The organism is Rhizobium sp. AAP116, assembly GCF_001295785.1.
Lineage (GTDB): Bacteria > Pseudomonadota > Alphaproteobacteria > Rhizobiales > Rhizobiaceae > Allorhizobium.
The window spans coordinates 1-57,169 of record NZ_LJIB01000027.1 but is presented as its reverse complement, the minus strand read 5'-3'; the positions used below and the strand labels follow the sequence as shown (position 1 = coordinate 57,169).

Here is a 57,169-nt window from a genome sequence, read left to right as displayed (position 1 = left end):
GCCCGACGATGATCCTCAATGTTCATCGTGTGGGAATGTCGGAACGTCAAATTCTGGAAGCAACATGATCAGAGCCATTTCCGCCCGGGGCGCCACGCGCGTCTCCCTTCGCCATCGCATCAGCATTCTTCTGGGCTGCACGGCATTCGTAGCCTTGATGCCGGTATTCGCCGTCGCTCAGGACGCCGATACCGACGGCGACACGACCGTTCTGCAGACGATCACCGTCGAAGGGGCCGGCAAGGCTGACGCGGATTCCAAGTCGATCGTCGCGACCCAATCGAGCGCTGTCGGCAAGATGCCCGGCGAGATCCTGACAACGCCTGCGACCGTTTCCGTCGTCACATCCAGGGAAATCGAGCAGCGCGGTGCCGACAGCATCGAGAAGGTCGTGCAGTACACGGCCGGCGTGACCACCGATTTCTACGGATCGGACGACCGTTTCGACTACGTCACCATTCGTGGCTTTTCGCCCTACACCTATCGCGACGGTCTCGCCATCGGCCGCACCTGGCTGGGCGTGAAGGAGGAACCCTATGCCTTCGAGAGGCTTGAGATCCTGAAGGGCGCCAATTCGACCGGCTTCGGCGTTTCCGATCCGGGTGGTGCCATCAATTATGTGACGAAGACGCCGCGCAGCGAGCGGTTCGGCGAGGTCTATGGCACGGTCGGATCCTTCGCCCACAAGGAGACGGGCTTCGACTTCGGCGACAATCTGACGGAAGACGACACCCTGTCCTATCGCCTGATCGGCAAGTTCCAGCGCGCCGATGGCGAGTATGATTTCTCGGAGAACGACGAGAACTTCATCATGGGCGGTTTGACCTGGCGTCCCACCGACATGACCAATCTGACATTCGTCTTCGATCACCTCGACCGGAATGTGACCCCGAGCGGTGGTGGCCATCCGCTCCACACGGATTTCGATCGGGACCGGTTCTTCGGGGAGCCCGATTTCAACTACGATTCGACGAACCGCAATACCTATACGATGCTGTTCGACCACGATTTCGGCAATGGCCTGAGTTTCAATTCCAGTGCGCGCTACAGCAATTCCAACCGCGACACCGGCTTTGCTTATATCTATGATTCCAGCGGTGCTGCCGACCTGTCGGACACCAGGGCAAACCGAATCTACTCTCTCGGCTCCGGATTAAGCGAGCAGTTCATAGTCGATGCCCATCTGCTGTACGAGACAAGCTTCGATCAGCTGGAGAGCCGCACCCTCGCGGGTGTCGATTACAACAGCATCGAATCCACCAACGAGTCCGGCTATCTCTGGGGCGCAGGTACGCCTTCGATCGATTGGCAAAATCCCGTCTACGCAGGTCTGCCGTCGGCGATCCCGCTCTCGACCCGCAAGAGCAACGACCGAAGCACGCGGGCCATCTATCTGCAGCAGGATCTGATCTTCTCGGACCGCGTCACGGCCAGTGTCGGCCTGCGCAACGACTGGCTCGATCTCGAAGAGACCGATCTGGGGACCCGGGTGTCCAAGTCGCGCGACTACAGTGAGTTCAGCAAGCGCGTCGGTTTGAGCTACAAGGTCACCGAGGAACTGGCGGCCTATGTCAGCTATGCCGAGTCTGTCGCCCCGCCAAGCACGGGCAACGAGCCTCTCTATGGCTCGCAGTACGAGGTCGGTGTCAAATATCGTCCCGACGCCTTCCCCGGTCTGGTCACCGCCTCGATCTACGACCTGACGCTCGAAAACATCACCACATCCGAGGGGCCGTTCTACCTTGCGACCACGGTCGAAAAAGTGCGCCATCGCGGTCTGGATCTCGAAGCAAAGCTGGAGGTCACGTCGAACTTCGGGCTGATCGCCGGATACAGCTACATTGACTCGAAGATCGAGGATACGAGTACCGCTTCGAGCTCGGTGAACGGCAAGCGCATGTCTCAGGTTCCCGAGCACATGGCCTCGCTCTGGGGTACCTACACGCTCCCAGGCAACGGTGATCGCGGCGACATGACGTTCGGGGCAGGGGCGCGCTTCATCGGCTCCTACTATTTCGACAACGCCAACACCCGCAAATCCGATGGCGCGGTGGTCTTCGATGCCTCCTTCACCTATGCGATCAAGGAAAACACGAGCTTCCAGCTGAACGTCAGCAACCTGTTCGACGAAAAGCACATCGCCAACAACGATGGCGGTGCCCTCTACTACAATCCCGGACGCGCCATCTACGCGACCCTTCGCCAGACCTGGTGAAAAACAGCGAGGGCTCGCCGCGCAGAGTGCGACGAGCCCTCGGCCATCTAGATCGAATGCTGTTGTTTGCGTCGCCAGACGGCCGGGGTCTCCCCGGTGATGCTGCGGAACACCTTGGTCAGATGCGCCTGGTCGGAAAAGCCGAGCTGCGCACTGATGCCAGCGATGCTCATCTCCGTTTCCGAAAGCATCTGCCGCGCCATGTCGATCCGGCGTGACAATTGCCATTGGAGCGGCGTCATTTCGGTGGTCTGACGGAACACCGTGGCGAACCAGCTCTCCGACAGGCCAACGACATCGGCCATCTCTCGCACGCTCAAACGGCGTCCGCCGCAATTGGCGAAATAGCCGGAAAGCCGGTTCAGTTGCGCTTTGGTGAGATGCCCGGCATGCGCAGCAGTTCGCCCTTCGCTCACCCGCAGGTCGAGAAGTCCGGTGATGATGCTGCCTACCAGGTTCTCTGCAAAGGCTGGATGCCTGCCATCCGTCGACAGCTCGTCGACCACAAGCGTCGCAAGGCTGGCCAGGGGACCGGGATCCTGCAGTTCAACCGGCTGCCTGATGATGGCCCGCGCCGCCGATGAGCCGACAGCCGGCGTGAAATACCGCATCAGCCGTTCCTGGTGCAGATGCAGGTCGAGGTGGGAAAAGCGATGGCGGCTGCTGAACTTCGTCCACATCGGCATGCCGGCCGGCACATAGATGGCGCGTGCCATGCCCCGCTCGCCCCGGTCCAGTTCTTCCGCCCGGTCCGCCACCCGGATCTGGCTGCTGACATCGTTGAAGAAGAAGACGATCCGTGGATCCGGCGAGAGATAATAGCCGTTTGCCCCTGCATGGCCTTCCGCTTCCCAGTGGACACCGACGACGCCGTCGAGGGAACGCCATCTGGGCGGCATGAGGGCGCGAATGCCCTCGATTTCGGACTGCATCGAATGGAGATATGTCAAACCACTGGCCTCTCACCCGGTTTCGGTGACCTGCACATGCGTCATGGCGCGGCGCACTATTGGCCGGATGCAGGCGCTGGGTCAATAAAGATGACTTAATAAATCATATTTTTGAACTGTGCCTGTGGGCGTAGCTGTTCTGCGCCAGGGCTCAGATCGTGACGAAGGAGCGCAGGTCCGCCTTCGACGCGGAGCCGTAGTGTTGTTCGGCAGGCATCAGTCAGTGCCAGCCGGATTGAACGCATCTGGAGTAACGATGGCAGACTTCGACTTCCCGCTGACCCACAGCGACGCCCTTCAACGCCTGGACGATTTTCTGCCGCATGCGGGTGCTGCCTATGCACGCTTGCGCAACAAGGAACAGGGGCAGGGAGAGCATGTGCATGTATCGCGATTGTCTGCCGCGCTGCGCAGACGGCTGATCTCCGAGCAGGAGGTTGTCGACGCGGTCCTGGCACGGCACGGACTGGCGGTGGCCGAAAAATTCGTCAGTGAAGTGTTCTGGCGCACCTACTGGAAGGGCTGGCTCGAGCAGCGTCCAACCGTTTGGGAGGATTATGGCGCAGCCGTCGAACGAGCGCTGGAGCAGCTGGATGCAGTCTCGGGACTGCGCAAACGCCATGCCTCGGCGATCGATGGATCGACCGGCATCGACTGTTTCGACGCCTGGACCAAGGAACTGAATGAGACGGGCTATCTGCACAACTGGGCGCGCATGCAGTTTGCCTCGATCTGGATCTTCACGCTCGGGCTGCCCTGGGAACTCGGCGCCGCCTCGATGTTTGACCGTCTGATCGACGCCGATCCGGCATCGAACACCCTGTCCTGGCGTTGGGTGGCGGGTCTGCACACGGCCGGCAAGGCCTATCTCGCCGATGCCGAGCGCATCCGCTCGATGACCGATGGCCGCTTTTCGCCTGCTGGCCTGGCACGCACGGCCCTCATTCCCGCAGACAGTGTACGGACCCCTTCACCTTCACCCATTCGGCTGGCCTCTTCGCCGGATCCATCCGCAGCCACTCTGTTGCTGCTGACCACAGAGGATCTGTCGGTCGAGCAGGTTGGCGCGATGCGCGCGCTACCGGTCAAGTCCATCGTTTATCTTAAAGGTCGCAGCTCGTGGGACGAGACTGCTCTCGCCGATGCTCTTGCACGTACCGCACAGGTGTGGCCGGATGCGGAAGTCTGCGGGGCTCTCGCCCCTGGTGAGCTTCCTTCCGCAGCAAAATCGTCAGGCTGCACACAGGTCGCAACCGCTTTCCTGCCCGTTGGCCCCGTCGCGTCTTCCATTGCCCCTGTGCGAGGCGAGTTCGACAGGCTCGGCATCGCCTTCACGGAATATCTCCGCGAGTGGGATCGGATGGCCTGGCCACATTCCCGGAAGGGCTTCTTCGGGCTGAAGGAGAAGATTCCAGCCCTTCTGCAGGCGGGGCACCGCTGACATGCGCTCCAATGCTCGGAAGGATAGTCATGAGTGATCGTGATCGATACAGGCCCGTCCCTCAGGGGCGTCTCAGCCGGCTCGCAGCACTTGGCCAGATTGCCGGTGGCGTCGCCTCGGGCATGGTCGCCGAGGGCTTGAGCCGCCTGGCGAAAGGTGAGCGTCCGCATCTGAGAGACCTGCTGCTGACGCCGTCGAACGCACTGAAGGCGGCGGAGCAGCTGTCGCGCATGCGCGGCGCGGCCATGAAGCTCGGCCAGATGATCTCGTTGGAACCGGGCGAATTCCTGCCGCCCGAACTCCAGTCGATCTTTGCGCAGCTCCGGTCCTCAGCGCATTTCATGCCGCCGAACCAGCTTGCAGCCTCATTGTCCAGCGCCTGGGGTCCGGACTGGCGACGCCATTTCATCCAGTTCGAGACGACACCGATCGCGGCCGCATCGATTGGACAGGTGCATCGGGGCGTTCTGTCATCAGGCCGTCCGGTTGCCGTCAAGGTTCAATATCCCGGTGTGCTCCAGAGCATCGATTCCGACATCGACAATGTCGCGACCTTCTTGCGGCTGTCGGGCCTTCTTCCCGCAGGCCTCGACATTGCGCCACATCTGGCCGAAGCCAAGCGGCAGTTGCGGGAAGAGGCCGACTATCTGCGCGAGGCGGAGGAAATGCGTCGCTTCGGCCGCCTGCTCGCCGATGACGACCGCTTCGTGGTGCCGGCCCCCGTGGAGGAACTCCTGCGGCCGACGGTCCTGCCGATGGATTTCATCGAGGGGGCTCCGCTCGAAACCCTCGCCCATGCACCCCAGACGCAAAGGGATGCGGCCATGCAGGCGATCTCCGAGCTCGCACTGCGCGAGCTTTTCGTCTTCGGTCACATGCAGACGGATCCGAACTTCGCCAACTATCTCTGGAGGCCTAAGGACGGACGGGTGGCCCTGCTCGATTTCGGCGCGGTACGACCGGTCTCCCCGCAAAGCGCCAGAGACTACCATCTCCTCCTGCAGGCGACCCTCGGTGATAGCGTGACGGCGGTGCGCCATGCGCTGATGGAGATGCGCTACCTGTCCCGCGCACAGATGGACCGCTACGGGCCGACACTGGACCAGATGATCATGATCGTTCTGGATCATGTCCTGAAGGCGCCGGAGGGGCTGGTTGATTTCAGCGACCGTGGCCCGCTCGTGGAAATTCGTGAGCGCGCGGTACCGATCTTTGCCGATCGCGCGCTATGGGCGCTGCCGGCTCCGGACAAAATGTTCCTGCAACGCAAGATCACTGGGCTTGCGCTTCTCAGCATGAAGCTGCGCGTCCGGATGCCGCTCTCGTCCATGCTCCGGGATTATGCCTGACGCGTATTGCACAGAGGCGTGCCGTCGCGCACCTGTCTGGGAACTAGGCCCCGTCGACGCAGATCAGTCTGCCTGCTTCGCGGTTGCCACAGGGGTCGTGACCAGCTTGAACTCCGCCATCTCCTCCGGCGTTAGGTAGTAGAGCCGGTCCGGAGGCGTTTCGAGCGCGTTGATCCAGAGCCCGTTGCCGATGCCCATTTCCTCAAGGTGCCGGGCAATGCGCGCCGTGGTGCTCTGTGCACCGGACATCGCCTGCTCGGGCGAGGGGCGGTCTTGCCCGGCATTGAAGACCTGGTGGACGCCGAGAATGGCATCCTCTTCTGCCTCGCGCGCCACGCCGCCGGCAAAGACCAGAGGACAGGAAGAGGCGCAGAGCGCCTTGCTCGCCACCTTGGTGTTGATGCCTTTCTCCCGGATCAGCTTCGACATGGCCAGGGCATCATTGACGGAGCCTCCCGGCGAATTCAGGGATACTGCCTGAACATATTCGCCGCGAGCAGCGATTTCCTCGGCAAATCGCTCCGCAGCACCAAGATCGATCGAACCTTCCGCTGTGAGCAAGCCACCGGTCAGCAGTTCGAACCGCATCGGTTGGCGCAGGGTTTCCGGAGAACTGCCGGGCTCCACCGGGGGCAACTGGGGAGTACCGTCCGTCAGCGCCGGCGGAAGCACGGGGGCATCCGTGGTCATCGGATCATGGCCGGGAAGCGTAGCATGCGCGAGGCTCATCTCCCTGAGGTCCGTGAACAGGAAGGCGCCTGCAGCCGCCAGCAGCCCGAAGAAGGCGCTGCGCATCAGCAAACCGTCATCGGCATGTACAATGGCTGTTTTCAGGCGCAGGGCGAGCGAAGCTGGTTTCACGCGGGTGGTCCCTTGCGTGGCGCCTTGGCGGACATGTCGAGGCTGGTGATGTTGGAATCGATCCGCCCACGCTCGTCCTCCTCCTCGGCGGACTGGAGCGCCTGCTCGACATCGATCCCCTGTCGATTGAGCGCGCGTTGTACCTCAAGCGCCTCCAGCAATTCGGCTGCGGTAATGCGCTGTGCGAAGGGCATACGCTCCTCCTGTCGCCGGATCGCTCCGTGCACCACGGTCAGGATGAAGACCAGGACGGCGGGAAGAAGATCGATCGAAATCGCCCCCGCCCAGGCCGGAATAAAATCTGCGGCGTAACGCAGAACGGCCTCTGCCGAGGACAGTGGTACGAAGCGCCGCTCCGCGACCGGCTCGCGCGCGAGAATTTCGTCGGCAGCCTCAGACAGCACTTGAGACTGGGCGGACACCGAGGTCCGGATCGTCTGCATGACCTGATCCTGACGCTCCGCGAGATCGGCTGCCCGGCCATCGGCAACAGGCGCGATGAAGCCGAGTGAAAGGTCATCGGCGGCCCGCTTGACGGAGGGGGCAATTGAGGTCTGTTCGAGCGACGTGATGACGCCGGAGAGCGCCACAACTTCGGCTGAGAACTCGTCGCTGCGGGGTGCAATTGCGCCGGGCGCCGAAACCAGCGTTCGCATGGTCGCCAGATGAGCGCGTCCCTGGTCAAACAGCGTCGTGACCCGCTCGCGCGATGCGACAATGCCGGCCTCGAGTTCGCTCAGCTGCGAAGACATCTGCGTCAGAAGCTGAACGACGCTGCCCGCACCAGTGGTGCCGGTGAGCGCGCCATTCTGCCGTTCATCTTCGGCGAGCCGCGAAAAGCGCTCCGATGTCCGCTGGATGTCTGGCAACAGGCTTTGGGCGGCGAGCGCATTCTGATGCGCCTGATCGAGATCCGCCGTGTAGTCCTGCACCGTCTCTGCGAGATGCTGTTCGAGCGCCGCAGAGCCTGCAAGCGCCGCCGCATTCAGCCAGCTCGACATGGCAATGATCATCGCGCAGCCGAGTGCCATCACGCCGATCATGGCGCCGCGCGCCGCAGCGCCGGTTACATGGGGGTAGAAGCGCGCCATGTAGGACCAGAAGGCATAAATCGCGACCGAGACCGAGGCCGAATAGATGATGGCGGCAAAGAAGACCGCGGTCGGTGAGCCATCGAGAAGGCTGCGAACCCCCAGATAGGTGTAGACACCGGACGCAAGGGCCAGAACGGCGAGCGCAAAGCGGGTCATGGTTTCGACGGCAAGGACGCCATCCTGCAAACGATGCGATGCGCCAAGCGCCATGGAGACCTCCGACAGGAATGAATTCTTACCAAGTTCTTAAGAAGCGGGCGAAATGAAGGCTGAGGCTCAGCTGTCCGTTCTTCAGAATTTGGCCTCGTCTAGTATGTCGAAAACCCCTAATCGGTACGAATTGCAACCAATTTCGGCCCGGTGCCTCAACCGTCTGCTTCACCCTTCTCACGAATTTGTGTCACACTAGACGCGTAATGCGCCCTCTGTCCCGTTCTGTCAGGCCCGCAACCGGGCTTTTCGAATCGAGCCCCTAACTCTCTATTGGTTTTGCTGCATGCGTAAGAATGGCTCGCCGCTTTTTGTCAGCGCCAGAATGGTTGCCGAGCGCGCCGGCGTGTCCCGTTCGGCCGTGTCGCGTACCTTTACCGATGGCGCGAGCGTGTCTGAGGAAACGCGTCGAAAGGTCGTCGAAGCGGCCGAGGCGCTCGGCTATCACGTCAACCATCTGGCCCGCCAACTGCGCGAGCGCAGCAACATCGTCTGTCTGATCGTCTCTGATCTGACCACGCCCGTCAGGGCGGCGATGGTCGACCGCTTGACCCGCAAGCTTCAGGCAGCCGGCAAGATCACCGTGGTTCTCAATACCGAGAGTGACGAGGCAAGCGTCAATCACGCCTTGAAGCTCACCTTGCACTACCGCGCTGATGCGACGGTGGTCCTGTCGGGAACGCCATCGACGGGACTGGTGAAAACGGCGCTTGCCAACGGCCAACAGGTTATCCTGATCAACCGCGACGACGGTCTGGAAGGCTGCGATAATGTCGGGCTGGACAATGCGACGGCCGCAAGAGAGGCGCTTTTCCTCCTGAAACGGGCCGGGTGCCAACGCCTCGGGATCTTAACCTCGGCTGCTCGAACCCCGAGCCTGGTGGAGAGAGAAGCGCGCTTCCTAGAGGCGGCAGCCGCTGAAGCGATCAGGGTGACCGTCTTCGAGGCGGACGCTACCAGCTATCGCGCCGGTTTCGAGGCCGCCAAACGCGTCTATGCCCGGTCGGAACCTCCGGACGGCGTGTTCTCGGTCACCGATCTGCTGGCGATCGGCTTCATGGATGGGGCACGCCTCGAATTCGGCCTGAGGATCCCGGAAGATCTCTGCGTCATCGGCTTCGACAATATCGAACAGGCTTCTTGGGAAGCCTATCGCCTGACAACCTTCGAGCAGCCACTCGATCGGATAGCGGCGCATGTCGTTAGTCTCCTGACGGAAGTGCAAGACCTGACAGGGGCTCCGCAGGGGGACGGAGCGGTCTTCGAGCCGGTTGCCGTCTGGCGCCGCTCCGTTCGTCCCCAACCCGGGACGACCTAATGCACGCGTGTGCATTGCGCTGGTGTCATCAAACCTTCGTCTAATCCCTGTAGGACGGAAATGCACGTTCAAGCGCGTTGCACGCATGTGCAAGCGCATGGTGCAGACCTGCAGAGGGGCCGAGGCGGTGGTCCCTCTGCAGGCGTGCCCGGGCGAAGCATTTCGAGAGATGCAGGCTGCAGGCCCGTCTGGGTCAATGTCGCGGTGTCTCGGGGTTTGATTGTAAGCCGACGCCGAGTGGCGCGGCAGCCAAGGGAGAAGACGATGAAGCGTCGCGCATTCCTGATTTCCACGGCCGGCACCGTTGCCGGAATGATGATCCTGCCGAAGCTGTCTTTTGCAGCCGAAGGCCAGATCGACTGGTATACCGGCTCGGATGCCAATGTGCTCGATTTCTGGACCAACACGGTCAAGCCGGCTTTCGAAGCGGCGCATGAGGGCGTGAAGCTCAATCTCGTCGATGCCGGTGACAATGCAGGCATCCAGTCGATCGCCGAGCGCGCCATCGCGGCAATGCAGACGAATACCGACCCGCAGGCCGATTACTTCGAGCATACCGATCCGCGTCTGCCAAAGGGCGCCATCGAAGCGGGCCTCTACGTCAACATGAAGGAAGCTGGCCTGTCGAACTATGCGAAGGTCAACCCGCTCGCGATCGACAGCGACTTCTCGCTGCCCTATCGCGGCAGCCAGGTGCTTCTCGCCTATGACACCACCAAGCTGTCGGCTGCCGATGCGCCGAAGACCTGGGATGCGCTTGTCGCCTGGATCAAGGCAAACCCCGGCCAGTTCGTCTACAACCGCCCTGACAAGGGTGGTTCGGGCGGAAACTTCGTCCGTCGTGCCATCCATCAGGCAAACGGCCTCGACCCCAAGGCATTCACGGTCGACAACTACACCGAAGCCTTCGGCAATGAGGCCCTCGGCAAGGCTTGGGAACTGCTCAAGGACATCGCCCCGTCGCTCTACGACAACGGCGCTTACTCCTCCGGCAACACCCAGTCGATCCAGTTGCTCGCCCAGGGCGTTGTGACCATGACCCCGGTCTGGTCCGACCAGGTTCTCCAGGCGATCGCCCAGGGCGTCCTGCCGGAAACCACTGCCATCGTGCAGCTCCAGGATCTGGCTCTTTGCGGCAACTTCTCGCGCGCCGTGGTGCTGAGCAATGGCAAGAACCGCGACGCAGCCCTGAAGCTGGCCGACTTCGTCCTGACCGAAGAGATCCAGGGTGCCATCCTCTCCGAGCTCGGCGGTTTCCCCGGCGTCAGCTGGGAACATGTCTCCGCCGATCTGCGCGAACAGTTTGCCGCTATCATCCCGAACAGCATTCCGACCTTCCCGTCGGGCGCCTGGGAAGTCGCCGTCAATGACGGCTGGTACCGCAATGTGGCACCGACCATCGACCGGAAGTCGTGAGTTCAGGCGTGAGTGCGTCTGCCGTATCCAGAACCATGTCGGGCAGGGGGCTTATTGGCCTCCTGCTCGTCGCCTTGCCGGTTTCGCTCGTCGGATGGCTGGTCATCTGGCCAATCATCAGTGCCGTCCTGCGCACCGTGTGGCGGACGTCGCCCGATGGTGAGGCAGATTTCGACCTGTCGAGCTACATCTTCTTCTTTTCCGACGCCTACAGTCTCAACAATCTCAGCCTGACGCTCTGGACCACAGCGGTCTGTGCCCTGCTGCTCCTGGTCGTGTCGCTTCCGATCGCGCTTTACCTGCGCTTTGCCAAGGGCGGTATCGCCTCCTATGTGCAGGCGCTTGCCATCCTGCCGATGTTCGTTCCATCGATCATTCTCGCCTATGCTCTCATCCGCGTGCTCGGGCCGAATGGCATGGTCGACCTGCTCTTGAACTTCGCCGGCCTGCCGAAATTGAGAACGCCCTATCTCACGCCCTGGGGGCCTGTGATCGGACTGGTGTGGGACAATATTCCGCTGACGGTGCTGATCCTGCTCTCGGGTCTCGGCTCGGTGAGCAACATGGCGATCGAGGCGGCGCGGGATGTCGGTGCAAGCCGGCTTCGGGTTCTCCGGCACATCATTCTGCCGCAGATCACCAACTCCATCCTGGTGGCACTCTCCTTCGCCGTACTCGGCATCTTCTCCGCCTTTACGCTGCCCTATCTACTTGGCCCCGCGTCGCCCGAGATGATGGGTCCCTTCATGCAGCGCACGTTCCGGGACCTGAACGATCCTGTCGGAGCGATTACCCAGGCTGTCATCACCTTCGGCTTCTGCATTGTCTTTGGCCTGTTCTATGTGCGCTCCGTCGCCCGCAACCAGGGGAGATGAGGCAAATGACTGAATCCATAACCCCGCCGCGCCGGATCGATGGCACCGGCATGCTGCTCGCACTCGTGCTTTCGATCGTCGTCGTCGTGCCTCTGCTCGTCGTCGGCATCTGGGCCTTCACCGAGGTCTGGCGCTATCCCAACGTCCTGCCACAGCAGTTCGGTCTGCGGTTCTGGGAGCAGACGCTCAACCGTTCGGATGTGTGGAGCGCGCTATGGCTCAGCCTGACGCTCTCGGCCGTGGTGACGCTTGCCTCCGCAATCATCTGCCTGCCGGCAGCTTATGCCTTTGCGCGGATGCGGTTTCCAGGCCGTGACCTGTTGTTCTTCTCGTTTCTTGCAGGCCATGCCTTCCCGAAGTTCGGTCTCCTCGTCGCCATCGCCGCGATCTTTCTGCAGCTAGACCTGATCGGCACCTTCTGGGGTGTGGCGCTTATCCAGCTCGTCAACACGCTGATGTTCATGATCTGGATCCCGGTTGCCGCATTCCAGGCCGTCGATCGCCGCATGGAAGAGGCTGCCCGCGACGTGGGTGCAGGCCCGTTCCGTGTCTTCTGGTCGATTACCTTGCCCCAGGCCGCGCCCACCATCGCGGCGGCCCTTCTCCTGACATTCGTCGGCACCTTTTATGAGACGGAAGGCGCCTGGCTGATCGGCGCGCCGGGCATCCGCACCATGCCCGTGCTGATGATCAGCTTCATCAACAACCAGATGGTCATCCAGTTCGGCGCGGTCCTGTCCGTCATGCTCTGGGTCCCCTCCTTCATCGCCCTGATGTTCGCCCGCCGGGTGATCGGTGGCAACGCCTTTGCCAAGGGCTTTGGGGGATGAACAACAGCCTTACAGGAATGCCAAGATGTCCAAACTGAGCATACGCGCGGTCTCCAAGATCTTTGGGGCAGGAACCACCGCCGTCGACAGCGTCTCGCTCGATGTCGCGGATGGCGAGCTGGTCTGCCTGCTCGGGCCTTCCGGCTCCGGCAAGTCGACCTTGCTGCGCATGGTGGGTGGTTTCGAACAGCCGTCAGCGGGTACCATCGCGATCGACGATCAGGACGTGACGCGTCTGCCGCCGGAGCAACGTCCGACGGGCATGGTCTTTCAGAGCCATGCGCTCTGGTCGCACATGAATGTCTTCAACAACCTCGCCTTCGGGCTGAAGCTGCGCAAGCGGCCCGCTGCCGAAATCCGTGACAGGGTCGAGGGCGTGCTCGAGCTGGTCGGCCTGAAGGGCTACGACCGACGCATGACCAACGAGCTCTCGGGAGGCCAGCAGCAGCGCGTCGCACTCGCACGCTCTCTTATCCTCGAGCCGAAGATCCTGCTTCTGGACGAGCCCTTCGCAAGCCTCGACCAGCATCTTCGGGAGCGCTTGCGCGAGGAGGTGCGCGACATCCAGCTTCGCCTGAAGATCACGACGCTCTTCGTCACCCACGGGCAGGACGAGGCCCTCTCGATGGCGGACCGCATCGTGGTCATGCAAAATGGCAGGACCGAGCAGGCCGATCGGCCTGAGATCATCTACCGCGATCCGCAAACGCCCTTTGTCGCTGGCTTCATCGGCACGATGAACTTCGTCGAAGGCAAGGTCGAGAACGGCCGTTTCGTGCATCCCGACCTGTCTGTGGACATGCCCGTCTCGGATGGCCCGGTCACACTGGCCGTCAGGCCTGAAGCGCTCGATCTGGTCAGCACGGAAGATGGCGCGGCAGTTGTCCACCGCGTGACCGATTTCGGAACCCATGGTCTGGTCGATCTCCATCTCTCCGATGGTACGCGGCTCAAATCCATGGTGCGCAGCCCCGAACCCTTCAGTTCCGGCCACGCCGTGGATCTGCGTCCCCGCGCCTTTGCCGCCTTCCGCGACAACGTCAAACTCTACCGGTCCTCTGATGCAGCCTGACCCCATATCCCTCGACCACCAGGGTCACCGGACCCTCATCAAGTGGCACCGGGCGCGGAGAAAAGCCTCTGACGCCGAATTCACGCCGACCCGCATTCTCGACGCCATGCGTCTCGGCGCGAGTGTCGAGGTGGATCTCGTGGTGCATGCCGACAAGGGTTTTGCGATCCTGCACGATCTCGAACTCGATCACGGCACCACCGGATCCGGCCTGGTCTGCGAGACATCAGCCGAAACGCTGCGCCGGCTTTTCCTGCGCGGAAACGACGGGGAGCCGATCGCTGACCGGGTCATGTTGCTCGAGGATCTCTGTGACCTATTGGCTGCAAATCCTGCCCATCGCGATGCCCTTCTGCAGCTCGACTACAAGGAAGACCTGTCGCGCCTGTCGCCGGCCGTCATTGCCAGTTTTGCGGCGGCCGTTTCCAAGGTGGCGCATGCGATGATCCTTTCGGGTGGCGATAGCACTGCCGTCGCGTCTCTGGCTGCCGCCACGCCTGGGCTCAGAACCGGATACGACCCGACCTATGTCGGCGTACTCGATGACTTGCAATCCCGGGAGGACTTCTCGCGCTTTATTGCGGCTGCACTGAAGACGGCACCGGAAGCGGCGATGATCTATCTCGACTACGAGCTCATTCTGGCGGCCGATGCAGCCGGCGCCGATCTCATCGGCGCCGTGCACGACGACAACCGGCGTGTCGATGCCTGGACGATCCGGTCAATCAATTCGGCCACGCTTGCAAAGATCCGCCGTCTCCTCGACCTGCGGGTCGACCAGATCACCACGGATGACCCCGAGGGTCTCCTGTTTGCATTGGCCGAAGGAGCCGCTTGATGTCCATCGATCCCACAATCGTCCTGACCGACATGGTCGAGGCCGCGCGGCGCGCCGGCGCGCTGACGCTTGAGCATTTTCATCGCAGGGAGACACTCGAAATCGGCGTGAAGGGACCGGGCGATTTCGTCAGTATTGCCGACGAGCAGTCCGAAACCCTCATCCGCGATCACCTGCTGACGCGCTATCCCGACTGGAGCCTCAGCGGAGAAGAGTTTCCGCCGGTCAAGGGTGTGGATGACACCTATCGCTTTCTCGTTGACCCGATCGACGGAACCACCAATTTCCTCTGGGGTCTCGACTATACGATCACGATTGCATTGCGGCGTACCGGAGAGACGATCTGCGGCCTCGTCTACAATCCGGTGACGGACGAGATGTTTACGGCCGTCAAAGGGCAGGGTGCTTACCTCAACGGCAAGCGGCTCGAAATGCGCGACAGCGCCGATGTCAGCCAGATGGTGGTCGGAACCGGCCTTCCCACGCCCAACCTCTCCATGCATGCCGGCGCCTATGCACGGCTGGATGCGATCCGCGCACCGATCGGCGCCGTCCGCGTTCTCGGCAGTGCCGCCAATTGTTGCGCCTATGTCGCCTGCGGTCGCTTTACCGGCTACTTCGAGCAGACCGGTTTCGTCGATACGGCAGCCGGGATTCTTCTGGTGGAAGAAGCTGGTGGGGTCGTGACCGACTGGTGGGGCCGGGGACCGGAGTTCTTCGAGAAATCCGGTTTGCTGATCGTCGCCAATCCCGGCACACACCGGTTTCTCCTGAACCACCTGTCGAGCGTCCAACGGGCAGACTGAGGTCTCGGACCCTGTCAGGCACCCATCGAAGCGGGGCCGGAAGGCCCCGCTGATGTATCGAACGGATGGTCTCAGTTGAGACGTGCGCCGTTTGCATCGAAGTAGTGCAGGTCCGATGGCTTCGCGCCGATCTGCACCATGTCGTCCATCTCGATCCGCGAGCGACCCGCCACACGGAAGACGATGTCGCTGCCATCGGTAAGCGTACCGTGCACGTAGCTTTCGGCCCCGACCAGTTCGACTGCCGCGACCTTGACGCTCGCCGTGAAGATCTCGTCCCCCGGCACGTCCGTGATCAGGTGGAGATCTTCCGGGCGAATGCCGAGGGTGGCGGTGCCCGACGGGACCGACGCATCTGACGTCATCGACCAGCTGTCGGTCTTCTTCGCCATCTGCAGCAGGTTCATCGAGGGTGACCCGATGAAGGTTGCCACGAAGGTCGTCGCCGGGCGCTCGTAAAGCTCGATCGGCGTGCCGACCTGTTCGATACGCCCGGCATTCAGTACAACGAGCCTGTCGGCGAGCGTCATCGCTTCCATCTGGTCGTGGGTCACGTAGACGCTGGTTGTGGCGAGCGACCGCTGCAGCCGCTTGATCTCGACGCGCATCTGCACGCGCAGCTTCGCATCGAGGTTCGACAGCGGTTCGTCGAAGAGATAGGCCGCCGGCTCGCGGACGATGGCGCGACCCATGGCAACGCGCTGACGCTGGCCGCCGGAAAGCTGGCGGGGCTTGCGCTCCAGGAACTGCTCGATCTCCAGTGCCTTGGCCGCCTGCTCGATGCGGCGGTCGATCTCGTCCTTCGGCGTGTTGCGGTTCTTCAGACCGTAAGCCAGGTTCTGGCGGACGGTCATGTGCGGGTAGAGCGCGTAGTTCTGGAACACCATGGCAATGTCGCGCTCGGATGGTTCCAGCTGGTTGACGACCCGGTCGCCGATCGCGATCTCGCCGCCTGAGATGCTCTCAAGGCCGGCAATCATGCGCAACAGCGTGGACTTGCCGCAGCCGGATGGCCCGACGAGAACTACCAGTTCTCCATCGGCGATTTCCAGAGACACGCCTTTGATGGCTTCGACATTGCCATACATCTTGCGGACATCGTTCAAAACAATCTGGGCCATTACTTTTCTGTCTCCACAAGACCTTTGACGAACCATCGCTGCATCAGAACGACAACGATGATGGGAGGGATGATGGCGAGGATCGCCGTAACCATGACGTAATTCCAGGGCGTGGAGGCGTCGGTGAAATCGACCATGCGGCGAAGGCCGATGATGATGGTATTCATCTTCGCATCGTTCGTGACCAGAAGCGGCCAGAGATACTGGGTCCAACCATAGATGAAGAGGATGACGAAGAGTGCTGCGATGTTGGTGGTCGACAGCGGCAGCAGGATGTCCTTCATGAAGCGGAACGGCCCGGCATTGTCGATGCGCGCAGCTTCAACCAGTTCGCCCGGTATGGTCAGGAAGAACTGTCTGAACAGGAAGGTTGCCGTCGCTGACGCCATCAGCGGGAGCGTGAGCCCCGCATAGGTGTCGATCAGCCCAAGATCCACGATCACCTTGTAGGTGGGCAGAATGCGTACCTCGACCGGTAGCATCAGGGTGATGAAGATCATCCAGAAGAAGAACATCCGGAACCGGAAGCGGAAGAAGACAATCGCGAATGCCGAGAGGAACGAGATGATGATCTTGCCGACGGCGATCGCGATCGCGACGACGAAGGAATTGAACAACAGCCGTTCGAGGCTCACGCCGACGACGCGCTCCACGCCGCCGGACATGGCTTCCGTGTAGTTTTCGACCAGATGGTCGCCCGGCAACAGCGACATGGGCGGCCGGATGATATCCTGCGAGCTCATCGAGGACGCGATGAAGGTGTAGTAGATCGGAAAGGCAACGACGATGATGCCGATGACGAGGATCAGGTGGCCAATCATATTGGCGATGGGGCGTTTTTCAATCATGTCCGGTCCTCAGCCATAATGAACCCGCTTCTCGACGAAGCGGAACTGGAAGGCAGTCAGGCCGATCACGATGATCATCAGGATGACGGACTGCGCTGCGGATGAGCCGAGGTTCAGGTTGACGAAGCCGTCGTTGTAAACCTTGTAAACCAGCGTTTCTGTCGCCTTGGCCGGGCCGCCACCGGTGACGGCATGGATGATGCCGAAGGTGTCGAAGAAGGCGTAGACGGTGTTGACCACCAGCAGGAAGAAGGTCGTCGGCGCCAGAAGCGGGAAGATGATGGTCCAGAACCGTCGGCTGCCACGGGCCCCGTCGATGGCGGCCGCTTCGATGAGCGATTTCGGGATCGCCTGAAGGCCTGCAACGAAGAAGAGGAAGTTGTAGCTGATCTGCTTCCAGGCGGCGGCGAAGACGATGAGCGCCATGGCCTGGTCGCCCTTCAGAAGCGGATCCCAATCAAAGCCTGTGGAGCGCAAGAGATAGGCAAGCGTTCCCATGGCCGGGTTGAACATGAAGAGCCACAGCATGCCTGCAACGGCAGGGGCGACGGCATAGGGCCAGATCAGCAGCGTGCGGTAAAAGGTCTGGCCGCGGACCACCTTGTCGGCCGCCGTGGCCAGAAGCAGCGCGACCGCCATCGAGACGAGAGCCGTCAGCGCGCTGAACACGATCGTCACCTGAAACGCGTGCAGGTAATTCGGATCCGACAGAATGTTGGAGAAATTGGCGAAGCCCACGAAGGTGCTTTTGAGCCCGAACGGATCTTCCCTCAGCATGGACTGGTAGATCGCCTGGCTTGCGGGCCAGAAGAAGAAGACCAGCGTCAGGATGATCTGGGGCGCCAACAGCAGATAGGGCAGGATTTTGTTCGGGAAGTGAACCGTGTGCAAGGCGATGCTCCTCAGCCGGCCATGGAAAAAGCACTGCCCGCACCTTGCGATGCGGGCAGTGTCGTCATTCGGTCAGATCAGTTGCTGGAAACGGAAGCGATGGCTGCATTGCCACGCTCGACGATCTTGTCGAGCGTCGTCTTGGCATCCTGCGAGCCGGCCAGCATGGCTTCGAACTCTTCGTTCATGATGTCGCGAACCTGCGGCAGGTTCGGCAGACGCACGCCCTTGGAGTTTTCGGTCGGAGCCTTGCCGGTCATCTGCAGGATCGGCGTTTCGCGCGCCGGGTTCTTCTCGTAGAAGCCCGAGGACTTGGTCGCTTCATAAGCCGCATTGGTCACCGGAAGATAGCCGGAAACCTGGTGCAGGCGTGCCTGGATTTCCGTCTGCGACAGGAAGTTGAAGAACTGGGCGATGCCCTTGTATTCTTCATCGCTCTTGCCGCCGAAGACCCAGAGGCTGGCGCCGCCCGGAATGGTGTTCTGCGGGCCATTGCCTTCGTAGTAGGGAAGCTGGCCGATACCGTAGTTCATGCCCGACTTGACGATGTCGCCAAGGCCGCCGGAGGACTCGGTCATGATGGCGCATTCGCCCGAGAGGAACAGCTGCTTGGCTTCCGAAGTGCGGCCGCCGTAGCGGAACGCGCCATCCTTGGCCAGATCGGCGATCGACTGGAAGTGCTGGACGTAGAGATCAGAATTGACCTTCAGTTCGACGGTGCCGCCGGCAAGGCCGTTTTCATTGGTGCCGTAGGACACGTTGTTCCAGGCGGCAAAGTTCTCGGTCTGGATCCAGGTCAGCCAGGTCGACGTCATGCCGCAGGGAGCAGCGCCGCTGTCCTTGATCTTGCGCGCGGCTTCGAAGACTTCCGGCCAGGTCTTCGGCGGGTTTTCTGCGTCAAGGCCGGCCTTCGTGAAGGTATCCTTGTTGTAGTAGAGAACCGGCGAGGACGAATTGTAGGGGAAGGACAGCATGGTGCCGTCAGGCTTCGAATAGTAGGCAACGATGCCGGCCAGATAGTCGGACTTGTTGAACTCGAAGCCACCCTTCTGCAGCACTTCAGCAACCGGAACGACAGCGCCTTCAGCGCCCATCATGACGCCCGAGCCAGCGTCGAAGACCTGAATGATAGCAGGTGGCTGCTTGGAGCGGAATGCGGCGATGCCGGCATTCAGCGTTTCCGGATAGGTGCCCTTGAAGACGGGCATGATCTTGTAATCGCTCTGGCTCTCGTTGAATTCCTTGGCCAGTTGGTCGACAACTTCGTTATTGGCGCCGGTCATGGCATGCCACCACTGCAGTTCCGTGGCGGCAAAGGCAGAAGAGCCGAAAGAAAGCGAAAGGGCGAGGGTCGCCGCGGATGCAGCGAAACGTTTCGTGGACATGGTGCCTCCCTGATGTTCCACCTGGCCAAGCGACAGGCTGGCCAAGACTTGCCCTACGTCAGATCCTCCCAGATCTGCGTGAGCGCGCTTCGTTTGAAGCGTCCCGCATTCAAAACGAAAACATATGAACCTGCAACGAAATTGTGACAGTCGGTTGTCCGGAGCTGTGTACAATCAAAGATCGCGATCGGATGCTATTGAAAACGTGGGCGGAGAGGGATCTGCGCGGCACAAGGCTCGCCTTCTCGATCGCTCGCCACCACTTTCGCAAAGGCCAGATGACCTGCATTTCGATCACATGCACGTTAAAGCGCGGTCCATCGACCAGAACGCCGGCTGAAGGCAAGCGGTCCGACAATAGAGGAGGCTCGAGCTTGCTGGGTGGAAAAATGCTTTCGGATATGCCACATCCGTCCTCGGAAGGATGGTCATGGATGATCAAGATTTGAGGCATCACACGCCGCTTCGGCAGCGCGCACACCTCAAAGCCGTCATTGCAAGTCTGTTTGCCTCGCTGCTCCTGGTGTTCGGCGGCGATGCTTTTGGTCGTCTTCACCACGGATCTTCCAGCGCAAGCGTCCTGACCAGCTCGGATGCCGGACAACTGGTTGCCGGCGCCGCCAGTGACACCCGCTATATCAGCGCATCCGAACGGTCCTCGCGACCGAAGCTGAGGCCGGGCGAGGCCGGTGATGGCTTTGTTGCCCCGGAGATCCACGCCGTCTGGACACGCCGGCACGGTGATCTGGCCCAACGGGTCCTTTCCGACCGCGCTCTCTTTCATTCGCCGCTGGCCTATCGGTCGCGCGCACCCCCGACGATCCAGCCCCTCGCCTGACCGTTTTGCCGCCATCTCCGTGATGGCTCGAACCGCTTGCGCCACTGCTCGTCAAGCAGCGGTCGCAGAATGCTGGATTATCAGATGAAGAACTCTATCGCCAAGGTGATGGGCTATATGCTCGTCATCGTGCTCGGCCTGCTCGTGGCTCTGCCAAACGTGCTCTCCGACGCAACTCTGTCCCGCTTTCCTTCCTTCATGCCCCATGAGCGCGTCTCTCTCGGCCTCGATCTGCGCGGCGGATCCCATCTCGTTCTGGAGGTGGATCGTCCTGCCATGGTCGACGAATGGCTTCAAAGTCTCGCCCAGGAAGCGCGTACCACACTGCTCGAAGCCCGCATCCAGACGCGCAGCATCCGCCGCGACGGCGATGCCCTTGCTGTCACGCTGGCTGACCCCGCCCAGCTTGATGCGGCAAGACAGGCGCTTTCGGTGCTCAACAACCCTGCGATCACCGTCACCGGGACCGGCCTGCCGGAGCTCGACGTCTCCACAAGCGGCGGCGACACGGTCCGCATGGCGCCAACCGAACAGGGTATCACGGCGCGCCTCGGCCATGCCGTCGACCAGAGCCTCGAAGTCATTCGCCAGCGTGTCGATCAGGTCGGCGTGGCCGAACCCACCATCCAGCGCGTCGGGGGAGATCGTGTTCTCGTCCAGCTTCCCGGAGAGCAGGATCCGTCACGGCTGCGGACGCTTCTCGGCACGACCGCGAAAATGAGCTTTCATCTGCTCGGCGAACCGGGTGCTGCAGGCGTCGAGACGCTGAGGGATGATGAAGGTCGCAGCTATCCGGTTCAGGCAACGGTGCTATTGGCCGGTGACAGGCTCACCGATGCGCGCGTCCAGTTCGACCAGCAGGGTGGTCAGCCGGTCGTCTCCTTCCGCTTTGATGGCGTCGGCGCGGAGCGTTTTGCCCGCATCACGAGCGACAATGTTGGCCGACCCTTCGCCATCGTGCTCGACGACAAGGTCCTGAGCGCGCCGGTCATCCGTGAGCCGATCACAGGTGGAGCGGGACAGATCTCCGGGGACTTTTCGGTCGATGAGGCCAATACGCTCGCGGCACTCTTGCGCGCCGGTGCGCTCCCCGCCAAGCTCACCGTTATCGAAGAACGCACCGTCGGCGCCGACCTCGGTGGCGACGCGATCGAAATGGGCATCGTATCGGGTCTTGCCGGTTTCGGCCTCGTCGTCGCCTTCATCGTCGCGCTCTACGGCGCTTGGGGCCTGCTGGCTGTGCTCGCTCTGACCCTGAACGTCATCCTCACCTTTGCAGGGCTGACTATCGTTGGTGCGACGCTCACCTTGCCCGGGATCGCGGGGATCGTGCTTGGTATCGGTCTTGCGGTCGACGCGAACGTCTTGATCAACGAACGTATCCGCGAGGAGGCGGCCAAGGGGCGAGGGGCCTTCGCGGCCATCGACCAGGGCTTCGCCAAGGCCTATTCGACGATCATCGACAGCAATGTCACTGCCCTGATCGCAACCGTGCTCCTGTTCTGGTTCGGTTCGGGTCCGGTGCGGGGCTTTGCCGTCACCATGGGCCTCGGCATCGCAATCTCGATGTTCACCGCCGTCTCCGTCGTCCGTGTTGCCATGACTGCCATCGCTCGCCGCTGGAAACTGAAGACGATCACGATCAAGCCGCTGTTGCCGTTCAAGCTGATCAAGGACGGCACCAGGATCGACTTCATGAAGGCGCGCCTGTTCGGTATCGGTGTTTCGGCTTTTCTGTCGATCTCGTCGATCATCCTGTTCATCACGCCCGGCCTCAACTACGGCGTCGATTTCAAGGGCGGCATCCAACTTGAACTGTCGACAACCGGGCCCGCCGATCTAGGCCGTCTCCGCTCCGGGATCGAGGGATTGAACCTCGGGGAAGTCGCCTTGCAGGAGTTCGGTGACAGCAATCACGTCATGCTGCGCCTCGAGCGGCAGCCGGGGGGAGAGCAGGCCCAGACCGACGCGGTCACAAAGGTCCGCGAGGCGATCCAGACGATCGACGCCTCGGCCAGGATCGAGCGAACCGAGGTGGTTGGTCCCAAGGTCAGCGGCGAACTGGCAACGGCAGGACTGACGTCGGTCATCCTCGCGTCGCTGGCGATGCTCGTCTACATCTGGGTGCGCTTCGACTGGCCGTTCGCCGTTGGTGCGATCGCGACCCTGATCCTCGACGTGACCAAGACGATCGGCTTTTTCGCTCTAACAGGGCTCGACTTCAATCTGACGGCGATCGCGGCATTGCTGACGCTGGTCGGCTACTCCGTCAACGACAAGGTGGTGGTCTATGACCGAATGCGTGAGAACATGCGTCTCTACAAGGCAATGCCGTTCCGAGACCTGATCAATCTGTCAATCAACGAGACGCTGGCCCGAAGCCTCTACACCTCCGCCACAGCCTTCCTCGCCATGGTGCCTATGGCGGTCTGGGGTGGCAGTGCGGTCGAGAGCTTTGCCGTGCCGATGGTCTTCGGCATCTTCATCGCAGCGTCGTCTTCGGTGTTCATTGCCGCCCCGATCCTGCTTTTCCTCGGGGACTGGCGAAACCGCAGAAAGATCCGGAATCGGGAGGCGTTGCAGGAGCAGCCTGCGTGATAAAAGCGCGAGGAGGGCACGTTTCGAGCCCGCCTCAACTAGCCTTCCCGTGGAGAAGAGCAGAAGATGCCTGGAAAACCATTGTCGTTGGTGAAGCGCAGACCTGCCTTCTCGAAGGCCAGTTTGAGCTGCGCCTCGGTCGATCGGTGCGCACCATGGCGCTGGCCTTCGTAGTCGCGGATGGTGCTGCGGGAGACAAGCGACTGCAACGCCAGTTCCTCCTGCGTCCAGTCCAGATACCCACGGGCCGCACGACAGAGAGCAGGTGAAAAAACAGTGTCCTGAGCGGATTGAACCATGTTCATAACTGACCATATAAGTGGATATTGACCATTTAGGGTGACTGCAGCGGGATTTCCAGTCTGCGCTTTGTGTCACCCGAGCAGATTTCTTCGGGGGATATGGATTTGGGATAACGCTGGACGCTTCGAGTCTTTTGCTTCTGCTGCTGGTTCTTCCGTTCCTCGGCAGTCTTGGCTCGGCTTTCATCCTCAACACGACGTCCCGTGATCTTCCGGTCTTCGTTGCAGGGGCAACGACGCTCCTGACCCTGATCCTGACGGCTTCGGCCTACCCGTTCGTGATGCAGAACGGCGTTCTGCGGTTCACGGCCGAGTGGCTGCCGCAAGTCGGGCTAAATTTCTCCCTGCGGCTTGATGGCTTCGCCTGGATCTTCTCCATGCTGGTCACGTCGATCGGCTTTCTCGTCATCCTCTATGCCCGCTACTACATGGGCAAGGATGACCCCATCCCGCGCTTCTTCTCCTTCCTGCTGGCCTTCATGGGGGCGATGCTTGGCATCATCGTCTCGGGCAATGTCATCCTGCTCTCGATCTTCTGGGAACTGACCAGCATCTTCTCCTTCCTGCTGATCAGTTACTGGCACACGAATGCCGCAGCCCGCGACGGTGCGCGCATGGCACTGACGATCACCGGTATCGGCGGTTTCTGCCTGCTGATCGGCATGCTCCTCCTCGGCAAGATCGTCGGCAGCTACGATCTCGACAAGATCCTGGCTTCAGGCCAGCTGGTGCGCGAACATCCGCTCTATCTGCCGACGCTGATCTTCATCCTGCTCGGTGCCTTGACCAAGAGCGCCCAGTTCCCGTTCCATTTCTGGCTGCCCAATGCGATGGCAGCCCCGACGCCGGTCTCCGCCTTCCTGCATTCCGCGACCATGGTGAAGGCGGGTGTCTTCCTGCTGGTGCGCTTCTGGCCGGTGCTGTCAGGGACCTATGAATGGTTCATTCTCGTCGGCCTTGCAGGCATCTCGACCATGCTGCTCGGCGCCTTCCTGGCGATGTTCCAGCGTGATCTCAAGGGTTTGCTCGCCTATTCGACGATCAGCCATCTCGGCCTGATCACGACGCTCCTCAGCCTCGGAAGTCCGTTGTCGACGGTGGCGGCGATCTTCCACATGCTCAACCACGCAACCTTCAAGGCCTCCCTCTTCATGGCGGCCGGGATCATCGATCACGAGACGGGCACGCGTGACATGCAGCGGCTGAGCGGCCTCTATCGCTTCATGCCGGCAACGGCCACGCTCGCCATGGTCGCCAGCGCCGCCATGGCCGGCGTGCCCCTTCTCAATGGCTTCCTGTCGAAGGAAATGTTCTTTGCCGAAGCTGTCGAGACCCACGCGGATTCCTGGCTCGATGTGATCCTGCCCTATGTCGCAACGCTGGCTGGCCTCTTCAGCGTCGTCTACTCGCTTCGCTTCATCCACATGGTCTTCTTCGGCCCGCTGCCGAAGAACTTGCCCATAAAGACCCCGCATGAGCCGCCGCGCTGGATGCGCGTTCCCATCGAGATCCTCGTGGTGGTCTGCCTCATCGTCGGCATCGTGCCCGCGATTTCCATCGGCCCGTTCCTGCAGACGGCCGTTGAGAGTGTGCTGGGTGACCAGACCCCGGAATACAGCCTCAGCGTCTGGCACGGCATCAACGTGCCGCTGCTCATGAGCCTGATCGCCCTTCTCGGCGGCATCGGTCTCTATGTGGTGATGCGGGACTACCTGTCACGTTGCGAGGATGGGCCGCCCTATCTCCGTTGTCTGCGTGGCCAGCGCCTTTTCGAACGGGTCCTGGTTACCGTCTCGTGGCGCTGGGCGCGCCTCGCGGAAAGCCGGCTCGGCACCCGCAATCTGCAGCCGCAGCTCCGCTGGATCGTGGTCAGCGGCTTCGTCGCGGCAGCCCTGCCACTCTATTTCTCGGGTTTCGAACGCAGGCCGATCGTCTTTTCCGCCATCGATCCGGCTTTTGGCCTTCTCTGGCTGGTCGGCATGGCGCTCGCCATCGGCGCCGCGGTTTCTGCCAAGTACCATCGTCTGGCAGCCCTCATCATGCTCGGCGGGGTGGGGCTGATCGTCTGCATGACCTTCGTCTGGCTATCCGCGCCTGACCTTGCGATCACCCAGTTGCTGGTCGAGATCGTCACAACGGTCCTGATCCTTCTCGGCTTGCGCTGGTTGCCGAAGCGCAGCCCCGACCGAGGCGAGGTCATGACCCTGAAAAGCCGGTTCCGGCGTTTCCGCGATCTTTCACTGGCGATCGCCTGCGGCATTGGCATGTCGGTCGTTGCCTTCACGGTGATGACCATGCCGGTGCCGGATGCGATTGCCACCTACTTCCTCGAGAACGCCTATACGGAAGGCGGCGGACGCAATGTCGTCAACGTCATCCTCGTTGACTTCCGCGCCTTCGACACCTTCGGTGAAATCGCCGTCCTCGGCATCGTCGGCCTGACCGTCTATGGCCTGCTGCGCCGTTTCCGTCCGGCTGATGACAGCATGGAACTGCCGGAACAGCAGGTACGCCAAAACCGCTTCGATGCAGACCAGCCGGAACGGTCGCCGGGCGACATGATGCGCGACTATCTGCTCGTGCCTTCGGTGCTGATGCAGTGGCTGTTTCCGGTCATCATCACGCTTTCCGTCTATCTCTTCATGCGCGGTCACGACATGCCCGGCGGCGGCTTCTCGGCCGGCCTCACCCTGTCGATCGCCTTCCTGCTGCAATATCTGGCGGGCGGCACGCGCTGGGCGGAAGATCGTATCCGCATCCTGCCGTTGCGCTGGATGGGAGCCGGCATCCTCACGGTGTCGGCCACTGGGATCGGGGCATGGCTCCTCGGTCATCCCTTCCTCACCTCGCATTTCCGCTACCTGGATATCCCCCTGATCGGCAAGGTGCCGGCGGCCTCCGCGTTTCTCTTTGATCTCGGGGTCTTTTCGCTGGTGGTCGGCGCGACCGTGCTGATCCTGACGGCGCTTGCCCACCAGTCGATCCGCATCAACCGCCTGAGGGCACTTGAAGCCAAGGGGGAGAAGCGCTGATGGAACTCATCCTGTCGCTCGCCATCGGACTGATGACCACCTGTGGTGTCTGGCTCATCCTGCGTCCGCGGACCTATCAGGTGATCATTGGACTGTCGCTGCTGTCCTACGCAGTGAACCTCTTCATCTTCGGCGTTGGCGGGGTGAAGAGCAACATGCCGCCTATCCTGGAGAACGGCGTGGTGTCGACGACGCTGAGCGACCCCGTGCCCCAGGCCCTGGTGCTGACCGCCATCGTCATCGGCTTTGCCACCACGGCTCTCTTCCTTGTCGTGCTGCTCGCCGCTCGCGGACTGACCGGCAACGACCATGTCGACGGGAGGAACGAGAAGCCGTGATCGACTGGAGCCACCATCTCATCGTCACGCCGATCCTCTTGCCGATGATGACGGCAGCGATCCTACTGTTCATCGACGAACGCAACAGGACGACCAAGGCGCTGGTCAGCCTGACGGCGACGGTTCTGCTGCTCGCGAACGCCCTCGTTCTCTTCATTGTCGAGAGCGGACCGAACAGTTTCGAAAACGTCTATCTGCTCGGAAATTGGGCGGCCCCCTTCGGCGTCGTGCTCGTCATTGACGGGCTTTCGGCGATGATGCTGTTGTTGGCCGCTGTCCTCGCCATCGCCGCACTGGTCTTCTCCATGGCCAAGTGGCACGCCGTCGGAGCCCATTTCCACACCCTGTTCCAGCTTCTGCTGGTTGGCGTCAACGGCGCGCTGCTGACCGGGGACCTCTTCAATCTCTTCGTCTTCTTCGAAGTCATGCTGGCCGCCTCCTATGGGTTGCTGTTGCACGGCACGGGCACGCTGCGCGTCAAGTCCGGGCTCCACTACATCGCCGTCAACCTTGTCGCAGCGATCTTCTTCCTGATCGGGGTCAGCCTCGTCTATGGAACCGCCGGCACGCTGAACATGGCCGACCTTGCCTTGCGTATGCCCGAGATGGAGCCGGATCGCCTGATCCTGATGGAGGCTGGCGCTGCTGTGCTCGGCGTCGCCTTCCTGATCAAGGTCGGCATGTGGCCGCTCTGTTTCTGGCTGCCGTCCGCTTACAGCGCGGCTTCAGCCCCGGTGGCTGGCATGTTCGCCATCCTCAGCAAGGTCGGCATCTACGTCATCCTGCGCCTTACCATGCTGCTGTTCGGTGATGGTCCATCGGCCGGCTTCGGGGCGGAGGTCCTGCTGCTCGGCGGCATGGCGACACTCGTCTTCGGAACCATCGGCGTTCTCGCATCCCAGGCTCTGGGGCGTCTCGCCGGCTATTCGGTCCTCGTTTCCTCCGGCACGCTTTTGATGGTGCTCGGCATCAATGACGGTGTCGTCTCCTCCGGTGCCCTGCTTTATCTCGTGAGTTCCACCCTGACGATCAGCGCCTTTTTCATGCTGATCGAACTGGTGGAGCGCGGACAGGATGCGGGCGCCAACGTCCTTGCCGTCACCATGGAGGCCTATGGCGACGGCGAGGAGGCGGACATGGAGGACGGCGAGGGCACGACCATGCCCGGCACCATGGCGATCCTCGGTATCTGCTTTGCCGCCTGCGGCATTTTGCTCGCCGGCCTGCCGCCGCTGTCGGGCTTCATCGCCAAGTTCGCCATGCTGTCCGCCATGATGGGCACGGGCTCGATCGGGACGACGCCCGATCTTGCCGTCTGGACCCTGATCGTGCTGGTCATTCTCTCAGGCGTCGCGGCCCTGATCTCCATGACCCGTGCGGGCATACGCACCTTCTGGGGATCGATCGAAGGGGCTGTGCCGCGGGTACTCGTGGTCGAACTCGTTCCCGTGATGCTGTTGCTCTCGCTCACGCTCGGCCTGACCGTGAAGGCAGGACCGGCGATGACCTATATGGACACGACGATCCGGACACTCTCCAACCCGTCCGCCTATGTGGATGCTGTGCGCAATGCCCATGTGGTGAAGGATCAAAGCTCTTCCGGCACGACAGCAGGTGAGGGAGGAAGCGCGCCATGATCCCTCATCCACTTCTCAGCCTGGCGCTGCTTCTAATGTGGCTGCTGCTCAATGACTTTACCCTCGGACATCTGGTCCTTGGTTCTGTCGTGGCGATCTTCGGCGGTTGGGCCATGGCATCGCTCAGACCCGACAAGCCGAAGATAAAGAAGTGGTATCTGCTGCCCAAGCTCTTCCTGATCGTCTTCGTCGACATCATCCGCTCGAATGCTGCCGTCGCCCTGCTGATGCTCAGCGGCAAGCGCCGAAAACAGACATCGGGCTTCATCACGGTGCCGCTCGAAATCGAGCACCCCACCGCCCTTGCCATCATGGCCGTCATCCTGACCAGCACGCCGGGCTCTGCCTGGCTCGCCTATGACGAACGCCGGAAGACTGTCCTGATCCACGTTCTCGACCTGATCGACGAGGAGCAATGGGTCGCTAACATCAAGCATCGCTACGAACGCCTGTTGCTGGAGATTATCGAATGAGCGCCATCATTCTTTTCACCGCCGTCTCGATTGCCAAGGTGCTGCTCGGGCTCGCCCTGATTATCGCGGCCGTGCGCATCTTCATCGGCCCACGTGCCCAGGACCGCATCCTCGCCCTCGATGCATGTTATGTGATCGCCATGCTGATGCTTGTTACCTTCGGGATCGGCAGTGGCCGCACGGTCTATTTCGAGGCGGCACTGGTGATCAGCCTGTTGGGTTTCGTGGCAACCGTGGCGCTGGCCAAATTCCTCATGCGCGGTGAGGTAATCGAATGACCATGCCAGTCGCCGATCTTCCGCTCTGGGTCGTCATCGGCGTTTCCGTGCTGCTTCTGCTCGGCTCGGGCCTGACGCTGCTCGGTGCCATCGGGCTTTTGCGCCTGCCAACCTTCTATCAGCGGATCCACGCGCCAACCCTCGGCACGAGTTGGGGCACGGGCGCAATCATGCTGGCCTCGATCCTCTACTTCTCAGTCGTCGGCTCGCGCGCCGTCCTGCACGAGATCCTCATCGGTGTCTTCGTCACGCTGACGACCCCGGTCACCCTTATCCTGCTTGCAAGGGCAGCGCTGCACCGCGACCGCACCGAAGGCAATACGTCCGTTCCTTCGGCCAATCCGCCGCAAGATCAACCCTGACCCTTGCGGAGAGGGGCGGGCTCCGCTGTTTCCATCGAATGCCCCCTTGGGAAGCTCCGAACACAGCACTTGTGATCAATTGTTATAGTTGATAGTTCCATTCATCTTTTGGAGGTGGTCGCGTCTTGCGACGATCCGATCCCCCTTGTTTGGAACTTCACATGCGCCTGATCTTCATTGCGGTCCTCTCGCTGCTTTGCCTTTCCTGCCCTTCGGCCGCACAAGACACCGGTTGGGACCCGCGCATTGCGACCGGGACGCTCGACAACGGCCTGCGCTACTTCCTCCATGACAGCGGCAAGGAGACGGACCCCTTCAATATCCGCCTGATCGTGCATGCCGGTTCGGTGGACGAGCCGGTGCCGAGCGGCATTGCCCATATCCTCGAACACATGGTTTTCCAGACGAACGATGCTCGTGGACGCTCCATGCACGAGGAGATCGAGGCGCTCGGCTGGCGAACCGGCGTCGAGATTAATGCGGTGACGCGGGAGGCCGAGACACAGTTCATGTTGCGCACCCGCCCTGATGATGTGCTTGATCTTGCGGGATCGCTGCAGTTCATGGCCGATCTGGTGATGAAGCCGGCACTGGAGGCTGAGGACTGGGAGAAGGAGCGCTTCGTCATCCTCGAGGAACTGCGCCAGACGGTAAGCGTCGCCGACCGGGTGAGCCGCCTGAAGAAGGCCGCCCTGCGCACGGGATCACGTTATGTCGACCGGCCGACAATCGGCACCCATGCCGGCATATCGCGCACCTCGATCGAGGAGATCCGCAGCTTTTATGAAAGCTTCTATCGCGCCTCCAACATGACGCTGATCGTCTCCGGCCGCATTGACAAGGAAGCAGCACGTGATGCCATTGAGAGGGCTTTCGGTCCTGCACCGAGGTCGCCCGCACCGGAGCGCGACTACCGTGTTTTGCCCCTGAAGCAGGGTCTCAACGTCAACCTGGTGCAGGACGAGCAGGGCTCGAGCTCGCAGGTAACCTATGCCCTGCGGCTGCCCATGCCGAACCGGCTGACGGATGCGGGACAGATCGCCTATCTGCAGCAGTATTTCCTGACGCGGTTGATCCGCGACGCCGTGCAGGCGGAGGCACCGTATCATGCGACGGTCACTGACAGCCTCGGCTTTGCGGCGCAGGAAACGACCGAGGAGCGGCTGATCCTCGCGTTCAACGCCCGCACCGACAACCACGCAGCAGCTATACCTGTGCTGATGGAAACACTCGAACGGCTGCGGCGTGACGGTGTGGCGCGCGACGGGTTTGAAAGCCTGATGATGCGCGCCCGCGCCATCAACGAGAACAACAGAAAAGCAGCCGAGAACCGAACCTATGCGGAATGGGAGGACCGGATCGCCTCTGCGGTTCTGACCGGCTCGGTCGTCGATGATCCCGCAACCCGCACGACCCGCACGGCCGCTCTCCTCGATCGCATCACGTTCGAGGGTCTCAATAAGCGCCTGCGGGAGATGCTGGCAGCCGAGGATCAGGTCCTGTTCTACCAGGTGCCGGGCGGCGTTTCGGTGACGCTGCCGACGGTTGCCACCGTGGAGGCGGAACGGGCGCGCTGGGCGGCCATGGCTGACCTTCCGCCACGCCAGCCACGGACACCAGAACCTGAGATTGCGACCGCCGCACCCGTATGGCCAGCCGATCGACAGGTGGCCAGATCGGGCCGCATCTCCGCCGAGCGCCGCTCCGGAAATCCCGATGTCATCGAATGGACGCTGTCAAACGGGGACGTGGTGGTCTGGCTGGTGCGGGATACGACGGATGGCAAGGTTTATCTCTCGGGCCAATCGCGCCCGGGATACCTCAACAGCCTTTTTCCAAGCTCGGCCTCCCAGGCGGCGGTCCAGCTTTTTGATCAGAGTGGCTTCACCTTCTGGAGCCAGTCCGAACACGATCTCTGGGCAACGGAGCAGACGCAGCAGTGGAGCATCGCGCTCAAGGAAAGCAATCTCGACGCTGGCATCGCTGCAGCCCCGGCCGATCTCCCGGCCCGCCTTGAGACCTATGCCGCAAATATTGCTTTCGGCGGCGTAAGGCCGGAAGCCGTCGAGGCCCTGCATGCGCAGATGAACGACCAACGGCCGGATGAGGTTGCCGCACAGCGCACCAAACTGCTTTACGGCGAAGCAGGTGCGGTCGATACGTTGCAGGACCTGAGGCAGGTGGATGCGGAAGAGTTGAGCCACATCGCCCGCACCCACTTTCAACAAACGGTGACCTGGTATGCCGTCGGCCCCGAGCCCGGCTCTGAGATCCGCGACAGCTTCGCCTCCGTGATCGGCGCCGTCCCGCGTGCGGCCTCGATGACGACGGAGGTCGCCCTGCAAAGGGCCGGGCGGCATGCGGCTCAGGTCGAAGTCTTCTCCGACGATCGCGCACGCGTCGAGATTTCCTTCTTCGCCGGGCTCGACTGGACGCCGGAGGCAAGTTTCGTCATCTCGACGCTGACGCCGATTGCCCAGCAGAACCTGAAGAAGGAACTGCGCAATGTTCTCGGTGGCATCTACAGCCTCGAATTCGAGCTGGAGGCCGATCCCGATCAGGATCGTGTTCTCGGCACGCTCGCCTTTTACTGCGCGCCGGAACGCACGGAGGAACTGACGCAAGCCGCATTTGCCGTACTCTATCGCATGCCGGAGATTGCCAGACAGGCGGATGTGGAGAAGATCCGCTCCGACATCGCCTTTGCCGAAGAAAGTCGTCTGACCGATCCCAACACCTGGCTGCGCCGCCTTGCTCTGAGCCACCGCCGCTACGGTGACGCGGGCTATCTGCGGCGCATGCAGGGCCTTGGCGAGCGGGTCACGGCGCAAAGGCTTGTCGCCCATGCGAACCATATCTTCCGCACTGAAGATATCGCCGTCCTCACCAAGCTTCCGCTTGGCACGGCCGCCAGGCCGGAACGCGAGGTCGAATGACGGACATGCCGGCCCGGGCGGAGCCATTGCGCGCTTGGCTGAGGCTGGCGTCGTCGCTCGTGTCCTTCGGCAAGGGATCGTCATGACCGGCGATACGCAGAGGCTGGACGACGCGTTTCTCGGCATGCGGCAGTCGCTCTACCGGGCGATCCTGCGGATCGTGCGCGACACGGCCGAGGCCGAGGAGTTGACGCACGACGCCTATCTGAGAGCGCGTCGGGCGCTCGACCAGGGCACGCCTGGCAATATCGAGGCCTTTCTCTGGCAGACTGCTCGCAATCTCGCCCTCGATCATCTTCGCCGGCGCAAGGTGCGGGCCCTGCATGAGGAGCGGGAATTCCAGGCGGCCGATACCGTCGTTGTCGCCGATCCCCAGCCGAGCATCGAAGATCAGGCCATCCAGCGCGACCTGGTCAAGGCCTTCAATCGTGCGCTGCTGACGCTTCCACCGCGCGCCCGTTCGGCCTGGTGCCTCAACCGGCTGGAAGGCCTTGCCTATCCCGAGATCGCCAGAAGGCTGGGTGTGTCGCCAAACACCGTGTTCAACGACATGAAGATGGCCATGGCCGTCCTCATGGAAATCCGGGAGAAGATGGAGCGATGAGCCGCGTGCACGGGCGCGAATCTGCAATTTTTGGGAGGAGAACTGATTTGAAACGTCATCTATTAACATGCACCATTTCAGCGGAAGACCGTCATGCACGCAGTGACTGAAAACGAGGATCAAGCGCGCTATCGGCATCCGGACCCGATAATAGACCAGGCGCTCGAATGGGTGTTGAAGCGGCAGGCGGGGGAGGTCGATCAGGATGCGCTCGATGCCTGGCTGGCCGAAGGTGCGGACAGGGGCGCGGCTTTGGCGCGGGTGCTCGCGCTCTATGAATGTCCCGCATTGACCGTGGCTTCCGCGCAGACGGCGACGGCATCGCTGCTGCCGGTCGAGGCCATCAGACACTCGCCGGCTATCGCCCGGCGCTCTCCGCGTCTGTCGCTCGCGCTCGCAGCCTCGATCACCGCCGCCATCGTCGTGCCACTGCTTGGAAGCGACTGGCTCCTCGGCTTGCAGGCCGACTATCGAACCGCTGCCGGCGAGATCGTCGCGGTCGATCTGCCCGACGGCTCCCGCATGCAGATGAACAGCCAGACGGCAGTCCGCCTCGATTTCGAAGATGGCAGGCGGGCCGTGCGGCTTCTCGAGGGTGAGGCCTATTTTGAGGTGGCGCATGACGCTGTCCGGCCGTTCAGCGTGACAGGGGCCTATGGCACCGTGACGGTGACGGGCACGGCTTTTGATGTGGCGCGCGGAGATGCAGAAGACGTCGTGCATCTGGAAAGCGGTCGCGTCGTCTTGACCCGCGATGGCGAGCATTCGAGCCCGGTTGCCATGACGCCGGGCCAGACGGCGGCCGTCGATCGCACACGGATCGCATTCCTTCCTCAGGGAGACGATGAAAGCCGGCTTGCCTGGCGCGAAGGCTGGATCCAGCTTTCCGCCATTCCCTTGCGTGACGCCCTCGTGGAGATCGGACGCCATACTGATCTCACCATCGTCACTCTGCCGGCCGCCGCCCTTGAAACCCCCGTCAGCGGCAGCTTCCGCATTGCCGAGGCAGATGCCGCACTCGATAGCGTGGCCACCGCCGCAGGGGCGCGCATCGAGCGATTGCCGGGTGGAATCTTATTCATTCGCTAAAGTCTCAAGTTTTTTTGTGAGACCGGCCGGGCTGACACGTCATCCCCATCAGAGCCGACGCGCATGACGCGCGGCGGCGGGGTGACAACAGGGTGACAAGGGCTTCCGGCCCGGGATCAAGATGGCAGAGCGTAGAGTATCGGTCGGCAAGCGCAGGCTTGCCATGTTCATGGTGTCCACGGCACTGGTTTCGGCTTCGGCCGGTGTATTTGAGGTTCGAGCGCAGGATGCCGGGACAAGTCCGACGACGAACGGTCCCCGGGCGATCTCGATCCCTGCGCAGCCGCTCGATGCGGCCCTCAGGGCCTTCACGCGTCAGACGGGCTGGCAGGTCGGCTATGCCGCAGCCCTCGTGTCTGGCCGGACCTCAGCGGCCGTCGCCGGCGAAACCGATCCGCTGGTTGCACTGCGCGCCCTCACTGCCGGTGCCGGCATCGAGATCCGCGTGACAGGCACCCGCACCGCATCGCTGGTTGCCGAAGGCACGATCGACGAAGCCGCTGCTGCCGGCACGACCGTTCTTGAGGAAATCACGGTGTCGTCCTCCGGCGGCGGCGTGAAACTCGGAACCGAGAGCGCAGGCGATACCGGCACCACCGTGATGGATTCGACCCAGGTCGGAATTCGCACGAGCAGCGGGGATGCCAACAGCTTCCTGCGCGGTCTGCCCAATGTGCAGTACCAGAACGATACCAACGAGAATGCCGGCGTTGAAAGCCAGGCACTCCTCAACACCAAGCCACAGGAAGTCTCGATCTCAGGCGGGCGAACCTATGAGAACAATTTCATCCTGAACGGCATCGGCATCAACACGATCACGGGGACCGAGGAGCCTTACGACACCGGCAATCGCGGTGAACTGTCTGACGACGATACGGCCTACAATGCTGATCGCATTTATGGCTTGCATTCACAGACGGTGTTCGTGCCCACGGATTTTGTTGAATCCGCAACGGTCATCGACAGCAATGCGTCGGCCCGTTACGGCGCCTTCCAGGGCGGCGTTGTCGAGTACGAACTGATGCAGCCAGCAACCGACAGGCTGAGAGCATTTGCCTCGGTGGAATACGAGAGTGATGACCTCGTCAAATACAATCTCGCGACAGAGGATGGTCTCAATCCGAATGCCATAGGTGAGCCGGAATTCTACAAGAAGAAGAAGGCCTTCTCGGTCACCGGTCCGATCACGGACAATATCGCTGTCATCGGACAGTACAGCGTGACGGATGCCTGGACCAACAAGGCGAAGAACTACATCTACGGCGACGAGCTCGTGCAGTCCGAATCCAAGAACGAGTTCTACCGGTTCCAGGCCAATGCGGAGACGGATCTCGGCCTGTTCAAGCTGGAAGGCATTCACACTGACTACTATCAGGATTTCGAGTCAGACGATTACCGGGTCCTTGAGATTGATACTGCGACCCGGACCTATGCAGGCAAGCTGGAGAACTTGTACGAGTTCGAGGATTTTTCGCTCGGTGGCGTAGCGCTTTCCAACGTTTCTCTGACCAGCAAGATAACGGCATCGAAATCCGACGCGCTCAACCTCGGTGGCGATAACACGATCCGCAACTGGATCTCGACCTACTGGCGCACCATTTCGGGGACAAGAACCAAGGTCTTCGAATCGAGCATGCTCGACTGGTGCCGCGTCGATCCGACCTCGACCACCACCACATCTTGCCGAGAAGGCGGAATGGGCAAGGAGCGCGGTCAGGGGCAGGAAAGCTACACCTGGTCCCAGGCTCTGGCCGGCGATATCGGGAATGGTACTTTCCGGACCGGCTACGAGTTCGGCTACACTGAGGCTCACCGATGGCGGGCAGAAGACTATGTCAGCTACACCTACAACGTCGCTCAAGCCTATACGGCCTTGAGGGCTGCGAACATATCGACCTTTACCTGCAACACGACGGAAGAGTGCTACGGCGAACAGTTTGCGTATAGCAAGACGGTCCACAAGGCGTACGATATCCATGCGCAGATCATGCAGGCAAACGCCTATCTGGAGCTCGACCAGACCTTCGACTGGCTGAACCTCCGCCCCGGCATCCGTTTCGACTATGACGACTATCAGGGCAACCTGAACATATCTCCGCGCCTGGTTGCGACGGTAACGCCGATGGAGGATTTCAGCATTTCCGGTGGTTTCAACCGGTATTACGACGCTGCCAATCTTTCTTACGCAATTCGGAACCAGCAACCACGCGTCACGACCTACTCAAGGCAGCCGAGCTCCACAGGTGCCGTCGGGGATTTCGCAACGACGCCGACGCAAACCTATTACACCCTTGATGCTGCGGATCTGAAGACGCCTTATACGGACGAGTTCACTGCCGCGATCAACTTTACCGATCCTTTCACCGAGGGTGAATGGCGCTTTCGTTATCTGCATCGTAGTTCTCGTGATCAGTATTCCTCGCGGACGCCCACAAATACGTCCTATGTGCTGACCAACAATGCCAAAGGCTCGTATGACTCCTTGACGGCCGAATATGCGAAGGAACTGCCGACAGCCACGTGGAACCCGGCGGACAACTCGCTTCTTGCAGCCTCGATCACTTGGGCAGACAAAAATGTCTCAGCCGACAGCTACTTCGTCGACGAAGACGATCTGGAAAAACGGATTTCATACAAGGGAACATCCTACACGCAGGCTGGATTCAACGCCGTCACCGGCAACATGGACATTCCGCTGCGCGCCCAGGTCGGTCTCTCCGGCAGTTTCTTCGACGAGCGGCTGACGCTTGGTCTCGCTGCCAACTACAACTTCGCATATGATGGCGTCGAAGACACCGACGACAACGAGAGCATTGATGGAGTGCTGCATGACATCTGGGATGACAAGGCTTTCGCTGCCGTGCTGACCGTCGATTTGAGCGGCTCTTACAAGTTCGCATCCGTGGACGACCATGGAATGACCCTGAACTTCAAGGTCGTCAATCTCTTCAACGAGCTTGGCAACGCAAAGTCATCCAACGGCAATCCCTGGGTCATCGGCCGCACTCTCTGGGTCGGCGCCTCTGCAGAGTTTTAGGCCGCCCTCGGCGCATAGGACACTGCCGCTGCCACGCAGCGGCAGTGTGTCTCCGACCGCCAGGGAGCCTGACCAAGGCTAGACGCCTCAGATGTCGTCGGGGCTGATGTTCAGGCGTCGCATCTTTTCCCACAATGTCGTTCGCGACACCCCAAGCGCTTCGGCAGCCTCCTTGGGCGATCCATTGGCGCGAGCCAGTGCCGCCTTGATGTGAGCCCGCTCGGCGGCGTCGCGTACGTCGGCGAGTGTGGCATTCGTGTCTTGAACGACGCCTGACTTGGTATCCGTCCGGGCTAGTCCCTCGGGGAAAAGTTCAGCCTCGGACAGGACACGTCCGTCACCCATGGCAACGGCGCGGTCGACGCGGTTGATCAGTTCGCGGATGTTTCCGGGCCAGCGGTGGCGCTTGGTCGCTTCATGTGCTGCCGCGTCAACGACGATGCTGCCGTGCCCAAGCCTTGATGCTGCGGCAGATGCGAAGCTCTCAAGCAGTGACGACAGCTCTTCATGTCTTTCTCTGAGCGGCGGCAGCTTGCAGGCGATGACATTGATGCGAAACCAGAGATCCTCGCGGAACTGGCCCTCGGCCACCATGGCGCCGAGATCCTTGTTGGTGGCGCAGACGAGACGTGCTCCGAATTTGCGTGTCTCGCTTCCCCCCAGCCGTCGGAATTCCCGCGTTTCCAGAACGCGCAGCAACTTCACCTGCAGCACGGGCGACAGATCGCCGATCTCGTCCAGAAACAGCGTGCCTTCGTCTGCCTCCTCGAAAAAGCCGCGATGCATGCCCGAAGCGCCGGTAAAGGAGCCGCGCTCATGGCCGAAGAGCAGCGAGTCCGCGAGCTCTGCAGGCAATGCGCCGCAGTTGACCGGGACAAACGGCAGGTTCTTGCGCGGGCCGGCCTCATGGACATAGCGGGCCGCGACCTCCTTGCCGGTTCCCGTCTCGCCGAGGACGAGGACCGGCAGATCGATTTCGGCTGCCCGCAAAAGTGTCGCGCCGATCTTGCGCATCGCGCTGCTGCCGGAAAATGCCGCCCCAACCTGTGGGCCGCTGCTCTTGCGGCGGCTGATACCCTGCAAGGTCTCGACAAGCTGATCGAGATCGAAAGGTTTGCTGACGTAATCGACCGCGCCGTCCCGCACCAGGCGAACGGCCTGATCTATGTCGCCATAGGCCGTCATGAAAATGACCGGGACCAGTCCGAAGCGTTCGAAATGCCGGCGCATGATGGTCTCGCCGTCGCCATCCGGCAGCCGGATATCCGAGAGGATGATGTCGGGTGCCCCAGCCTTGAGCGCTGCATTGGCTTCTGCCGCCGAACGCGCCCATCTGACGGTGAAGCCTTCCAGGGTAAGTCTTTGTTGCAGCGACTGGCCAAGCGTCGCGTCGTCCTCGACCACCAGTATGCGACCTGCCGTCACCATGTCATGTCTCCGCTCCGCCCTGCTGCGCCGTCGCCAGCGTCAGCTGGACATTCGTTCCCGTGTTGTCGCTGCGGATCGACAAATCAGCTCCAATCCGCTCCACCAGGGAGGCGACGATCCAGATCCCGATGCTGCGCTCCACGGGGATGTCGTTGACACGGCCCGAGATCATGGCGGCGACGATCTCGGGCGGCATCCCCGGTCCCTCGTCGGCGACGCTGAGCACAACCGTCTGGGCATCCTTGCGGGTGAGGGAAACGGTGACGGTGGATCCTGGCGGTGATGCGCGAACGGCATTCAGCATCAGATTGATCAGGATTTGCCGGAGCGCATCGACATCCACCCGGAACTCAGTCGGCTCCTCGAACATCCAGGCAAGCCCGACGCCGGCTCGTCCCGCTTCCGGAGCGATCAAGATCTCGAGGTCGCGAATATCCTGAGCGGTGATCATTCTGGATCCCGACCGCCGGCGATAGGTGGAGAGCGTGACGTCGACCACGCGGCCGATGCTGTCGAGCCCGTTCTCCAGAAATGCCAGCGTTTCCTTCCGCACATCCTCGCGGTCGCCAAAGCGCTTCAGCGTGGAGATGCCGTTCTTCAGCCCGGCCAGCGGATTGCGCACCTCGTGCGCGATGCTGGCTGCCATGCGCGCGAGAAGACCGTCGCGTTCCTGCTGCGCCATTTGTTCGAGGATGGTGACCCTCTGGGCTTCCGATTGCTCGCGCATCGCCAGAGCCGCTTCCAGCTGGCGCAATTCGTTGCCGCGCCGCCAGTCGGCCCCGTTTGTCGAGGAACCCTCCGGATCGGCCAGCCGGTCGATAAACTGATCGAGTGGTTTGAGCGAACGCCGTGTTACGACATAAGCCGCAGCCGCAGCGATGATGGCCACCAGGATGTCGATCCCGATTGCCGCATTGGACGCGGCATCCGTGGCCGCCTCAAGCGGCTGCGTGTCAAAGGTCGCGGCGAGATAGAGGCGCCCCTCGGCCATTCCGTAGCTGCGTGCAACCAGAAGAACGGATCTGTCTGGAACCAGTCGCGGACTGACGTCGCCAGGGCTGTTGGCTTGCGCCTCGTTCAAAGCCTGATCGAGCAGGTCTCCATCGCTTTCCGCCAGCGCCACCGTGATCGTTTCGCCCGACGTGTCGGTCCAGCGTGCCGCGATGCTTTCTTCGAGAAGCGCGGTGCGAAACTCAAGCGACGCCGCGAGGGTCCGCTGCACGGATTGCCGGGCATCTGCCTCTTTGATCTCGGCAGCAATATTGCCGGCGACGGCATCGAGGAAGACCAGCGCCTGATCGCGCAGGCCCGTCTCGTTGCTCGACCGCAGAGCCATGATGCCGATCTGGGTCGTGCCGACTGCCACCAGGAACATCGCGACTGCCACGAAGAGTGGCAGTGCGACGGAGAGAGGCAGTTTGGGACGCGAAAGTGAGGACATGCAGATTGATTAGACCAACTCGCGCTTGACCTGCCAGCACATTATTCCAGCCCGAGCCCTCACCGTTCCATGATCAGGACGTCACCTGCCATGTCGGGTGCGATGCGGTCGAGCCATGGCGCGCCAAACCAGTTCGTCCGCAGTGGCCGTGGTGTACGGCCCAGCACCACCGCACGTACACCGACGATCCCGGCCGGTATGGCGCAGACACTGTCCGGTGCGGCATGGCGGGTATAGCTGCAACCGAAACGGTCTGCGATCTCGGCAAATCCGGTATCCTTCAACTGCTTGTCCGCAACATGCACGATCTGCGTCACCTGCCAAATACCATTGAGAAGCGCCCATTCGACGAGCGGGGCCAGGTGATCTTCGCCACAATCGCGAACCACCAGCGTCCGTGCCGTGTCAGGCAAAGGCGTCTTGCCTACGAATAGCACCGGGCCGCTATGGCAGCTCGGCAGACGCAAAAGGCCATCCGGATCCCAGGTGGTGCGGTCCATCCGGGCCTCGACCTGATGATGGAACCAGCCCTGGCACGGCAGAACGAGGACGGTCTGGCCCGGCTGTGTCTCGCAGCGGAGAATAGCTTCGGGATCGCCTTCATCGTAGTGCAGGATTGAAGCCACGTCCGTCGCCGCCGTCACGGATTTGAGATCGCTGATGGCGTCGCTCGCCCGCTCGCGGATCAACCGCCGCACGCGCGCCTGATCGGCTGCGGCATGGATCGCATGCGTATCGATGATGGTGAATGCCGAGAGGCTCGCCCCTGTTTGCTTGGCAATGGCACAAGCACGTTCCGCAACGTGAGCAACCTGTCCGTCGATGACGGCGAACCGGACCGCCTCGAGTGCCGGCAACACCGGCATGTCGTTTCGTGGCGCCGGTTTCGGTACGGGCGATCTGGCTCGCTCGTCGACCGTTAGTGTTATCGGAGTGACGGGATCCCAGCCGCTTCGCTTGCCGAGCGACTGGTCGGCCCGCGTCAGCACGCCGTCAAGGGCGTCATCGCCCGAAAGCGTCAGCTGCGCACCTGAGACATAGGCGGCGCGACCCAGGAGATGGCCAGCGACCGGAACGGTAAGCAGCAGGAAGACCACGGTCAGGATACCCATTACCGTCGCGTCCAGCGCTCCATGGGCGATGACGCTGCCGATGATCACCAGGCCTGCACCCAAGGTGCCGGCTTTGGTGGCGGCGTGCATGCGCTGGAACGGATCGGCAAGTTTGATGACGCCGTAGGCGGCGATGCAGAGGAACACGACACCGACAAGCTTGAACAGAATGGACAGGATTGCGAGCATCACGCATCCTCCTTTTTCTTCTCGAGAAGAGCAGACAGCGAACACGTCGCAAGGAACCCGATCAACGCGATCCCGAAGGCGACGTCGAGGAATTCGCGCCGGCCGGTGACGATCATCGTCAAGGCGGCGATCGCGACGGCAATGCCGGTCAGCATGTCCAGCGCAATGAAGCGGTCGGCATAGCCGGGGCCCGTCACCATGCGGACGGCCGCAAGAAGCAGCGGTACCATCAGGACGGCGATCATGATGGCGGCAAATGTTGATAGAAACCCATCCAGAAGCGCAATCATCCTTCGATCTCCTTTATGCGTGTCTCGAACGTGTTCTTGATGCTGTCCACCACCGCATCGGGCTGTGGCGCATCCAGAACGTGAACATAGAGGGTGCTCAGATCCTCGCTGACATGCAGCGAGGTCGTGCCGGGGGTCAGGCTCACGCAGTTCGCAAGCGCCGTAACGCCCGCTCTGCTGCGCAGATCAAGCGGCACGGCGAGGATCGCCGGCTTGAGCTGCGAGCTGTCGCCAAGCACCTGACGGGCGACGGCAATCGACGAACGGACGAGTTCGTTGGTGAAGACCAGTCCAAGTGTCATGGACCTGCCGATACGATTGACGAGGGTCATGGCGTCACTCCTGCTGTGGTGCTTTGGTCGATGATGGCGCCAATCAGCTCGGTACGGTTGCCGATGCTGTCGGCGGCGAGGTTTGAGAATGCGACCAGAGGTTCCGGATTGATGCCGATGGCCAACGTGATGGCTCCAAGCACCACGATGGGCGCCATCATGGCAGCCGGCACATGGCGCACCCGGGTCTTGCGCACGGGCTCTTTCCAGAAAGCCTCGATCCAGATCTTGCTCATCGAGAAGATCGTCAGGAGGCTGACGAAGAGCGCGATGCCTGCCAGCCATGCCTCATCCCCCTGGAAGGACGCGTCGACCACCATCAGCTTTGCCCAGAAGCCGGAAAGCGGCGGAATGCCGGCCAGAGACAGGGCAGGTATGGCGAAGAGCACGGCCAGCCACGGCGAGGACTTCATCAATCCCCCGGACTTGCGCAGATCAAATGACCCGGTCGCCCGGTGGATGGCGCCTGCGATGAAGAACAGGTTCGCCTTCACGACGATGTGGTGGATGATGTAGAAGACCGCGCCGGCCATGGCGAGCGGCGTCGCGATCGCAAGGCCCAGCATGATGTAGCCGATCTGGCTGATGATGTGGAACGACAGGATACGGCGCACATCCCACTGCACGGCCGCCCCGAAAACGCCGAACAGCATTGTGCCTGCGGCAAACACGCCGATCAGTGGCTTCAGGGTCCCGTTGTCGACTTCGAACAGCAGCGTGAAGACGCGGAAGAGTGCGTAGACCCCGACCTTGGTGAGGAGTCCTGCGAACACCGCCGACACGATGATCGATGCCGTGTGGTAGGAGGCGGGAAGCCAGAAGAACATAGGGAAGAAGCCGGCTTTGATGCCGAAGGCGAGCAGGAACATCATCGCCGACAGGGTAAGCGCAGCCGACGATTCCGTCTGCGGCAGGACCATGGCCAGATCTGCCATGTTCAAGGTGCCGGTCGCACCGTAGAGCAACCCGATCGCCATCAGGAAGAGGATGGTCGAAAGCAGGTTGAGAACGGCATATTTGATCGCCCCGTCGATCTGGGCGCGGGTCCGGTCCAGCGTGATCAGGCCAAGTGTTGCGATCAGCATCACTTCGAACCAGACATACAGATTGAAGATATCGCCGGTTAGAAATGCGCCATTGACCCCGATCATCAAACCCAGAAAGAGGGGGTAGAAGCCGGAACGAACCTGGCGCTGGCGAAGGTCAGCGACGGAGAAGATCAGGGCGCAGAGCGCCAGAAGGCTCGAGATCACCACCATCGCGACGCTGAAGCGGTCCGCAACGAACACGACGCCGAAGGGTGGCATCCAGCTTCCGAAGGTCTTGGTCAGGATACCGCCTGCAATCACTGCATTGGCGAGGACGAGGGAAGCGCCGAATGTCAGGATCATCACGGTGAGCGCGATGATGCGCTGCACCTCCGGCCGCGAGTGAAAGGCGGCAGCCAGCGCCGCTCCGATGAGCGGTAAGACGACGGGCCACAGGAGAAGCGTGTCAGCCATTGCGGATGGCCTCCTTTTCGAAAGGCGAGCCAAGAGCTTCGGCATCGTTATGCTCGTCGGTAAAGACCGAGCCGAGCGTGTAGTAGGCCTTGAGCACGAGGGCTGCGGCGAACGAGACGAGTGCAAAGCCAATGACGATCGCGGTCAGGATGAGCGCCTGGGGCAGGGGATTTGCAGCCCCTTCGCCCAGCGTCTGTGATCCCGGTTCGATGACGGGGGGCGCTGTGAACTGCAGGCCGCCTGCAATGAAGATCAGAAGGTTCGCTGCGGTGGACAGCAGCACGACCCCGAACAGGATGCGCATCACATGGCGCGACAGGAGGAGGTAGATGCCGGCACCCATCTGGGCGGCAACGGCAAACGCGTAGATCAGGCTCACTGTTCTACTCCTTCATAAAAACGGAAAACCAGGGAAAGCACGCCGCCGATAACGACCATGAAGACGCCGATATCGAAGACGGTTGCGGTGCCGAGATGCGTGGAGCCGAGCTTGAACCACCAATGGGTCAGGAACGATCCATCCGAGATCAGGCCGGGTATGCCGCTGGCGAAGGCGAGCACAAGACCCATGCCGATCAGCACGACCGGGTGGACGATCAGCGCCTTGCGGGCCTTCGCCACGCTGTCGGAGAGAGCAAGCAGGGCAAAGGCGAGAGCTGCGAACAGCCCGCCGATGAAGCCGCCGCCTGGCTCGTTATGGCCGCGAAACAGCATGAAGACAGCCGCGCCCAGCAGAAGCACGAAGAACAGGCGGGACATGGTGGAAAAGATGACGGACATGGTCGGTCACTCCTTGTTGCGGGCGGGTTTGAGGGAGCCGCGCAGCAGTCCCCAGGCGGCAATGGTGGCAATCGCGACGACCACGATCTCGCCAAGCGTATCGATGGCGCGGTAATCGACGAGAATGACGTTCACGACATTGCGGCCATAGGCTTCGAGGTAGCTCGTTTCGCCGAAGTAGTCGGAAAGACGCAGGTCGATCGGCGTGACGCCGATGGAGGCGAGCGCGATGAACATCATCACGGCAAAGCCTGCGGCGATCACGCCGTCGCGCCGGCGCTCGGAAAGCGTGCGCGAGTGCCGGCGTCGCGACGGCAGTTTGATGAGTACGGCCGTCATCAGGATCACGATCAGCGTTTCAACGGCCATCTGTGTCAGAGCGAGGTCCGGAGCGCCGTTCAACATGAAGATCACAGCCGAACCGAAGCCGACGATGCCGACAGAGACGAGCCCGGCAATCAGCGAGCGGACGATGATCGTCGCCAAGGCACCGACGACGGTCAGCATCAGGACAAGTGCAACCGAGATGCGGATGCTGCCCTCAGAGGCGAGGAAGTCGGCCGACGGGGCCGCCAGGAAGGCGATGGCCAGACCCAGGGTGACCGCCAGGACGACAAGTGTGGTGTAGCGATGCTGGTCGCCGTTCTGGAGCACTCTCGTCGACAGGCGTGCCGTCGCCAGTACGCCGTTCAGGGCCTTGTGGTAGAAGCGATCGCCGAGGAAGGCATACAGCGTGTCGTAACGACGGAGCGCGTTGTGGATCCGGGTCCACTGGATGACGATGACAGCGCCGATGGCGACGACGAGCATTGACAGGACCAGCATGGGCGTCAGGCCGTGCCAGAGCTTGAACGAAACGTCGACCGGCTGACCGAGGAGTGCCGAGGCAGCCGGACCAATGAGCCACTGTCCAGCCGGCGCGGGGATAAGGCCGATCAGAATGCCGCCGGCTGCGAGCAGTAAGGGGCCTGCCAGAAGGCCTGATGTCTCGCCATGATGGATCTCACGTTCAGCCTCGGACTTGAAGTAGAACGGACGGATCGATACGACGCCGGCCACACCGACCATGACGGCATTGACGAGAACCGCAGCCGCGATCGGCAGGATGTTCCAGTCATTGGCAAGCTGCGCTTCGAACAGATATTCCTTCGAGATGAAGCCGACAAAGGGGGGCAGTCCCGCCATCGACAGGCTGGCAAGGACGGCAGCAACGGCGGTGACCGGCAGGAAGCGCGCGAGGCCGGCAAGCTTGTCCAATCGGGTTTCGCCGGTCGCATGGATGGCGGTGCCCGCGCAGAAGAACAGGGCCGCCTTGTAGAGCGCATGGCTGAGGATAAAGCCGACCGTGGCGACAGCTGCGACTTCGCCTGTCAGGCCGATCAGCATCACCAGAATGCCAAGCGAGGCGACGGTGGACTGGGCGAGGACCGCCTTGAAGCCTTCGGCGCGAAGTGCTTGCAAGGCCGCAACGACCATGGTCAAGGAGCCGAAGACCACCAGCGTATGTCCGAAGCCCGGCATGCCGGCAAACATACCGTCGAAGCGGGCGAGCAGGAAGACGCCGAGCTTCACCATGGTTGCCGAATGCAGGTAGGCGGAGGCAGGCGTCGGCGCGGCCATGGCATTGGGCAGCCAGAAGTGGAACGGGAACTGCGCGCTCTTGGTGAAGGCGCCGATCATGATCAGGACTGCGATCGGGATAGCCCAGCTGCTTGCGACCAGTTCGTTCGAGCGTGCGAGGATTTCCGTGAAGGAGAAGGTGCCGAGCGTCATGCCGATGAGAAGGATGCCGGCAAACAGCGCGAGACCGCCGCCGCCGGTGACGATCAGTGACTGCAGCGCCGACTTGCGTGCCGCTTCCTTGTGACCGTCGAAGCCGATCAGCAGGAAGGAGGCGAGGCTTGTCAGTTCCCAGAAGACGAACATGACAATGAGATTGTCCGACAGGACGGTTCCCAGCATGGCGGTCATGAACAGCATGATGAGGCTGAGGAAACGACCGATCTCGGCGCTCGGCTTTTCGGCGAAATAGGCCCCCGCATAGATCACCACCAGCGTTCCGATGCCGCTGATCAGCAGGCCGAACAGCAGTGCGAAACCGTCCAGGCGGAACGCGAGTTCGACGCCGAGCGAGGGCACCCAGGCCAGCTGCGCGATCAACGCCTCTCCGTTCGCCACTGGAGCGAGATGCGTGAGAAGCGAGGCGAAGATGAACAGAGGTATGAGGCTTACCACCCAGCCGGTGTATCGCCCGAGCAGCGACGAGGCCGGTTTGGCAATGATGGCCCCGGCCAGTGCGATCAGTATGGTCCACTCAAAGTTCACGGTGCGAGTTCCTCTTGTTGTCCATTATCGGACAGCAAGAGGCATGCCAGTCTGAAAACACCTGAAAATCAGGGCTTTAGATGTCAGCTTTCTCGAAGTGTGTTCGGAATTCCGAATGCGAGCTATCGGAATTCGGAATTCCGAACGCGCGAATACTCTTGAAGCTTCACGACCCCGAGGACGCATTTCGTCAAAGTCTGCACGGCCGCGTATTCGAACGGAGGGGAACCATCGGCCTACCAAGACGATTTCCTAAAGTGGAATTCGGGGCAAAAGCCCCGACCGCGTTCACTCACGAACATCGCTAAGGAGAAGACACATGCTCAAGTTTATAGGTAGCACCATCGGGGTCATATTTCTCATCGGATTGGCGGTCGTCGTTCTGCTCCTGATGCTGATTTTCTGAGGCCTGACGCTGCCAGCTTCAGGAGACAGTATGCCAGGGGCCGAACGCACGCCTCCGCGCATCAAGACGAAAGAGGCGACGAATCCAAAGGAGTGACAGATGACACTAAAACGCACGCTCGCGATGATGGCGATGCTCACCTGCGGGGCCACGGCCTCGCCGGCATTGGGACAATCCGCACCATACCCTGGGAACGATGACCCTGCCGAACTCTTCGGCTACGAGATTGAGGTCAGCGAAACGGACAGTGAGCGCGTGGCCGAAAACGCGTTGCGTGCCGTCCAGCGCGCGAGAGACACGGCTGAGGAGGTCAAAATGGTCTTCGGTGCCACGCAGTTCCGGTTCGTGGCGCTGAAGCAGGACAGCATGGACGTCGTGGCACCGGAGCTCGAAAAAAGGCAATCCGACGTCTCGCGCCTGCAGGCCGCCGTAGAGAGCAGCGCATTGTTCTACACGGCGATGCGAAGCGAGGGTGTCGCCGCGAGTGATGTCATCGGTGCGGACCTTGCCGACGGAGACAGTGGTCTGAGTTCCGAAAAGCGGGTGACGATCTATCTCGCGCCGTGAGAGTGCGAAGCCCTTGTAGGCCCGGCTTCGAAGCCGCGGGCGGGCGTAACGCTTGCCAGCGCGCCGGCATATCGCTCCGGATAGCCGGTGGCCTGCTTTATCGCGATTGGCGGTTCCAGAAATGCTGGGCAATCGCAAAGAGAAGGCCGACCGCGACCGCCGGGACCAGATCATCCAGCATGACGCCCCAGCCGGATGGGACCTGCTCGACATAGGCCATCGGCCAGGGTTTCAATCTGTCGAAGAACAGGAAAAGAGCCGCAAACGGCACCAGCATCCGCCAGCCCGCCTGACGGATCAGCGAGGCACCGATCAGGAAGGCCGCCACTTCATCGATGACGATCCGGCGGTCATCCTTCACACCGGTCGCCAGGTCGATCGCCGACGAGACATAGACTCCGAGGGCGAAGATGAGCAAGGCAACCATCGGTACCGCGAGCCGGGGCATCTTGATGGACACGACCAGCAGGGGCAGGAGCGCGAAGACCGCAAGCCCCGCACGCAGCGGAACGACCAATCCTGTTCCGAACCAGGTGGCCATAAGCCACTGCCACATCGGAAGCAGACCGACGCCTGGTGGTTCGAGAACGTAAAATTCGGCCATGGGCTCCTGGAAGCGGTTGTCGCGATTGGCGCTTTTCGCCCGCGGGGCGCGAGCGGCATATGCACCCACTTATGGAGCCTGAGGCTGAAATTCGAGACGGTCACACGAAGTTTTTCTTCATCGGCTCGGCAGTGAGCCTGGCCTGTCCATCCATGTCCGCCCCTTGCGACTTCGGATATGGCCCCAACTCTCGAGCTGTTTGTCGGAAGGAATTACGCAGGTGTTATTCTACATAGCCCCGAGGACCCGTCGCACCCGATCCACGAAGGCCAGCTCGCAAGATGCGCTCATTGGATGTTTCTGGGCTTGCCTTGCAATTTCAGATATAGGGCCCATATATGGATGAGTGGCAGCCATTGAACGGGCACTGCCACTTTCTGGGCGGCACTCACCCTGGCCCCAATTAAGGAGGACATCATGTCTTCCGCCTTGCATCAGCCTATCGGCAGCTTCGACATCAGCACCATCAGAAATGCATTACGGCATGCAGGCTTCCGCCATGAGGAACCACTGTGCGAGCTGGACCGCGGCGCGGCGCGCCACGCGATCACCCTTTACCAGAAGGGCGTCCGCAGATCCGGCGACTTGACCCCCGCCGTCAACCTCTGGGCAGATAAGACAGTACTCACAAGGCAAAAGCATAACGTTCAGGGATCGAGCCTGTGACCCTTGCCTTCCCCAACCCGACCCGTGCCTATGACGAGACGCGTGGTCTGATCCGTTTCATCGGTCATGATGGTCTGAACCAGGTTCTGTTTCTATTGCCTGTCGCAGTGTTTGACCGTGAGGGGGCGACCAGCCGCCGGATGGAACGCGACTATCTCCTGGCATTCGACCGCCTGCGGGATCGGATCCTGACGGCAGCGAGGCAAGCCTATCAGTCTCGGCGACGACACACGATCGAACTCGATCTCAGTGCATTTGGATCGTCCCTTCAGACGGCTGTGTGAAGACGTCAATCAGAGCGCTTTGTGAACCCACAATAGGAGCAGATCATGGTCGATCTTCAGCGGTCCACTGCAATTTGCCTGCACAACGACGGTGTCGGGCAGACCTCGCCGTGCTGCAATGTTGATTAGAAACCAGCCAGAGAACGAGCGAAGACTGGCTGACCAGGCGCTGCTGCGAGCTCTGCTCCATCGCTCCAACTACTCGAGTACGGATCCGCGCGCTCAGTCAGGCAGCAACTACGAAACGGAGGTGCTGATCATCAATCGCCTTCGCAACGGAATGCTGATGGCCGATATGCAAACCGCAATCTGGGAGGATGTGGTTTTCAGTGATGCCGCTGCTTTGTGGCGCTGGGAAGATGAGGGCGGAAGTCCGTGTGGTGGCGATCTGTCTGGCACAGCCGGAAAGCCAAGCACCTGATGGAGAGCTCCGACAAGGTCATCATACTCGCTGACATTCGCAAGAAGCGGATTGCAACGGCGACCTGCCGACCGAATGTCTTTGAGATCAGGTCGGGGGCTGGGAAACGGCCGGATTGCAGCATCCACGCATTCACAGCAAGGCCCGCTGTTCCGCCCAAGCAGGGCTCATGAACACGGATGACGCGAGACGCTCGGATTACATCCGCTGCAATGTCTCGCCGTCACCACAAAAGGAGTCTCACATGTTCACGCGAACGAAAAAGAGAACCGTACAATTCAAGGCACCCTTCACGCTGACGGGTCTCCAGGGCGTGTACCCGGCGGGTGACTACGATGTCTCGGACGACGAGGAGCAGATCACCGGGATCTCCTGGCTCGCCTACAGGCGCGTCTCCACCATGATCGAAGTGGCCTCAGGCAACAAGAAGAGCTTGGTAGACATAGATCCGTCGGAACTCGATGCCGCCCTGGAAAAGGACAAGCTTCTTGCGGTGCCGGGACTTTGATCGGGAGCCGATCGTCGACCCGAAAGGCCCGCAGTCCCGCCCACGTCGCGCTAACCCTCTGAAAAGGAGAAACAGCATGCCTTCTCATCGCTTTACCATCGGCCAGATGGTCCGCCTCGTCACGACCAAGGGCCTGTCGCCTGCTGCCGCAGTCACCTACACGGTCGCGGCTCCCATGCCCGCCTATCAGAACAGCCCGCAGTACCGACTGTGGAATGCTGAACTCCATCAGGGGCGTGTCGCTCTCGAACGCGAACTCGAAGCGGTGGAACCCGAACGACTTTGATGTCTTAACCTGTGCGGCAACCAGCTTGCCATTGTGTCGGAAGGTGAACGTCCATGAACAAGCCAACGCGTATCGCCTTTATCGGCAACTCTCCCCCGCGTCAGTGTGGCATTGCCACCTTCACGGGTGATCTGTCGCACGCCATGACCGAAAGCGCCGCCGATGTGAGTGCCAGCATCATTGCCATCACGGACGAGGACCAGAGTTACGCCTACCCGCCCGACGTGATCTTCGAGATCCGGGAGTCCGAACCTGAAGACTATGTGACGGCGGCGAGGATCCTGAACGAAGGACGGTTCGACGCTGTGTCCCTGCAGCACGAATTCGGCATCTTCGGCGGACCTGACGGCGAATTCATCCTGACACTCCTGTCGCATTTGCGGGTACCGGTCGTCACGACCTGCCATACGATCCTTGCGGATCCGACACCTTCACAACACCACGTCCTGAAAAAGGTCGCCGCGCATTCCAATCGCATTGTCGTTATGGCGGAGCGCGGACGTCTCTTGCTCACGCAGGTTTATGGGGTTGCGCCAGAGAAGATTGACGTCATCGCGCATGGCATACCGGATCGCCCCTTTCATGATCCGGAATTGGCCAAAGTCGAACGGGGCTACGCGGGACGACCGATCATCCTGACATTTGGCCTGCTCTCTCCGAACAAGGGGATCGAGGTGGTGATTGATGCCATGCCCGCGATCCTGGAGCAGAATCCTCGGGCGCTCTACATCGTGCTTGGAGCCACCCATCCGACATTGCTGCGCAAGCAGGGCGACACCTATCGGGACAGCCTGCGGCACCGTGCGGAAAAGCTTGGCGTCGACCACGCCGTGGAATTCCTCAATCAGTTTGTGGACCTGCCGACACTGCTCGACTTTATCGCCATGTGCGACGTCTATGTGACGCCTTATCTCGACGAAGCGCAGATGACGTCCGGAACGCTTGCCTATAGCTTCGGCATGGGCAGCGCGGTCGTATCGACCCCCTACTGGCACGCCCTGGAACTTCTGACGGATGCACGCGGCGTTCTCGTTCCATTTGGCGACGCATCGGCGACCGGCAAGGCGATTGGCGATCTGCTGGGAGACGATGAGCGTCGTATGGCCATGCGCCACCTCGCATACGATGCGGGACGTTCGATGATCTGGTCCCATGTGGCCGTGCTCTATCTGGAGAGCATGGCAAAGGCGCGCGAATCCTTTCGACCGAAACTCGTCAGCGACCTCGTCTCGTTGCGGATTACGCGGCCGGCGCAGCGAACGGCGTTGAAGCTCGGTCATCTCCACGCCATGTGTGACGATACTGGCATTGTTCAACATGCCGTCTTTTCTGTGCCAGACAGGTCCCACGGTTACTGCGTGGACGACAATGCGCGGGCGCTGCTTTTATCTTCTCTGCTGTCGAAAGCTGCTGAGATTGGAATCACCGATCGGATGACGGCGTCATTCGCAGCCTTTGTCGAACATGCGTGGAATCCGGATACGGGCCGTTTCCGCAACTTCATGAGCTATGATCGCCGATGGCTCGAAGACGAGGGATCCGAAGATAGCCACGGGAGGACGCTCTGGGCCCTGGGTTCCTGTGCGCTGTCGGATACCGATGCGCCTCGCCGCCGCTGGGCAAGTGCGCTCTTTGCGAAAGCCATGTCGGTTACGCTCGACTTTCGCTCTCCCAGAGCCTGGGCTTTCACGCTCCTCGGCTTGAACGACTATTGCACGGCCAATCCCCACGATCCCCACGCACGTATGCTGCGCGTTCGGCTCGCCGAAAGTCTGATGGATCTGGAGCGGCGTGTGTCGAAGAACGGTCGCCGCTGGTTCGAGGAGGGCCTCTCTTACGAAAACGCGAGACTGAGCCAGGCTTTGATTGTCACGGGGCTTGCTACCAAAGTGTCTGCCTTTGTCGACACCGGCCTGGCTACCCTGCAATGGTTGATGGTCCAGCAGACTGCAGAGGCAGGTCACTTTCGCGCCATTGGCACGGAAGGCTTCTTCGAAATCGGCGAGCCGCCGAAGCCCTTCGACCAGCAGCCGGTGGAGGCAACGGCAACCGTATCGGCATGTCTTGCCGCCTATGACGCCACCTCCGACAAGCACTGGATCGAGCTTGCCAACAGCACCTTCAATTGGTTCACGGGCAGCAATGATCACGGGATCTCCCTTGTCGATCCGGAAACGGGAAGTTGCCGAGATGGCCTGCATGCCGACCGCGCCAATGAGAACAGAGGCGCTGAATCCGTGCTCTGCTATCTGATCTCTTCAATCGAAATCGGCAGAGTTCATCAGGCACACACGCCCGTGCTTCCCCGGGTCGTTTTCCGGCAATTCTCATGAGCCGGGTTACCCCATATCCAGAGAGAACAGGTTCCCTATTGCCCCAAGACAGCCTTCTGAATCGGCAGGCTCTTTATCTCAGGCCTGACCCGACACGCGTGATCGTGCGCCCATTCAAGCCATCGACCGAGCCGCGCCACTTCAATCCCCGTGACAAGAGCAGGGCGAATGAGATCGTTGATCGTGTTCTGTCACTGGACCCGATCGCCACGGCCAACCAGTTGCGCGATATCCTCGCCAATTTCGACACACGACATCGCAACCTGTTGCGGCAGTTCGAGCTTCGGGCGGATGCGATGGAAGATGCGTTCCACCATCATCAGCAGTTCAGCCAGCAACAAAGGCAGTTGGTCGGGGCCTATTTCATGAACGAGTATTCGTTCGAATCCGCCGCCCTCTTCAATCCCAGTATCGTTGCGCATCCAGATCAGTCTGGTGTCGCCAAGGGTAGCAGACGGGTGATCCTCAGCCTCAGGGCTGTCGGAGAGGGCCACATCTCCTCGCTAACCTTCCGCTCGGGTGTGCTTGATCCGGATGGTGATTTGGCCATCGATCCTCCGACACGTTTGGCGGGGCTGCCGGTTATTCATGCCCATGACGGGCTCGCGCCTGCCGGCTGTATCGGGCTCAGCTTCAACCGTGACAGCGACCTCAGTGAGCGCGTTGTCTTTCCGGTCACCGAAGCCCAGTCCAACGGCATTGAGGATGCCCGTTTCGTGGCCTTCGAGGACGAGGGCGAGACCATCTATTTTGCCACCTATACGGCCTATAGCGGCTCTTCAATCCGGTCGGAACTTCTTGAGACGAAAGACTTCGCGAGCTTTACCCTAACCCCTTTGCGCGGCCCTGCAGCCCGCAACAAAGGCATGGCGCTCTTTCCTCGGCGGATCAACGGCCGCTACGCGATGATCGCCCGGCAAGACAGCGAAAACCTCTTCCTGCTCTATTCTGACGATCTGCTTCACTGGGAGGAGGGGCAGATGCTGATGAAGCCGGAATTTGCCTGGCAGTTCGTACAAATCGGAAATTGCGGCTCGCCAGTCGAAATCGATGAGGGCTGGCTCCTGTTCACCCACGGGGTGGGGCCGATGCGACGCTACGCGATCGGGGTGACCCTGCTCGACAAGCAGGACCCAAGCATCATTCTCTCGCGGACAGTCGAACCCCTGCTGCAGCCGGAACCGACCGAGCGGGAAGGCTATGTGCCCAATGTAGTCTATTCCTGCGGTGCAATGCGACACGGCGATCTGATCGCCCTGCCTTATGCCGTGTCGGACACCTACTCCAACTTCATGACGATCAAGATCCGTGAGCTTCTGGAAACGATGCGTCCCGTCGGGGCGACGTCATGACGACAAACCGTATCGGAACGCAGCCGAGAGGAGTTCCATGTGAGCCTGTCGCTTCTCAAATCACAGTTCCTTCAGGAGATTTTGCCGACCTGGGCCGCAGTGGGCTACGACGAGCGCTGCGGTCAGTTTGTTGAACATCTGGAACTCGACGGATCAGCCCAGACATCCGGAGAGGTGAGGACGCGGACGGTAGCGCGGCAGATCTATGTGCATGCGCATGCGGCGCATCTCGGCGTCGCCCCGCCCGCATCACTTCAAATGGCTGAGGCGGCCTTTGCCAATCTCCACCGCGTCGCCTGGATTGGCGGTCCGCGTGCCGGTTACGCTCGCGCCTTCAATCGCCATACCGACAGCATCACCGACCCCATCCGCGACCTCTATGACAGTTCCTGTATCCTGCTTGCCCTCTCCTGGCTGCTGACCGCGACTGGCAAGGACATGTACCGTCATCATATCGATCAGGCTCTCACCGCGATCGACCAGACATTGAAGGATCCTTTTGGCGGGTGGGCCGAAGACAGCGACGGAAGCCTGCCGCGCAGACAGAACCCGCATATGCATTACCTCGAAGCGGCCTTGGCCCTATGCGAAAACAACCGAACATCCGCTCACATGAGCGCCGAAGGTCGAGCCTTTGCACTTCTGGGCTCACATTTCCTCGTCGGACCGAAAGGGCCGCTTCACGAGTTCTTCGGGCCTCAATGGGAACTCGCCGCCCGCTATGGATCAGATCGGCTGGAACCTGGTCACATGTGCGAATGGGTGTGGCTGACGACACGCCATGACATGCTGGCCGACAGCGACCACGGCAAGATCTGCCTCGATCTCCTCTCGACCGCTCTGGCGATCGGGCGCATCGAGGGTTCACCCTTCCTCGTCGATGTCGTCTCGGCGATCAGGCCCATTACTCCTTCGCGGAGACTCTGGCCTCAGGTGGAAATGCTGAAGGCGTTCTTGTCACTCTATGAGCGTTTCGGTTTCCAAGGATATCTTGTCGAGGCAGACGACGTGGCTGCTGCTATCCTGGCAGCCTACATGACCGGAGCACCTCCCGGTTGCTGGCATGACCGGCTTGATACGAATGATATGCCGATTGCCCAGACAATCCCCGCAAGCTCGCTCTATCATCTCTGGACTGCCGTGGCGGATCTGGTCGAAGATGGCAGGTACGCCCGCTCCCGGTCCGGCGGTGGAACAGCCTGACGTCTTTGAGACGGGGAAACGAGGCGCTGAATTCCGCCGATTTCGCGCAAATTGGGGCGCATCTGGCCGAGCAGCCCGACAGGTCCGAAGTGCCAATCATCATTGCACTGGAGCGAGCGGCACCCCTTGCTCATATTCGAAGCCAATGTGAAGATTGCTGGCGAGGGCCTGTCGAACGCATTAGCGCGAATTAATTGCCATCTGGAACAGTCTGTCTACGCAAACGGTCGTAACCATTGATAAAATAAGCCGAACATAGAAGGATCGAATAGCCTGAGAGCGCGTTGCCTGTGATGGCGCACTTAATTGGCACATGCGCAACGTATCAGACAGAAAGCATAGGCAATGGCGCAGAAGGGGACCACAGTTATTGTCGTTGAGGACGAAACGATCGTCCGCATGGACATCGCAATGTCGCTTGAGGATGAGGGGTTCATCGTGCTCGAAGCGTCCAATGCCGACGAAGCGATAGGACTTCTCAATGCGCATGCAGAAATCAGGCTCATGTTCACGGACATCGACATGCCCGGTAGTATGGACGGCCTGAAGCTTGCAGAGGCCGTGCGTGACAGATGGCCTCCGGTCAAGATCATCATTGCTTCAGGACACCGGCAGTTGCGAGATGATCTTCTTCCGATAGAGGGCAAGTTCTTCAGCAAGCCGTATGACCATGCCCGCATCATATCGGCCATCCGAGAAATGCTCGCACCATTATAGGCATCCGCTTGGGAAGCGGACTTCTCATGGGCTCGCATTCATCGCTGTTTTGGTGCGGTCGGCGCCTGCCTTCTCGAGCCTCCCGATATTGAGGCGTTTTCGAAGATGGCGCTCCTGTCTCATCGCGGCAAGCGTCCGAAGCAGCTTGCGGGCAGGGGTGTCACTTGTCGTCAGCAGCTCCGCTGCTGCGAAGTTTTAGGAAAAAGCCCGTTATCTCTTCCGGAGTCGTTCGCTGGAGGGCACCGCCTGCAATCTCGCTTTGCGACCAGATCCATGTCGCCGCCGGATCGTGCAACATGGCCCATTCTGCGAACGTTCGCTCTGTTACATGTTCAGCAACATGCACCTTGACGTCGAGGTGGCGGTCGTCGCGCTCAATGCGCTCAAGGGTCTTGCGCACCTCCTGCTCGGGGCCTTCAAGCCACTGCAGGTAGATGTCTGCGCGGCAGATAAGGGCACCTGTAATGCCGTCACGGACATTCGCGCGCCGGGCCTCCATCAGGATCCCGTCTAAAATTGAGCTGTCATAGCCAAAGGGTTGTGACGTGTAGATGGCCCGAAACACATCCATGCGCTCTTGTCTCCTGTCTTTGGGACGCCCTGATCGACACACCCTCGCACCGTGGCATTCGAGCAGTTTCGCAAGGCGGCGTCTACCAGATACCTCGTCGCATCGGGCGTTTCGACCATAGCAGGGTCAGGCATCAAATATAGTATCCAGCCTCAACTCGGCATATCAACAAGCGAGCCGACCAGAGGGCGCCGGGACCAAGTCGAGCTTCTGGATCAAACCTTGTCGTAGGTGAACGAGGTCAGAAGCGTTGTCACGAAATTGCTGGCCTTTTCCTTGACCAGGACTTCCGTCCACTCGTCGGTACCTCGAAGCACCAAGCCGCTGTAGATGCTGTCGACCGCTGTCTCCTCGATCCGCTTGACATGCGATCTGAATGCGGGCTCGTCACCAGACATGTACATATCGCGTACGACGACCCTCAGGATCTCTTGAATGGCGATCTGCCAGGCAGTGTTGATCGCCTGAAGTTCTGCTGCTGCTGCTTGTGTCATGAAGGCTCCCGTCTGCAGTCCGGTATCGGCTGCGAGTGAGGCATAAAAAAAGGCCAGGCAATTGCCTGACCTTCATTGGTCTCGCGCTCTCACCCTGCCAGTACATCCGTGGTCAGAGGAAAGCAGATCCCTGATATATCAGGCGGCCTGAAGGTTGCAGGCCGACATCTTGCCCGACTTGTTGTCGCGCTCCATGTCGTAAGACAGCTTCTGGCCTTCGACGATTTCGCGCATGCCGGACCGTTCAACAGCCGAGATGTGAACGAATGCGTCCGGGCCGCCGTTGTCAGGCTGAATGAAGCCGAAGCCCTTGG

Annotated in this window: 53 protein-coding genes; 32 read left to right on the top strand and 21 right to left on the bottom strand. The window is 61.1% G+C overall.

Annotated features, from left to right (window positions below):
* Window positions 1-64 precede the first annotated feature (64 nt).
* Window positions 65-2,215 carry a TonB-dependent siderophore receptor gene (locus IP85_RS16485; protein ID WP_054150769.1) on the top strand — a complete coding sequence of 717 codons (2,151 nt, stop codon included), beginning with the start codon at window positions 65-67 and terminating at the stop codon, window positions 2,213-2,215.
* Between the two features lie 47 nt (window positions 2,216-2,262).
* Here IP85_RS16485 and IP85_RS16480 read toward each other — a convergent pair whose 3' ends face one another.
* The gene (locus IP85_RS16480; protein WP_054150768.1) at window positions 2,263-3,165 is read right to left on the bottom strand and encodes an AraC family transcriptional regulator; all 903 of its coding nucleotides are present in this window, start codon (window positions 3,163-3,165) and stop codon (window positions 2,263-2,265) included.
* A gap of 256 nt (window positions 3,166-3,421) precedes the next feature.
* On the opposite strand from IP85_RS16480, the gene IP85_RS16475 reads away from it, so the two are divergent.
* Window positions 3,422-4,606, top strand: a complete 1,185-nt coding sequence (locus IP85_RS16475; protein WP_054150767.1) for an FAD-binding domain-containing protein — start codon at window positions 3,422-3,424, stop codon at window positions 4,604-4,606.
* A gap of 29 nt (window positions 4,607-4,635) precedes the next feature.
* Window positions 4,636-5,955: an AarF/ABC1/UbiB kinase family protein gene (locus IP85_RS16470; RefSeq protein ID WP_054150766.1), complete on the top strand. Its 1,320-nt coding sequence runs from the start codon at window positions 4,636-4,638 to the stop codon at window positions 5,953-5,955.
* A 63-nt stretch (window positions 5,956-6,018) separates the two neighbouring features.
* On the opposite strand, the gene IP85_RS16465 is transcribed toward IP85_RS16470, so the two are convergent.
* Both IP85_RS16465 and IP85_RS16460 read right to left on the bottom strand, forming a co-directional pair.
* A complete protein-coding gene (locus IP85_RS16465) occupies window positions 6,019-6,750 on the bottom strand; it encodes a hypothetical protein (protein WP_054150922.1) in 732 nt (243 codons plus the stop codon).
* Window positions 6,751-6,812: 62 nt separating this feature from the next.
* A complete protein-coding gene (locus IP85_RS16460) occupies window positions 6,813-8,120 on the bottom strand; it encodes a hypothetical protein (RefSeq protein ID WP_054150765.1) in 1,308 nt (435 codons plus the stop codon).
* 286 nt (window positions 8,121-8,406) lie between these two features.
* On the opposite strand from IP85_RS16460, the gene IP85_RS16455 reads away from it, so the two are divergent.
* The 7 genes from IP85_RS16455 to IP85_RS16425 all read left to right on the top strand — a co-directional run bounded on the left by IP85_RS16455 (window position 8,407) and on the right by IP85_RS16425 (window position 15,275).
* The gene (locus tag IP85_RS16455) at window positions 8,407-9,438 is read left to right on the top strand and encodes a substrate-binding domain-containing protein (protein WP_054150764.1); all 1,032 of its coding nucleotides are present in this window, start codon (window positions 8,407-8,409) and stop codon (window positions 9,436-9,438) included.
* A 264-nt stretch (window positions 9,439-9,702) separates the two neighbouring features.
* Window positions 9,703-10,854: an extracellular solute-binding protein gene (locus IP85_RS16450; RefSeq protein ID WP_054150763.1), complete on the top strand. Its 1,152-nt coding sequence runs from the start codon at window positions 9,703-9,705 to the stop codon at window positions 10,852-10,854.
* Between the two features lie 35 nt (window positions 10,855-10,889).
* On the top strand, window positions 10,890-11,729 hold the full coding sequence (locus IP85_RS16445; protein WP_054150762.1) for an ABC transporter permease subunit: 840 nt from the start codon (window positions 10,890-10,892) through the stop codon (window positions 11,727-11,729).
* A gap of 5 nt (window positions 11,730-11,734) precedes the next feature.
* Complete coding sequence (locus tag IP85_RS16440) at window positions 11,735-12,559, top strand: ABC transporter permease subunit (protein WP_054150761.1); 825 nt, start codon at window positions 11,735-11,737, stop codon at window positions 12,557-12,559.
* A 25-nt stretch (window positions 12,560-12,584) separates the two neighbouring features.
* A complete protein-coding gene (locus IP85_RS16435) occupies window positions 12,585-13,631 on the top strand; it encodes an ABC transporter ATP-binding protein (RefSeq protein WP_054150760.1) in 1,047 nt (348 codons plus the stop codon).
* Window positions 13,621-14,469: a glycerophosphodiester phosphodiesterase family protein gene (locus IP85_RS16430; RefSeq protein WP_054150759.1), complete on the top strand. Its 849-nt coding sequence runs from the start codon at window positions 13,621-13,623 to the stop codon at window positions 14,467-14,469. Before IP85_RS16435 ends, IP85_RS16430 begins: the two co-directional genes overlap by 11 nt.
* Entirely contained in the window at window positions 14,469-15,275 is an 807-nt protein-coding gene (locus IP85_RS16425; RefSeq protein ID WP_054150758.1) for an inositol monophosphatase family protein, read from the top strand. Before IP85_RS16430 ends, IP85_RS16425 begins: the two co-directional genes overlap by 1 nt.
* A gap of 71 nt (window positions 15,276-15,346) precedes the next feature.
* Here IP85_RS16425 and IP85_RS16420 read toward each other — a convergent pair whose 3' ends face one another.
* The 4 genes from IP85_RS16420 to ugpB all read right to left on the bottom strand — a co-directional run bounded on the left by IP85_RS16420 (window position 15,347) and on the right by ugpB (window position 19,520).
* The gene (locus IP85_RS16420) at window positions 15,347-16,396 is read right to left on the bottom strand and encodes a sn-glycerol-3-phosphate import ATP-binding protein UgpC (RefSeq protein ID WP_054150757.1); all 1,050 of its coding nucleotides are present in this window, start codon (window positions 16,394-16,396) and stop codon (window positions 15,347-15,349) included.
* Window positions 16,396-17,244, bottom strand: coding sequence for a sn-glycerol-3-phosphate ABC transporter permease UgpE (ugpE, locus tag IP85_RS16415; RefSeq protein ID WP_054150756.1), 849 nt, complete (start codon window positions 17,242-17,244; stop codon window positions 16,396-16,398). The genes IP85_RS16420 and ugpE overlap by 1 nt, the downstream gene beginning before the upstream one ends.
* A gap of 9 nt (window positions 17,245-17,253) precedes the next feature.
* A complete protein-coding gene (gene ugpA / locus IP85_RS16410) occupies window positions 17,254-18,135 on the bottom strand; it encodes a sn-glycerol-3-phosphate ABC transporter permease UgpA (protein WP_006726481.1) in 882 nt (293 codons plus the stop codon).
* Between the two features lie 77 nt (window positions 18,136-18,212).
* On the bottom strand, window positions 18,213-19,520 hold the full coding sequence (gene ugpB / locus IP85_RS16405) for a sn-glycerol-3-phosphate ABC transporter substrate-binding protein UgpB (protein ID WP_054150921.1): 1,308 nt from the start codon (window positions 19,518-19,520) through the stop codon (window positions 18,213-18,215).
* Between the two features lie 430 nt (window positions 19,521-19,950).
* Between ugpB and IP85_RS16400 the strand changes: the two genes are divergently transcribed.
* Window positions 19,951-20,358: a hypothetical protein gene (locus IP85_RS16400; protein ID WP_054150755.1), complete on the top strand. Its 408-nt coding sequence runs from the start codon at window positions 19,951-19,953 to the stop codon at window positions 20,356-20,358.
* Window positions 20,359-20,442: 84 nt separating this feature from the next.
* Window positions 20,443-22,956, top strand: coding sequence for a protein translocase subunit SecD (gene secD, locus IP85_RS16395; protein WP_054150920.1), 2,514 nt, complete (start codon window positions 20,443-20,445; stop codon window positions 22,954-22,956).
* Between the two features lie 38 nt (window positions 22,957-22,994).
* Here the strand turns inward: secD and IP85_RS16390 are convergent, their stop codons facing one another.
* Window positions 22,995-23,255 carry a helix-turn-helix transcriptional regulator gene (locus IP85_RS16390; protein WP_054150919.1) on the bottom strand — a complete coding sequence of 87 codons (261 nt, stop codon included), beginning with the start codon at window positions 23,253-23,255 and terminating at the stop codon, window positions 22,995-22,997.
* A 113-nt stretch (window positions 23,256-23,368) separates the two neighbouring features.
* Here IP85_RS16390 and IP85_RS16385 point away from each other — a divergent pair, with 113 nt between their 5' ends.
* The 10 genes from IP85_RS16385 to IP85_RS16340 all read left to right on the top strand — a co-directional run bounded on the left by IP85_RS16385 (window position 23,369) and on the right by IP85_RS16340 (window position 37,044).
* Window positions 23,369-26,290 (top strand): monovalent cation/H+ antiporter subunit A, encoded by a 2,922-nt coding sequence (locus IP85_RS16385; RefSeq protein ID WP_348625564.1) that lies wholly within the window; start codon window positions 23,369-23,371, stop codon window positions 26,288-26,290.
* Window positions 26,290-26,628: a Na+/H+ antiporter subunit C gene (locus IP85_RS16380; protein WP_054150753.1), complete on the top strand. Its 339-nt coding sequence runs from the start codon at window positions 26,290-26,292 to the stop codon at window positions 26,626-26,628. Before IP85_RS16385 ends, IP85_RS16380 begins: the two co-directional genes overlap by 1 nt.
* Window positions 26,625-28,265 carry a monovalent cation/H+ antiporter subunit D gene (locus tag IP85_RS16375; RefSeq protein ID WP_054150752.1) on the top strand — a complete coding sequence of 547 codons (1,641 nt, stop codon included), beginning with the start codon at window positions 26,625-26,627 and terminating at the stop codon, window positions 28,263-28,265. The genes IP85_RS16380 and IP85_RS16375 overlap by 4 nt, the downstream gene beginning before the upstream one ends.
* Window positions 28,262-28,738 carry a Na+/H+ antiporter subunit E gene (locus tag IP85_RS16370; protein WP_054150751.1) on the top strand — a complete coding sequence of 159 codons (477 nt, stop codon included), beginning with the start codon at window positions 28,262-28,264 and terminating at the stop codon, window positions 28,736-28,738. The genes IP85_RS16375 and IP85_RS16370 overlap by 4 nt, the downstream gene beginning before the upstream one ends.
* A complete protein-coding gene (locus IP85_RS16365; protein WP_054150750.1) occupies window positions 28,735-29,016 on the top strand; it encodes a K+/H+ antiporter subunit F in 282 nt (93 codons plus the stop codon). Before IP85_RS16370 ends, IP85_RS16365 begins: the two co-directional genes overlap by 4 nt.
* Window positions 29,013-29,378 carry a monovalent cation/H(+) antiporter subunit G gene (gene mnhG, locus IP85_RS16360; protein ID WP_054150749.1) on the top strand — a complete coding sequence of 122 codons (366 nt, stop codon included), beginning with the start codon at window positions 29,013-29,015 and terminating at the stop codon, window positions 29,376-29,378. The genes IP85_RS16365 and mnhG overlap by 4 nt, the downstream gene beginning before the upstream one ends.
* 161 nt (window positions 29,379-29,539) lie before the next feature.
* Entirely contained in the window at window positions 29,540-32,314 is a 2,775-nt protein-coding gene (locus IP85_RS16355; protein ID WP_054150748.1) for an insulinase family protein, read from the top strand.
* 82 nt (window positions 32,315-32,396) lie between these two features.
* Window positions 32,397-32,918 (top strand): RNA polymerase sigma factor, encoded by a 522-nt coding sequence (locus IP85_RS16350; RefSeq protein ID WP_054150747.1) that lies wholly within the window; start codon window positions 32,397-32,399, stop codon window positions 32,916-32,918.
* Window positions 32,919-33,011: 93 nt separating this feature from the next.
* Window positions 33,012-34,007 (top strand): FecR domain-containing protein, encoded by a 996-nt coding sequence (locus IP85_RS16345; RefSeq protein ID WP_054150746.1) that lies wholly within the window; start codon window positions 33,012-33,014, stop codon window positions 34,005-34,007.
* A 121-nt stretch (window positions 34,008-34,128) separates the two neighbouring features.
* Window positions 34,129-37,044 (top strand): TonB-dependent receptor plug domain-containing protein, encoded by a 2,916-nt coding sequence (locus IP85_RS16340; RefSeq protein ID WP_082347771.1) that lies wholly within the window; start codon window positions 34,129-34,131, stop codon window positions 37,042-37,044.
* An 87-nt stretch (window positions 37,045-37,131) separates the two neighbouring features.
* On the opposite strand, the gene IP85_RS16335 is transcribed toward IP85_RS16340, so the two are convergent.
* From IP85_RS16335 to mbhE, 9 genes are read right to left on the bottom strand one after another with little or no spacing between them, the layout of a single operon-like run.
* Entirely contained in the window at window positions 37,132-38,472 is a 1,341-nt protein-coding gene (locus IP85_RS16335; protein ID WP_054150744.1) for a sigma-54 dependent transcriptional regulator, read from the bottom strand.
* 1 nt (window position 38,473) lies between these two features.
* Window positions 38,474-39,913 carry a HAMP domain-containing sensor histidine kinase gene (locus IP85_RS16330; protein ID WP_054150743.1) on the bottom strand — a complete coding sequence of 480 codons (1,440 nt, stop codon included), beginning with the start codon at window positions 39,911-39,913 and terminating at the stop codon, window positions 38,474-38,476.
* Between the two features lie 59 nt (window positions 39,914-39,972).
* Entirely contained in the window at window positions 39,973-41,214 is a 1,242-nt protein-coding gene (locus tag IP85_RS16325) for a monovalent cation/H(+) antiporter subunit G (RefSeq protein ID WP_054150742.1), read from the bottom strand.
* Window positions 41,214-41,504: a monovalent cation/H+ antiporter complex subunit F gene (locus IP85_RS16320; RefSeq protein WP_054150741.1), complete on the bottom strand. Its 291-nt coding sequence runs from the start codon at window positions 41,502-41,504 to the stop codon at window positions 41,214-41,216. Before IP85_RS16320 ends, IP85_RS16325 begins: the two co-directional genes overlap by 1 nt.
* Window positions 41,501-41,836: a Na+/H+ antiporter subunit E gene (locus IP85_RS16315; protein ID WP_054150740.1), complete on the bottom strand. Its 336-nt coding sequence runs from the start codon at window positions 41,834-41,836 to the stop codon at window positions 41,501-41,503. Before IP85_RS16315 ends, IP85_RS16320 begins: the two co-directional genes overlap by 4 nt.
* On the bottom strand, window positions 41,833-43,338 hold the full coding sequence (locus IP85_RS16310; protein WP_054150739.1) for a Na+/H+ antiporter subunit D: 1,506 nt from the start codon (window positions 43,336-43,338) through the stop codon (window positions 41,833-41,835). The genes IP85_RS16315 and IP85_RS16310 overlap by 4 nt, the downstream gene beginning before the upstream one ends.
* Window positions 43,331-43,717, bottom strand: coding sequence for an NADH-quinone oxidoreductase subunit K (locus tag IP85_RS16305; RefSeq protein ID WP_054150738.1), 387 nt, complete (start codon window positions 43,715-43,717; stop codon window positions 43,331-43,333). Before IP85_RS16305 ends, IP85_RS16310 begins: the two co-directional genes overlap by 8 nt.
* A complete protein-coding gene (locus tag IP85_RS16300; RefSeq protein WP_054150737.1) occupies window positions 43,714-44,118 on the bottom strand; it encodes an MnhB domain-containing protein in 405 nt (134 codons plus the stop codon). Before IP85_RS16300 ends, IP85_RS16305 begins: the two co-directional genes overlap by 4 nt.
* A 6-nt stretch (window positions 44,119-44,124) precedes the next feature.
* Complete coding sequence (gene mbhE / locus IP85_RS16295) at window positions 44,125-46,443, bottom strand: hydrogen gas-evolving membrane-bound hydrogenase subunit E (protein WP_054150736.1); 2,319 nt, start codon at window positions 46,441-46,443, stop codon at window positions 44,125-44,127.
* 505 nt (window positions 46,444-46,948) lie between these two features.
* Between mbhE and IP85_RS16290 the strand changes: the two genes are divergently transcribed.
* Window positions 46,949-47,416, top strand: coding sequence for a hypothetical protein (locus IP85_RS16290; RefSeq protein ID WP_054150735.1), 468 nt, complete (start codon window positions 46,949-46,951; stop codon window positions 47,414-47,416).
* 97 nt (window positions 47,417-47,513) lie between these two features.
* Here IP85_RS16290 and IP85_RS16285 read toward each other — a convergent pair whose 3' ends face one another.
* Window positions 47,514-48,020, bottom strand: a complete 507-nt coding sequence (locus tag IP85_RS16285) for a phosphatidylglycerophosphatase A (protein ID WP_054150734.1) — start codon at window positions 48,018-48,020, stop codon at window positions 47,514-47,516.
* 417 nt (window positions 48,021-48,437) lie between these two features.
* Here IP85_RS16285 and IP85_RS16280 point away from each other — a divergent pair, with 417 nt between their 5' ends.
* From IP85_RS16280 to IP85_RS16240, 9 genes are all read left to right on the top strand, one after another.
* On the top strand, window positions 48,438-48,686 hold the full coding sequence (locus IP85_RS16280; RefSeq protein ID WP_054150733.1) for a hypothetical protein: 249 nt from the start codon (window positions 48,438-48,440) through the stop codon (window positions 48,684-48,686).
* Window positions 48,683-48,970 carry a DUF1488 family protein gene (locus IP85_RS16275; protein WP_054150732.1) on the top strand — a complete coding sequence of 96 codons (288 nt, stop codon included), beginning with the start codon at window positions 48,683-48,685 and terminating at the stop codon, window positions 48,968-48,970. Before IP85_RS16280 ends, IP85_RS16275 begins: the two co-directional genes overlap by 4 nt.
* A 250-nt stretch (window positions 48,971-49,220) precedes the next feature.
* On the top strand, window positions 49,221-49,391 hold the full coding sequence (locus IP85_RS22575; RefSeq protein ID WP_245280890.1) for a hypothetical protein: 171 nt from the start codon (window positions 49,221-49,223) through the stop codon (window positions 49,389-49,391).
* A 244-nt stretch (window positions 49,392-49,635) separates the two neighbouring features.
* Window positions 49,636-49,899, top strand: coding sequence for a hypothetical protein (locus IP85_RS16265; RefSeq protein WP_054150730.1), 264 nt, complete (start codon window positions 49,636-49,638; stop codon window positions 49,897-49,899).
* Window positions 49,900-49,975: 76 nt separating this feature from the next.
* Complete coding sequence (locus IP85_RS16260; protein ID WP_054150729.1) at window positions 49,976-50,185, top strand: hypothetical protein; 210 nt, start codon at window positions 49,976-49,978, stop codon at window positions 50,183-50,185.
* 53 nt (window positions 50,186-50,238) lie between these two features.
* Window positions 50,239-52,518 carry a glycosyltransferase family 4 protein gene (locus IP85_RS16255; RefSeq protein ID WP_054150728.1) on the top strand — a complete coding sequence of 760 codons (2,280 nt, stop codon included), beginning with the start codon at window positions 50,239-50,241 and terminating at the stop codon, window positions 52,516-52,518.
* A gap of 38 nt (window positions 52,519-52,556) precedes the next feature.
* A complete protein-coding gene (locus IP85_RS16250) occupies window positions 52,557-53,870 on the top strand; it encodes a glycoside hydrolase family 130 protein (RefSeq protein ID WP_156322935.1) in 1,314 nt (437 codons plus the stop codon).
* Between the two features lie 39 nt (window positions 53,871-53,909).
* On the top strand, window positions 53,910-55,073 hold the full coding sequence (locus IP85_RS16245; protein WP_054150726.1) for an AGE family epimerase/isomerase: 1,164 nt from the start codon (window positions 53,910-53,912) through the stop codon (window positions 55,071-55,073).
* Window positions 55,074-55,418: 345 nt separating this feature from the next.
* Complete coding sequence (locus IP85_RS16240; protein WP_054150725.1) at window positions 55,419-55,790, top strand: response regulator; 372 nt, start codon at window positions 55,419-55,421, stop codon at window positions 55,788-55,790.
* A 160-nt stretch (window positions 55,791-55,950) separates the two neighbouring features.
* On the opposite strand, the gene IP85_RS16235 is transcribed toward IP85_RS16240, so the two are convergent.
* From IP85_RS16235 to IP85_RS16225, 3 genes are all read right to left on the bottom strand, one after another.
* Window positions 55,951-56,361: a BLUF domain-containing protein gene (locus IP85_RS16235; RefSeq protein ID WP_054150724.1), complete on the bottom strand. Its 411-nt coding sequence runs from the start codon at window positions 56,359-56,361 to the stop codon at window positions 55,951-55,953.
* A 215-nt stretch (window positions 56,362-56,576) separates the two neighbouring features.
* Window positions 56,577-56,855: a hypothetical protein gene (locus IP85_RS16230; protein ID WP_054150723.1), complete on the bottom strand. Its 279-nt coding sequence runs from the start codon at window positions 56,853-56,855 to the stop codon at window positions 56,577-56,579.
* Window positions 56,856-56,993: 138 nt separating this feature from the next.
* A partial coding sequence (locus IP85_RS16225; RefSeq protein ID WP_156322933.1) for a cold-shock protein occupies window positions 56,994-57,169 on the bottom strand: 176 nt, incomplete at its 5' end.

Excerpts from the sequence above, each read along its gene's own strand:
- IP85_RS16455 (WP_054150764.1), top strand. The coding sequence starts at position 8,407 with ATGCGTAAGAATGGCTCGCCGCTTTTTGTCAGCGCCAGAATGGTTGCC.
- IP85_RS16285 (WP_054150734.1), bottom strand. The coding sequence starts at position 48,020 with ATGGCCGAATTTTACGTTCTCGAACCACCAGGCGTCGGTCTGCTTCCG.
- IP85_RS16235 (WP_054150724.1), bottom strand. The coding sequence starts at position 56,361 with ATGGATGTGTTTCGGGCCATCTACACGTCACAACCCTTTGGCTATGAC.
- IP85_RS16485 (WP_054150769.1), top strand. The coding sequence starts at position 65 with ATGATCAGAGCCATTTCCGCCCGGGGCGCCACGCGCGTCTCCCTTCGC.
- ugpB (WP_054150921.1), bottom strand. The coding sequence starts at position 19,520 with ATGTCCACGAAACGTTTCGCTGCATCCGCGGCGACCCTCGCCCTTTCG.
- IP85_RS16430 (WP_054150759.1), top strand. The coding sequence starts at position 13,621 with ATGCAGCCTGACCCCATATCCCTCGACCACCAGGGTCACCGGACCCTC.
- IP85_RS16470 (WP_054150766.1), top strand. The coding sequence starts at position 4,636 with ATGAGTGATCGTGATCGATACAGGCCCGTCCCTCAGGGGCGTCTCAGC.
- ugpE (WP_054150756.1), bottom strand. The coding sequence starts at position 17,244 with ATGATTGAAAAACGCCCCATCGCCAATATGATTGGCCACCTGATCCTC.
- IP85_RS16445 (WP_054150762.1), top strand. The coding sequence starts at position 10,890 with ATGTCGGGCAGGGGGCTTATTGGCCTCCTGCTCGTCGCCTTGCCGGTT.
- IP85_RS16265 (WP_054150730.1), top strand. The coding sequence starts at position 49,636 with ATGTTCACGCGAACGAAAAAGAGAACCGTACAATTCAAGGCACCCTTC.
- IP85_RS16380 (WP_054150753.1), top strand. The coding sequence starts at position 26,290 with ATGGAACTCATCCTGTCGCTCGCCATCGGACTGATGACCACCTGTGGT.
- IP85_RS16365 (WP_054150750.1), top strand. The coding sequence starts at position 28,735 with ATGAGCGCCATCATTCTTTTCACCGCCGTCTCGATTGCCAAGGTGCTG.
- IP85_RS16325 (WP_054150742.1), bottom strand. The coding sequence starts at position 41,214 with ATGCTCGCAATCCTGTCCATTCTGTTCAAGCTTGTCGGTGTCGTGTTC.
- IP85_RS16440 (WP_054150761.1), top strand. The coding sequence starts at position 11,735 with ATGACTGAATCCATAACCCCGCCGCGCCGGATCGATGGCACCGGCATG.
- IP85_RS16330 (WP_054150743.1), bottom strand. The coding sequence starts at position 39,913 with ATGTCCTCACTTTCGCGTCCCAAACTGCCTCTCTCCGTCGCACTGCCA.
- IP85_RS16335 (WP_054150744.1), bottom strand. The coding sequence starts at position 38,472 with ATGGTGACGGCAGGTCGCATACTGGTGGTCGAGGACGACGCGACGCTT.
- IP85_RS16300 (WP_054150737.1), bottom strand. The coding sequence starts at position 44,118 with ATGTCCGTCATCTTTTCCACCATGTCCCGCCTGTTCTTCGTGCTTCTG.
- IP85_RS16240 (WP_054150725.1), top strand. The coding sequence starts at position 55,419 with ATGGCGCAGAAGGGGACCACAGTTATTGTCGTTGAGGACGAAACGATC.
- IP85_RS16450 (WP_054150763.1), top strand. The coding sequence starts at position 9,703 with ATGAAGCGTCGCGCATTCCTGATTTCCACGGCCGGCACCGTTGCCGGA.
- IP85_RS16425 (WP_054150758.1), top strand. The coding sequence starts at position 14,469 with ATGTCCATCGATCCCACAATCGTCCTGACCGACATGGTCGAGGCCGCG.
- IP85_RS16280 (WP_054150733.1), top strand. The coding sequence starts at position 48,438 with ATGTCTTCCGCCTTGCATCAGCCTATCGGCAGCTTCGACATCAGCACC.
- IP85_RS16290 (WP_054150735.1), top strand. The coding sequence starts at position 46,949 with ATGACACTAAAACGCACGCTCGCGATGATGGCGATGCTCACCTGCGGG.
- IP85_RS16230 (WP_054150723.1), bottom strand. The coding sequence starts at position 56,855 with ATGACACAAGCAGCAGCAGCAGAACTTCAGGCGATCAACACTGCCTGG.
- IP85_RS16340 (WP_082347771.1), top strand. The coding sequence starts at position 34,129 with ATGGCAGAGCGTAGAGTATCGGTCGGCAAGCGCAGGCTTGCCATGTTC.
- IP85_RS16315 (WP_054150740.1), bottom strand. The coding sequence starts at position 41,836 with ATGACCCTCGTCAATCGTATCGGCAGGTCCATGACACTTGGACTGGTC.
- IP85_RS16255 (WP_054150728.1), top strand. The coding sequence starts at position 50,239 with ATGAACAAGCCAACGCGTATCGCCTTTATCGGCAACTCTCCCCCGCGT.
- IP85_RS16435 (WP_054150760.1), top strand. The coding sequence starts at position 12,585 with ATGTCCAAACTGAGCATACGCGCGGTCTCCAAGATCTTTGGGGCAGGA.
- IP85_RS16310 (WP_054150739.1), bottom strand. The coding sequence starts at position 43,338 with ATGGCTGACACGCTTCTCCTGTGGCCCGTCGTCTTACCGCTCATCGGA.
- IP85_RS16320 (WP_054150741.1), bottom strand. The coding sequence starts at position 41,504 with ATGATTGCGCTTCTGGATGGGTTTCTATCAACATTTGCCGCCATCATG.
- IP85_RS16420 (WP_054150757.1), bottom strand. The coding sequence starts at position 16,396 with ATGGCCCAGATTGTTTTGAACGATGTCCGCAAGATGTATGGCAATGTC.
- IP85_RS16370 (WP_054150751.1), top strand. The coding sequence starts at position 28,262 with ATGATCCCTCATCCACTTCTCAGCCTGGCGCTGCTTCTAATGTGGCTG.
- IP85_RS16390 (WP_054150919.1), bottom strand. The coding sequence starts at position 23,255 with ATGGTTCAATCCGCTCAGGACACTGTTTTTTCACCTGCTCTCTGTCGT.
- IP85_RS16465 (WP_054150922.1), bottom strand. The coding sequence starts at position 6,750 with ATGCGCAGCGCCTTCTTCGGGCTGCTGGCGGCTGCAGGCGCCTTCCTG.
- IP85_RS16400 (WP_054150755.1), top strand. The coding sequence starts at position 19,951 with ATGGATGATCAAGATTTGAGGCATCACACGCCGCTTCGGCAGCGCGCA.
- IP85_RS16475 (WP_054150767.1), top strand. The coding sequence starts at position 3,422 with ATGGCAGACTTCGACTTCCCGCTGACCCACAGCGACGCCCTTCAACGC.
- IP85_RS16260 (WP_054150729.1), top strand. The coding sequence starts at position 49,976 with ATGCCTTCTCATCGCTTTACCATCGGCCAGATGGTCCGCCTCGTCACG.
- IP85_RS16345 (WP_054150746.1), top strand. The coding sequence starts at position 33,012 with ATGCACGCAGTGACTGAAAACGAGGATCAAGCGCGCTATCGGCATCCG.
- IP85_RS16460 (WP_054150765.1), bottom strand. The coding sequence starts at position 8,120 with ATGGCGCTTGGCGCATCGCATCGTTTGCAGGATGGCGTCCTTGCCGTC.
- mnhG (WP_054150749.1), top strand. The coding sequence starts at position 29,013 with ATGACCATGCCAGTCGCCGATCTTCCGCTCTGGGTCGTCATCGGCGTT.
- IP85_RS16355 (WP_054150748.1), top strand. The coding sequence starts at position 29,540 with ATGCGCCTGATCTTCATTGCGGTCCTCTCGCTGCTTTGCCTTTCCTGC.
- IP85_RS16350 (WP_054150747.1), top strand. The coding sequence starts at position 32,397 with ATGACCGGCGATACGCAGAGGCTGGACGACGCGTTTCTCGGCATGCGG.
- secD (WP_054150920.1), top strand. The coding sequence starts at position 20,443 with ATGAAGAACTCTATCGCCAAGGTGATGGGCTATATGCTCGTCATCGTG.